This window comes from Halonatronum saccharophilum DSM 13868 (genome assembly GCF_000517025.1).
Taxonomy (GTDB): domain Bacteria; phylum Bacillota; class Halanaerobiia; order Halobacteroidales; family Halobacteroidaceae; genus Halonatronum; species Halonatronum saccharophilum.
Genome location: NZ_KI912095.1, coordinates 208,870 through 266,540 on the forward strand (window position 1 = coordinate 208,870; position 57,671 = coordinate 266,540).

The window sequence follows — 57,671 nt, forward strand, 5'->3', positions numbered from 1 at the left end:
GTCCAAATCTCACAAATTTGACTATAAAAGAAGGATTTGAGTTATTTTTAACTAATATAGTAACATAATTCCCTTAATTAGATTTATATTGAATATTGATTTAATTAGTGAAGTATCTTTTATTGTTAGTAGATTGATATATAGTATATAATGTATATTATATATATATATATTAAAGAAAAAATTAAAGGAGAGATATTGATGAATTACAAGGCTAAGTATGAAGAATGGTTAGAGAGTGATTACTTTGATGTAGAAACAAAGAAAGAACTAAGAGACATATCTGGTGATGAAAAGGAGATTGAAGAAAGATTTTATACTAGTTTAGACTTTGGTACCGGTGGATTAAGAGGAATTATTGGAGCGGGAACTAATAGGATTAATAAGTATACTATTAGAAAAGCTACTCAAGGATTGGCTAATCATATAATTAAAGAAGGAGATAAGGCAAAAGGAGTAGTTATATCTCATGATTCAAGACATAAGTCAAGGGAATTTGCTACAGAAGCTGCTTTAGTATTAGCAGGTAATCGGATTAAGGCTTACTTATTTGATGATTTAAGACCTACCCCAGAACTTTCTTTTGCAGTAAGAGAACTTGGAGCTACTGCAGGAATTATGGTTACAGCAAGTCACAATCCACCTGAGTACAATGGTTACAAGGTTTATTGGGAAGATGGAGCTCAAGTTGTTCCACCCCATGATAAAGGAATTATTGAAGAGGTTAATTCTATAGAAGATTTTAATGAAGTTAAGAGAGTTAGTAAAGATGAAGCTAAAGAGGCTGGATTATTTGAGATTATCAACCCTGAAATGGATGATAAGTACATCAAAACTTTAAAAGAGCTATCATTAAATCCTCAGATTATTAAAGAAGTAGGTGAGGATTTAGGTATAGTCTTTACACCTTTACATGGAACTGGAAATGTTCCTATGCAAAGAATTTTAGATGAATTAGGCTTTAGAAATGTTCATATAGTAAAGGAGCAAGAGAAGCCAGATCCAAACTTCTCTACAGTATCTTACCCAAATCCAGAGGAACCAGCAGTTTTTGAACTGGGTATTAAACTTGCAGATCAAAAGGGTGCAGAATTGATTATGGCACATGATCCTGATGCAGATAGAGTTGGTATTGCTGTTAAGGACGATAAAAATCAATGGGCTTTCTTAAATGGAAATCAAGTAGGGATCTTATTGACTGAATATATTATTAATTCCTTAGAAGAAGTTCCTGATAATGGTGTTGTAATTAAAACAGTTGTAACTACTGAGATGATTAGGTCAATTGCTAAAAAGTATGGTTTAGATGTAATGGAGACTTTAACTGGTTTTAAATATATTGGCGAGAAGATTAGAGAGTTTAAAGAGGGGAAATATGATAAAGAATATATATTTGGCTTTGAAGAGAGTTATGGATATCTTTATGGAACCCATGCTAGGGACAAGGATGCAATTGTAGCAGCTATGTTAATTGCTGAGATGGCTGCTTATTATAAAGCAAAGGGAAGTTCCATTTATGGTGAGTTAACTAGAATATATGAAGAGTATGGATATTACAAAGCTGATCTTGAGGCTATAAGGATGCCAGGTAAGGAAGGTAAAGAAAAGATAGAATCTCTATTAAAAGGTTTAAGAGAGGATAGCCCTGAAAAAATCAATAATCAAAAGGTTACTTTAAAGAAGGATTATTTAGTTGGTAAGAGCTATGACCTAGTAGAGGGTAAAGAGTCAAGTATCGATCTTCCTCAATCTAACGTATTACAATTTTTATTAGAAGATGATAGCTTAGTTACAGTTAGACCATCAGGGACTGAGCCGAAGGTTAAGTTCTATTTCTCTGTAAAGGGAGATACAGAGAAGGAAGCTAATAATAAGTTAGAGAGCTTAAAAGAAGCAGTAATGGAGATGACTAAGTAGAGTTTACAGGGTACAGTTAAAATTCTTATAAAAATTAATGAGTGAGATATTAAATGTAAATTAATTATATATCAACAATTAAAGATCGTTAATTGTTATAGGGGCAGGTCTTTGTGCCTACCCCTAATTATAAGGATATAATCGTGGGGACTGCAAATTGTAAATTGTACATTTGATATAAAAGCCCTCTAGAAGGGAAGGGATAGAATGAAAAAGGTTACTATATATGATGTTGCTGAATGGGCTGATGTAGGAATTGGTACTGTATCAAGGGTTTTAAATAATAGCGAGAGAGTAAGTGACAAAACTAGAGAGAAGGTATTGGAGGCTATTAAGGAATTAAATTATCAACCAAATGCTATGGCAAGAGGCTTGGCTTTACAGAAGACAGGATCAATAGGTGTTATTGTACCTTGTTTTACCCATCATTTCTTTGTAGAAGTATTAAAAGGTGTGCAAGAAGAATTGCAGCAGATTGATTTAGATTTAGTTTTATTTAATGTTGAAAATAAAGAGCAGAAGGATAAACATATTGATCGTATATTAAAAGAAAGAAGGGTTGATGGGGTCTTAGCTATTACTCTTTCAATGACTAAAAAAGAGGTGAAGAGGTTTAAAGATCTTAACTTACCTTTGGTTTTAGTAAATGATTTGCAAGATGAAGTGAGTTCTATCTTTGTTAATGATTTTTCAGGGGCTAAAGAAGCCATAGAATATCTAATTGATTTGGGTCATAAGAAGATAGCTTTTCTTAATGGATCATTAAGGTCAAAGCAGGCAAAGGAGAGGTTAAGAGGTGTTAAAGCTGGGTTTAAGGCTAAGGGACTAAAGCTTGATGAAAACTTATATAAAGAGGGTCAATTCACAGAAGAATCTGGCTACAAGTTGATGGAGCAGTTATTAAAAGAGACAAAAGATAGATGGCCTAGCGCGGTCTTTGCAGCTTCAGATAATCAAGCTATAGGGGCATTACAAGCAATTGAAGAGTCTGGGTTAAAGGTTCCAGAAGATTTTGCTTTGATAGGTTATGATAATATAGAGTTGGCCCGATATCTAAAGTTAACTACTGTTAGTCAGCCTATGACAAAGATGGGTAGGTTAGGTGTGGAGATTTTAGCTAAAGAGATTAATTCTAAGCAACTAGAAGTAGTTCAAAAAGAGCTAGAACCAGAGCTGATTATTAGAAGGTCATGTTAAGTGAATTTTTCTAAAAAAATCTTGTCATTTAAAATTAATTATGTTATACTTTATAATAATGAATAAGATTAAGTTATAAGGAAACAAGCAGATAAGGACTTATTATAACCGCAAAGGGAGTAGTAGGTTCTTTTTTCCTTTAACCACTCAAGCGCTTGCGTTGTTTTTTTGAAATCTTACTCAAGCGGTTGCGTTAGGAGGTTTTTATGACTATTACAATGAAAGATCTTGCTCAGATGGTTGGTGTCTCTGAATCTACAGTTTCAAGGGCAATTAATAATAAGCCTGGAGTAGGTGAAGATACTCGAGATAAGATATTGGAGTTGGTTAAGAAGTATAATTACAAGCCCAATCAGTTGGCTCGTAATTTGGCTAAGCAAGAGACCAAGATGATTGGTTTAATTTTGCCTGATATCTCAAGTAATTTCTACTCTGAGGTAGCAAGAGGGGTTCAGGATATAGCTATTCAAAGTGGCTACCAAGTAATTATTTGTAATAGTGATGGTAAGGAAAAAGAAGAATTATCTTATATTGAATGGCTAGAATCGAATAAGATTGCAGGAATAATATTTTTAGGGTCAGGGTTGGTTAATGATAAGGTGATTAAATTAGGTTTATCAGATTATCCTATTGTATTGGCAAATCGTTTCGTTGAGGATTTGATACTACCTTCGGTAATCATTGATAATGCAGTTGGTGCCTCTAAGGCAACTGATCTTCTACTAAAGAGTGGGTATAGAAGGATAGCATTAATCAATGGGCCAAAGGATAACCTACAAGCCCAAAATATATTGACTGGTTATAAGGAAGCTCTTAGAGCTTATAACATCGAATTTAAAGAAGAATTAATTATAAATGGAGATTGGGATAGGGATACTGGTTATGAAGGATTCTTAGAGGTATTAAAATTAACCGAACCGCCTGAGGCTATCTTTGCTGCAAATGATCTTATTGCTGTAGGGGCCATAGAGGCAATTAAAATGGGAGGATTTTTGATACCTGAAGATATAGGGGTTGTTGGTTTTGAGGATACTATTGTAACCTCTGTAATAGACCCGCCTTTAACGACAGTAGCTCAGCCTATGTACCAATTAGGGGTTAGTTCAGCTAATAAGCTCTTCTCTTTGATTAATGAAGATGAAATTAAAGAGAGGATTGAAATATTAGAAAGTAGATTAGTTGTTAGAAAATCTACTAAAAAATTAATTTAGGGAGGAATTATATAATGGCTAAGGTAACATTGAAGAATATTGTTAAGCGTTATGATGAGGTATTGGCAGTTTCTGGAGCGAACATTGATATTAAAGATAAGGAATTTGTCGTTTTAGTTGGACCTTCTGGGTGTGGTAAGTCTACTACATTAAGAATGATCGCTGGATTAGAGGAAATTACTGAGGGTGAACTTTATATAGGTGATGACGTAGTAAATGATGTAGCACCTAAAGATAGAGATATTGCAATGGTGTTCCAAAATTATGCTCTATATCCACATATGAATGTTTATGATAATATGGCTTTTGGTCTTAAATTAAGAAAATACCCTGCTGATGATATAGACAGAAGAGTTAAAGATGCTGCACAGATTTTAGGTATTGAACCATTATTAGATAGAAAGCCTAAGGCTTTATCAGGTGGACAGCGTCAGCGTGTAGCTATGGGTCGTGCGATTGTACGTGAACCAAAGGTGTTCTTAATGGATGAGCCGTTGTCAAACTTAGATGCTAAGTTGAGAGTTCAGATGAGAGCTGAGTTAAGTAAGTTGCATGAAAGATTACAGACTACAACTATTTATGTAACACATGATCAGATTGAGGCGATGACTTTAGCTGATAGAATTGTAGTTCTTAAAGATGGTGTTATCCAACAAATTGATGACCCAATTAGCCTTTATAACCAACCAAATAATATGTTCGTAGCAGGATTTATCGGTAGTCCGGCAATGAACTTCTTAGATGCAAAGATTGAAGCTAAAGGTGAAGGTCTTGTAATCAAAGGAGAAACCTTTGAAGTTAACATTCCAGCTAATATGTCTCAAGCAATGAAAGAGCTAGAGACTTATGTTGATAAAGAAGTTGTATTTGGAATTCGTCCTGAGGATATAATTGATCCAAATACTGCTGAAGGTCAACTGCTTGATAATGCAGACTTAGTAGACGCTGAAGTTGAAGTTGTTGAGCCAATGGGATCTGAAATTAATCTACACATTACTATAGATGGTCAAACTATTGTGGCTATTGTAGACCCAGAGAGTGAAGCTCAAGTTGGAGACAAGATGAAATTTGCTTTCGATCTTGATAAGATGCATATCTTTGATGCAGATACGGAAGAGGCAATTATATAGTTTTTTAAAGGAGCCCAGAGATGGGCTCTTTTTTATGTTTAAGTTAATAAAGTTGCACTATCGTGCTACTAGTAATAAAGCTATGCTTTATTACTATAAAACTTTAATAAAAATCACTTCTTTTAGTTAGAATAATAGTAAATCTATCGATAAGGAGGATGGTTAAATGGAAGATAGAAGGTCTTATTTTGATAGGTTTACAGATTATCGATATGATGAAGAGTTGGATAATCTTCTTTTGCAACAAGATGATTCAAATCCTAATGGTGGGGTTGGGTCTATTGATAATTTATCCAAAGCGAGAACTAAGAAAAATAAGTGGCAGGATGAGTACCATTTCCTGTGAAACTTCTAGCCTAGGCTAGAAGTTTTTTATGAATAGGGGGCTTCTCTTTAGCATAAATATTAAGCAAAAGAGAGGTGATAATATGGAAGGTAAAGGAAAGAGACACCACTTAACTCTAGCTGATAGAAAGAAATTAGAGTTAAGTGGTGTGATAGAAGTTGTTAGTTTTAGTGAAGAGGAGGTTTTATTAGAGACGAATCTAGGTAATATGATCATATTAGGAGAGGGTTTACATGTTAAAAAGCTAGATTTAGAAGAAAAAGATTTTTCTTTAGAGGGGTATGTTAAAGAGATAAAATATGATCAAGATCCTAAGGTTGGTGGGTTTATTAAGCGATTGTTTAAATAACAATCGTATTAACCTAGAGGTGGTGAAGATATGGCTTTTTTGAAGTTAGAACTTTTAACTTTCTTTAACATGTTATTACTGGGTATTGGAATAGGTATAATTTTTGATCTGTATAGGGTCTTGAGGTGGAAGATTAGGGTTAAGAGATTATTTACTGATTTGGGGGATTTGTTGTTTTCTTTATTAATCACTCTGATTACTTTCATTATTTTGATATATAGTAATGGAGGTGAGGTCAGACTCTATATATTTTTAGGGATTATTTCAGGTCAATTAATTTATTACTCTACTTTAAGTGTTTTTATGATAAATTTCTATAGAGGAACTTTAAATTTTATAAACTATATTTTTAATAGATTAAAAAATATAGCCTTCTTTTTGGGGCGACAGATTAGATTTGGATATTTGAATATAAAGAAATGCCTAACGAAAGTATTTAGGAGATAATCACAGGTAATTGAGAAGATGTGAAGAATATTATTATTAAAGATGATTTTTTCAGGAGGTAATCTAATAATATGGAGAGGTATAAGTCAAAAAGAGAGATTAATGATGAAAAAAGAAAACGCAAAAGGCGTTGGGTAGGAAGGGTTATTTTAATTACTTTGCTTAGTATAGTAGGAGCTATAATCTTTAATTTTTATCAAGGCTATGTTGAGTATGCAAATATTGAGAGAAAGATAGCTGCAGTAGAAGATGATATATTAGAGTTAGAAAGAGTTAAAAGTAGCTTAGAGACTCAGGTTGAAGATATTAACTCTCCAGATTTTATAGAGCAGATAGCCAGAGAAGAGCTAGGGTTGGTTAAAAAAGGAGAAATGTTATATATTATAATAGAGGACTAAATATAATTATAGACTTTGGAGGTAAATTAATTGAAGATTAATTTAGAGAAGGTCTTAGCAGATGAGCTAAAGTTGAATCTTGGACAAGTTAAAAGAACTATTAATTTATTAGATGAAGGAAATACTATCCCCTTTATTGCTCGTTACCGAAAAGAGATGACTGGTAACTTAGATGAGACTCAGTTAAGGAATTTAAATGACAGGTTAGATTATTTAAGGAGACTAGAAGAGAGAAAAGAAGAAGTTTTAGCATCCATCGATAAGCAAGATAAGTTGACTGAAGAATTAGAAAGGAAGATAGGAGGTGCTACTAAGTTACAAGAGGTAGAGGATTTATACAGGCCTTACAAACAAAAGAGGAAGACCAGAGCTACTAAGGCAAAGGAGAAAGGGTTAGATCCTTTAGCTCAAACCTTTCTAGCTCAAGAAGTCAGTTCTGGGTCACTTGAAGAGTTGGCCCAGAAATTTGTAGATGAAGATAAAGGTTTAGATAGCATTGAGGACGTTTTAGCTGGTGTTAGAGATATTATTGCTGAGTATGTGGCTGATAGTCCAGAAAGTAGACAGATGGCTAGAGAAATAACTTTCAATTATGGTACTTTATTATCAGAGTTAAAAGTAGAACCTAAGGAGCGCACACCTTATGAAGATTATTATGAATATAAAGAGGGGATCAGTAAAGTGCCTCCATATAGAACAATGGCTATTAATAGAGGTGAGAAGGAAGGTGTTTTAAGAATCAAGGTCGGTGCAGATGAAGATAGAGTTATCAAGAAATTAGAAGATGAATTTATTACTGGGAATTCGATATTTAAAGAGGAGATAAAAGAAGCTATTGCAGATGCTTATAAAAGGTTGGTTGGCCCGGCTATTGAAAGAGAGGTTAGAAATTACTTAACTGATAAAGCAGAAGATCATGCAATAGATGTATTTGTCAAAAATCTAAGAAACCTTTTGTTACAACCTCCTTTATCTAAGGTTAGAGTTTTAGCTATAGATCCAGCTTATAGGACTGGTTGTAAAGTAGTTGTTTTGAACCAGTTTGGAGATTTTTTAGAGAAAAATACTATATATCCACATTCACCTCAAGAAAGGATGAAAGAAGCTAAAGAAAAATTAATAGGGTTAATTAAAGAGTATAAAATAGAGGTTGTTGCTATTGGAAATGGTACGGCATCTAGAGAGACTGAACTTATGGTAGCTGAGATTATTGAAGAGGTTGGAGGTGACTTAAAGTATATTATTATAAGTGAAGCTGGGGCTTCTGTTTATTCTGCGTCTCCATTGGCAAAAAAAGAATTTCCTGAGCTAAACGTCTCGATACGAGGAGCTATTTCTATTGGTAGAAGGTTACAGGATCCTTTGGCAGAATTAGTAAAAATTGATCCTAAGAGTATAGGGGTTGGAATGTATCAACATGATATCAGTTCAGTTAAATTAGAAAAATCTTTAGGTGAGGTAGTAGAATCAGTAGTTAATCATGTTGGAGTTGATTTAAATACAGCTTCTACTTCTTTGCTAGAATACGTGGCAGGTATAAATTCTAGTGTGGCAAAGAATATAATTAAATATAGAGAAGAAAATGGTGGGTTTAAGAGTAGAAAGGAGTTAAAAGAGGTATATCGTCTAGGGCCAAAGACTTTCTTGCAGGCAGCAGGATTTTTGAAGGTTAAAGAGGGTAATAATCCATTAGACCAAACTTCTATCCATCCTGAATCTTATAGTGTGGCAAAAAAGTTGTTAGAAGATTTAGGTTTTGGTTTAGAAAGTTTAAAAGATAAAAATGAATTAAGAGATTTACGAGAAAAAATTAAAGATTTTGATCTAAAAGAGGTTTCAGAAGAATTAGACATAGGTATGCTTACTTTAAAGGATATTGTAGATTCCGTATTGAAGCCAGGCCGTGATCCAAGGGAGGATCTAGCTAAACCTATATTTAGAAGTGACATTTTAAAACTGGAAGAATTAAAGGAAGGTATGATTTTGCAAGGAACTGTTCGTAATGTAGTTGATTTTGGGGCCTTTGTAGATGTTGGGGTTAAAGAAGATGGTTTAGTTCATATATCTCAGATGAGCAATGAGTATGTGGAAGATCCTTTAGATATAGTAGAAGTAGGAGATGTAGTAGAAGTGAAAGTGCTGTCTGTAGAGTTAGAGCGAGGGAGAATATCTTTGACTATGAAGGGTTAATTAGTTGACATCTAGTGATTGGTGTTATATAATGTAATGGATTAATCTAGATGTTAATAATTATAAAATTTATGAGGAGGATTTTTAAAGAATGTCAATTGAGGTTGGAAGTGTTGTAGAGGGAAAAGTTACTGGGATCACTAATTTTGGTGCGTTTGTTGAGTTAGATGGAGGTGAGACCGGGTTAATCCACATTTCCGAAGTGGCTGATACTTATGTTAAAGATGTTAATAATTTCTTAAAGATGAATGAAATTGTTAATGTTAAGGTTATATCTATCGATGATAAAGGAAAGATAGGACTATCCATCAAACAGATAGAAGCTCCTAAAAAGAAGAAGAAGAAGTTTAGAGAACCTAAACCATCCTTTGATGATATGATGGAGAACTTCTTAAAAGATAGTAACCAAAGGCAACAAGATCTAAAGAGAAGTCTGGAAAAGAGAAGCGGGAATAGTAATTAATATATATTGACACCCTCAATTTTTTTGGGGGTGTTTGTTTGTATATAGTAATAAAGCGGAGCTTTATTACTAGTGTCTGTGTCAGTAGTCAGTGTCAGTAAAACCTTAAGAACTATAGGTTTATTAGGTTTTGATTTTCACTGACACAGACTACTGACACTTAATTACTATATAGCAAAACGGGTTATATTAGTTAATATGGATAAAATATATTTAAAGAAGGAGCGATTATATGAATTATAATGAAGAAGACTTGAAAGTTTTAGAAGCGCAATTAGGAAGAAGACCTAGAAATTTAGTGAAAGTTGCTAAGAGGTGCAAGGGTGGGAGACCTCAAGTTATTGTTAGTAGTCCAATTTTAGAAAAAAAGGATAGTGTGGGGGTGTTTCCTACTACTCTTTGGCTTAGTTGTAAAGAGCTTAATTATAGAATAGGTAAACTTGAAGGAAAAGGGTTAGTACAAGAGATACAAGAGAAGATAAAAGAAGACAAAGACTTAAATCATCGGTTAGAAGAAGCTCATAGAGATTATGCAAAATATAGATTAGAATTGGTTGAAGATGAGCGATTAAAGCAATTAAAGGAGAAAAATCCGGGCCAACACCGAGTTCTAAGCCAATCTGGTGTAGGAGGTATAATGGAATTTGACGGGATTAAATGTTTGCATACTCATTATGCTCACTATTTAGTCAATCCTAATAATCCTGTCGGTAAGATAGTAGATAAGTTATTGAAGGAGGAATATGGTGAGATTAATCCAAAAGATTGTTGCCTATCTTTGGAGGGGGAGGAAATATAATGGCAATTGGAGCAATTGATATTGGTACTAATTCAGTTAGGTTATTGGTAGGTCATAAGAACGATGACAAGGTTAAGACTTTGGAAGCTAAGTTAAGGACACCAAGATTAGGTGAAGGTGTTGATAAGACTAAAATATTAAACGGTAAAGCGATTAAGAGAACAATAGATGTACTAAAAGAGTACAAAAATATTATAAAAAATTATAATGGTGAAATTTATGCTGTTGCCACCAGTGCAGTTAGGTCAGCAAAAAATAAAGATCAATTTTTAAAGAGTGTAAAAGAAGAGGTTGGTATAGAGATTGATATTGTATCTGGAGAAGAGGAAGCTAGACTGTCATACTTAGGTCTTCTTTCTTCCTTTGATAATGATTTTCAAGGGTCATTAACTATAGATATTGGGGGAGGTAGCACAGAGTTTATCTTTGCCAATAAAGATAGGGTAGAGAATTACTTTAGTATTGATTTAGGAGCTCTTAGATTAACTGAGAGTTATGGAGGTGATCTAGATAATATCTTTAAAGAGGTAAAGAAATCACTAAAGAATATAAATATATATAAAGAAGTAAAGACCTTATTTGGTGTTGGAGGAACAGTAACAACTTTAGCTGCTATAGAAAAGAAACTAGAAGCTTATAACAAAGATATTGTTCATGGTACAATATTAGATAAAGAAAGTATAGAGAAGATATTTAATAGACTAAGTTCTTTATCTCCAAAAGAGAGAGTTAAGGTTAAAGGTTTAACTCCTAAAAGAGCAGATATTATCCTAGGTGGTATAATAATTTTACTTGGAATAATGGAAAGATTTAAGGTGGGTAATTTAAAAGTAAGTGATGCTGGAATCTTAGAAGGGATAATTTACGACAAAGATTGAAAATACTATTTATTATTAGTAAAACAGAGAAAATAGGAGTTAAATAGATTTAATGACTTGAAATAATCAAAATAATAATTGACTATTAGGGTTAATATATATATAATACTAGATGTGCCTAAGGAAAAGATTAAAAGTAAGCCGAGGTGGCGGAATAGGCAGACGCATCGGACTTAAAATCCGGTGGGCTTTTAGCCCGTGTCGGTTCGAACCCGACCCTCGGTACCACTTACAAGTTAACAATTGACAATTGATAATTGAAAGTTAAAAAGATTTAAAAGACTCAAGGTCTTAACTATCAATTGACCACTATCAATTATCAACTAAATAATGTCGCGGGGTGGAGCAGTTGGTAGCTCGTCGGGCTCATAACCCGAAGGTCGTTGGTTCAAATCCAGCCCCCGCAACCAAAATGTAAAGATTTTTTAGAATAGGGAGTGCCTCTGGTGCAACCATTTTTCGAGTTTAAAGTTGAGAATTGATAATTGAAAGTTAAGTTCAAGTTCTTTAAGAAAGTTCTTAAGGTTTTAACTATCAACTATCAATTATAAACTATCAATTTGAAATATCGTGGCGGTGTAGCTCAGCTGGCTAGAGCATACGGTTCATACCCGTAGAGTCGGGGGTTCAAGTCCCTCCGCCGCTACCAAATTAGAATTTAATAATAATTTATATAAAAAACATCTCCAGATTCTGGAGGTGTTTTTGTTATTTTGTCTTAATTTTTGGAACGGTAATCTACTTTTGTTGACAAGATTCCCCTCAGACAAAGTGTATAATATAGATTATAAGGAAAAAAAAGGAAATAAAAAATATTGAGGGGGATGTATCTTGAAAAGTATCGATGTACCAATTTATCAAAGGCAAAATAGTTTAAAGTCAGAAGAGAAGAAGGATGGCCTATTAAAAAGGATTTACAATAAGGTGCCTTATTTTGATTTGAGTTTTGGAGTATTAGCTTTTTTATTTGCTAGAACCATAATATTAGACTCTCTAATGCCTTTTGGATTTATATTTTTTAGTATTTTCTTCTTCCAAAAAGAGAAGAAGATGATAGGGCTACAAAGAGCTGTTTTTATTTTATTAGGAGTCTCTTTGGGTTATATAAGCCAGTTGGGTCTATATTCAATTAAGTACTTGGCTGCTATTATTATTTTAATAGCTACTATTAAAAATAAAGAGGTAATTAATGATTTCAGATATTCATTGTTAGCTACATTAAGCTTCTTGATTTGTCAATTACCACAACTTATCTTTGCTTCTTCGACAGTTGAATTTATTTCGTCGTCTTCTGAGGTTTTACTAGTTTTTTTGATTACAATTATGGCTATTAGAATATTGCCAGATGTTTTGATTTATTTAGAAGATAAGGATGAAGGAGTAATTGTTAGAATTGTATTGGCTTCTTTTGTAGTGGCTTTATTCTTTAGTGGAGTACCAATTGAGATTTTTGGGGATATAAATATTGTTCGCTTAATCGCATCCTATTTGATAATGTTGGCAGCTTTTGTATCAGGGCCAAATTTAGCAACGTTACTTGGAGTATCTCTTGGCTTTATATATAGTATTGTTAATTTAAGTCCTTATCCTTTAATTGGTAATTATGCTTTAGCAGGTTTAATTTCTGGTAATTTTAAAAATCAAAAGAAGTTAGGCGTGATTAGTGGGTTTATAATAAGTAATTTAATTTATGTGATTTTTATCAATAACTCAGATTATATTACTGTACTAATGAGAGAAGGTATGTTAGCGGGTTTGGTCTTCTTATTAACACCTAAAAAGTTAATACCATCTTTAGATTTTTTAAAGAAGGACAAGCTAAGAAGTGAACGAATTGAGGATAAAAAGTGGGGAGATTATCTAAGTTATAGAATAGAGAATTTTTCTAAAATTTTTGAAGAATTATTTGATTCCTTTTCAGGTGGTATTGTTGTAAATAAGAAGGATGAGGTTGAGAATGTAGGTACCTTTATGGACCTTTTAACAGATAAGGTATGTAAAGGATGTGATTTGTATAGTTCTTGTTGGCAAAAATCTTTTTATGATACTTATAGTTCTTTGTTTAACCTATTGAATCTAGCTGAAACCAAAGGAGAAGTAACTCTAGGAGATTTAGATAAGGTTATGAGTATTAATTGTTCTCAAAAGATAAAATTATCTACGAATATAAATGAATTTATTAAAATGCATGAATTGAATAGTTATTGGAGGTCTAGACTAGATAATAGTGAAAAGGTTTTGTTGGATCAGTTATCTGGAATGTCCAATATTATTAATGATTTATCTAATGAGATTAATTTGGATATTAAACTAGATAATGATATCAAGGAGAGAGTCTGTTGTATTTTAGAGAATAATGGTTTTATAATTAAGGAGGTTTTAGCTAGTAATTATGATGATGAAGATTTAGAGTTGACTATTAGAAAGATTAGCTGTAATGGTAATGATAGATGTATTAAGAAGATGGTACCTCTGTTAAATAGCAAGTTAAACCTTAATTTAGAAAGAACTTGGAATGAGTGTGGAGCAGAGCTGGGTAAGACTAATTGTGTTTGTAGGTTGGCCCCTGCTTCTAGATATAAGTTTGAAGGTGGAGTTTCAACATTAAGTTCTTCTAAGGAAGGGGTTTCGGGAGATCATTATACTTTCTTTAACCAAAAAAATAGAAGATTTGTAGCGATTTTAAGTGATGGTATGGGTGTTGGTGCTAAAGCTCATAAGGAGAGTAAAGCAGCAGTATCTCTTTTGAAGAAAATGTTGGAGGCTGGTTTGGATTATGAATTTGCTTTACATACAGTAAATTCTACCCTTTGTCTACGTTCTAGTGAAGATACTTTTGCCACTGTAGATCTCTTTAGCGTCGATTCTAAGACTGGAAGAGGAGAGTTTGTTAAAGTAGGCTCGGCTTCTAGCTTTATTAAAAGAGGTAGTGACATTAGTATGATCAAATCAACCTCTCTGCCAATTGGTATTTTAAATAAAGTAGATATAGAACCTAATTCATTACAGTTGCAAGATAAAGATATGATCATTATGATGAGTGATGGAGTCTTAGATACTAATGACAATTTAACTATAAAAGAAGAGTGGATATTAAAGATTCTTAAAAATAATTTGATTAATGATCCACAATCTTTGGCCCAATATATATTAGATAAGGCTGCAAGTGAAGGAAATAATAATAGTGATGATATGACGGTTCTTGTAATTAAGGTGGATAAATGTTAATATTAAATAAAAATAATATTTTAAGCAGGAAACTTGCTTTTTATGTTGAAGATTAAAGATTAAGGTGTAACAGTATCTTTAATCTTCAAACGTTCACATATTTACAGGGTGATTAATATAGGATGTTATTACTTTATCTTTTTTAGGTATGGTAATTATATTATTAGAATATATTAAATTAGAGGGGGATATAAATTAAGAAAGGCTCTTTAGTTAAGAGCTCTTCTTGAGTTTAAGATGGAATTAATAGATAAAGTAGAGGAGACCATTAATAAGTATGAACTTTTTAATTATGGAGACAGGGTTTTAGTAGGGGTATCAGGAGGGCCTGATTCCCTAGCTTTATTACATATTTTAGATAGTTTAAAGGATAAGTATGGATTATACCTACATATTGCTCATTTGGATCATAGGATAAGGGGTGTTGATTCACAGGAAGATGCTCAGTTTGTTCGAAGTTTTGGAGAACAATTAGATATTTCTGTGAGTATTAAAGAGTATGATGTTAAAAATTATAGTCAAAAAGAAGGACTGTCATTAGAGGATGCAGCTAGAAGGATAAGGTATGAATTTTTTTATGATCTTTCTAAAAAGTTAGAGATTGATAAGATAGCTTTAGGTCATCATCTAAAAGATCAAGCTGAAACGGTTTTGATGAAGTTTATACGTGGGGCTGGTTTGAAGGGGTTAGGCGGTATTAGACCTAAAATCAAGAATATTGTTAGACCTTTACTTGAAGTTGAAAGAGAAGAGATTGAAAAATATTGTCAGGTTAATTTATTAAATCCTAGAATTGATCAGAGTAATTTTGATAAATCTTATTTTAGAAATAAGGTTCGTTTGGAGTTGATACCTTTTTTAATAGAAGGTTATAATAGTAACCTTATACCTACACTGGATCGAACTGCGAATCTTTTAAGAGAAGAAGAGGATTTTTTGCAGAGTTATGTAAAAGAGAAGCTAGATAAAATAGTTTTATCTAAAGAGAATAAAGTAATTGCTTTAGATGTTAATAGGTTGTCACAAGAGCATATTGCTATTAAGCGTCGGATGGTTAGGGAAGTATTAAAGATACTTAAGGGAGATTGTAAGGATTTTTATTATAAGCATATAGAGGATGTCTTGGGTTTTCTGGTAAGAGGTGAGACGGGGGCAAGTATTGATTTGCCAAGAGAAGTTAAGGTCTCTCTAAATTATGGTCAAATTATATTTAGTCTTGGTAGACTAGGTAAAGAAGTAGATGATTTTAGTTATAAGTTGGATGTTCAAGAAGGTAAATTAGCTGAAATTGATAAGTTTGGTTTGAAAGTAAGGTTTGAGATTGTAGAGGCTAAGAGTTATCCTTGGAGAGAGAGATTAGGAGATTCTTCTGTTGGATTATTTGATTACAATAATATTGGAGAAAAAATTATTATCAGAGGGCGTCAAGATGGTGATCGTTTTTATCCTTTAGGTATGAAAGGATCTAAGAAGGTTAAGGATTTTTTAATCGATCAAAAAGTTCCTTTGTTTAAAAGAGACAATATTCCTATATTTACTAATCAAAAAGGGGATATATTTTGGGTTGGAGGATTTAGAATAGATAATAGATTTAAGATAAAGGATGAAACAGATAAGATACTAATCATTGAAATAATTTAGGAGGAATAACATATGTTAGAAAATATGATCGAAGAGATATTAATTGATGAGAAGACTTTAAAAAATAGAGTAAAGGAATTAGGAGAAAGCATTACAGCTGCTTATGATGAAGATGATGATATTGTTTTGGTATGTATTCTAAGGGGAGGTTTTATCTTTATGGCTGATTTAGCACGCCAAGTTAAGCTTCCTGTTGCTTGTGATTTTATGGATGTGACAAGTTATGAGGGTACTACTTCTACAGGTAATGTTAGAATTATTAAAGATTTAGAAGAAAGTATTGAAGGTAAGCATGTAATACTTGTAGAGGATATTATAGATACTGGTTTAACTTTAAAGCATGTTATTAGTATGCTTGAAACTAGAAAACCAAAGAGTATTAAGGTCTGTACTTTACTAGACAAACCAGCACGTAGATCAGTAAAAGAGGTTGAAGCTGATTGGAATGGTTTTGAGATCCCAAATAAGTTTGTAATCGGTTATGGTCTTGATTATGATGAGAAGTACAGGAATCTTCCTTATATATTTGTTCCTAAACCAGAGTTATATGAAGATAATTAATCATAAGGTTGTTTGCCTTGACAAAGACCTTATGGTATAATTTTTAAAGTGGTATAAATTTTTAGTGATAGGCGAAGGGAGGATTATTAGTTGAAAAAGTTTTCTAAGAGTATAGGCTTTTATTTGATTATTATTGCAATAGGTGTTCTTATAGCTAACTATTTCATGCCTCATCAGACTGCAGAAGAGTTGACATATAGTCAATTTATAGATATGGTTGAGGCTGGTGATATTAAAGAGGTTACAATAGTTGGTGAGAATTTAATTAGAGGAGAATTACCTGATGACCAATCTTTTCAAATAGATATTCCAGGGACTATTGAAAAGGTAGAGGGAATACTAAGAGACAATGATGTTGATATTATTACAAGGCCTGAGCCTGAACCACCTTGGTGGACAGGACTATTTGCTTATTTATTGCCTACAGTAATTTTAATTGGAGCTTGGATCTTTATTATGAATAAGATGCAAGGTGGGGGCAATAAGATGATGTCCTTTGGTAAGAGTAAGGCTAGGTTGCATGATAATGAGAAGAAGAAGGTAACCTTTGATGATGTTGCTAATTATGAAGAGGTTAAAGAAGAACTTGTTGAAGTTGTGGAGTTCTTAAAGAGTCCAGATAAATTTAATAAGTTAGGGGCCAAAATTCCTAAGGGAGTTCTTTTGGTGGGCCCTCCAGGAACTGGTAAAACATTGATGGCAAGAGCCGTTGCTGGTGAAGCTGGTGTTCCTTTCTTTATTATAAGTGGATCTGATTTTGTTGAGATGTTTGTAGGTGTAGGTGCCTCAAGGGTTAGAGATTTATTTGAACAAGGTAAAGAGAATGCACCTTGTATTATATTCATCGATGAGTTGGATGCTGTTGGTAGACAACGTGGAGCTGGTGTTGGTGGAGGTCATGATGAACGTGAACAGACTCTTAACCAGTTGCTAGTAGAGATGGATGGATTTGAAGCTAATGAAGGTATTATACTTATGGCTGCTACAAATAGACCTGATGTATTGGATCCAGCGCTTTTAAGACCTGGTCGTTTTGATCGTCAAGTTATTGTAGATAAGCCTGATTATAAAGGTAGGAAGGGGATTTTAGAGATACACCTAAAGGGTAAGCCTACTGAAGATGATGTAGATACTGGAGTGTTGGCCCGTAGAACTCCTGGCTTTACAGGTGCTGATATGGAGAATTTGGCCAATGAAGCAGCGATTTTAGCAGCTCGTCGTGGAAAAGAAAGTATAGGTATGTTAGAGTTTGATGATGCTATAGATCGTGTAATTGCTGGTCCACAAAAGAAGAGTCGTGTAATCAGTGATAAAGAGCAGGATATTGTATCTTATCATGAGACAGGTCATGCTTTATTAGGTGAGCTTCTAGAAGATGCTGATCCTACTCATAAGGTAACTATTATTCCTCGTGGTAGAGCTGGTGGATTTACTATTAACCTTCCACAAGAGGATAAGAGCTTTATAACCAAGTCTGAATTATTAGATAAGGTTACTATGCTTCTAGGTGGTAGAGTAGCTGAAGAGGTATTCTTAGATGATATCAGTACAGGTGCTCAAAATGATCTAGAAAGATCTACTAAGATAATCAGAAATATGATTACTGATTATGGTATGAGTGAGAACTTAGGACCATTAACTTTAGGACAAAAACAAAATGAACAAGTATTCTTAGGTAGAGATATATCCCGTAGCCGAAATTATAGTGAGGATGTAGCTGCTTTAATTGATAAGGAAGCTAGAGCTATGGTTGATGCTTGTTATGAACAAGCTAGAACTGTCTTAACTGAGAATAGGGATATGGTTGAAGATATGGTAGCTGCTTTAAAAGAGCATGAGACCTTAAATAAAGATGATATTAAAGAGATAATAGGTAAGTATAAGCCTGGTTTTTATGATGATGAAGAAGCAAAGACTGATTCTTTAGAAGGTGACGAGTAATATAGATTGTCAAATCTTTAGGATTATGCTATAATGTTTTCAAAAGATAGTCATAGGACTGGTGGAATTAATATGGGTTGAACCATAGGGGAATATGACTTAAATATAATTTAGTAATAGCCGACCACCTGGGCAAATAGTAGTTTAACTACTATTTGTTCAGGTGGTCTTTTATTATTTATAGCTATGAGCTATGAGTATAGAGCTAAATCGGGCCAACGCCCAATTTATTCATAAATGAGAACTAGAGTAGCGAGTAGTTAAATATAGATTTGAAGGATAAAAAAATTGATTTGAAGAAATATTAAGCTTAGTAACTACTAAAAAGGGGGAGTTTAAATGGCTGATTACAAATCTGATATTGAAATTGCTCAAGAGGCTAAATTAGAGAAGGTTGAAGAGGTGGCTAGTAAATTAGGTTTAAGTAGGGAGGATATTGAACTCTATGGTGATTATAAGGCTAAGATTAAGTTAGAAGCCTATAGAAGGTTATTAGAGGAGAAGGAGAACGGGAAGTTAATTTTAACTACTGCTATTAGCCCTACACCAGCAGGAGAGGGTAAATCGACTACAACTGTAGGTTTAGGGCAAGCGATGAATAGGTTAGGTAAGAATACAGCGGTAGCCTTGCGTGAACCGTCTTTAGGCCCTTGTATGGGGATAAAGGGTGGAGCAGCAGGGGGAGGATACTCTCAGGTTGTTCCAATGGAGGATATAAATCTACACTTTACCGGTGATATTCATGCTATTGGTATAGCTCATAATTTATTGTCTGCAGCAATTGACAACCATATCAAGCAGGGTAATGAATTAGATTTAGATCCAACTAAGATTGCTTTTAAGAGGGTTGTGGATATGAATGACCGTGCTTTAAGAGAGATAGTAGTTGGATTAGGTGGGACAGCCAACGGTCAACCTCGTCAGGATGGTTATATGATTACTGTAGCATCAGAGGTTATGGCTATCTTATGCTTAGCGGAGGGTATATTAGATCTAAAGAAAAGGCTAGGGAAGATAGTTATTGGATATACATATGATGGGCGTCCTGTAGAGGCTAAGGAGTTAAAGGTGGCTGGAGCTATGGCTGCTTTATTGAAGGATGCTATTAAGCCTAATTTGGTACAGACTCTAGAGAATACGCCAGCCTTTATTCATGGAGGACCCTTTGCGAATATAGCCCATGGGTGCAATAGTATAACTGCGACAAAGTTGGCCCTTAAGACGGCTGATTATGTAGTGACTGAAGCTGGATTTGGAGCAGACTTGGGTGCTGAGAAGTTCTTTAATATTAAATGTCGTTTTGCTGACTTGAGTCCAGATGCTGTAGTTCTAGTAGCTACTGCTCGTGCCTTGAAGATGCATGGTGGAGTTGCTAAAGGTGATTTAACTGAAGAAAATTTGAATGCTTTAGCAACAGGGATGGAGAATTTAGAGAAGCATATAGAGAATGTAAAGAAGTTTGGAGTTCCTATGGTAGTTGCTATCAACGAATTCCCAACAGATACTCAAGCAGAGCTAGATCTTATCAGAGAGAGATGTGAAGAGTTGGGTGTAGAGGTTGCCTTATCTCAAGTTTGGGCCAAGGGTGGCGAAGGTGGAGAAGAACTTGCTAAGAAGGTTCTAGAAGCCTTGGATAAACCTAAGGACTTCAAGTTGCTTTATGATGCCGAGGATAGCATTGAAGAGAAGGTAAATAAAGTAGCAAAGGAGATCTATGGTGCAGCAAAGGTCAACTTTACTTCACAGGCTAAGAAGGATATTGAGCAGTTAACAGCAGATGGTTTCGATAAGATGCCAATCTGTATGGCCAAGACCCAATCTTCCTTATCAGATAATCCAGCCTTACTAGGAAGGCCTAGAGGGTTTGAATTGACAGTAAGGAAGGTCAATGTCTCAGCAGGGGCAGGTTTCTTAGTAGCTCTAACTGGAGCAGTTTTAACGATGCCAGGGTTGCCCAAGAAACCATCAGCTGAGGATATTGACATTGATGGTGATGGAAAGATTACAGGGTTGTTTTAGGTAATAGTAGTCAGGAATCTAAAAAATAACAGGATAACACTTAAAAGTGTTATCCTGTTATTTTAATTTTAGCAATTTGATTTTTAGAGTAATATTAGCAGTTGACATAATAAAAATCTTGAGGTATAATAAAAATATAAGATTGGGAGCGCTCCCTAAAGTGGAAGTTTATAATAATATAATACAATAGAGCACTTCAGTTATAATTATATAAGAAGAGAGTGTACACTTATAAGTTGTTATAAGTAAAATCTAATTAATTAAAAGAGGTATATTATGAAAAGGAATAAACTTAATATCTATAAGATTGCTGAAATTGCTGGAGTATCTAAAAGTACTGTTTCTAGAGTTATCAATGATAAAGCTGGCGTTGGTGATAAGACTAGAAAGAAGGTTTTGGAGATAATAAAAGATTTAAATTACCAGCCAAATAGTTTTGCTAGAGGTTTAGCAAATAATAAGACCAAAACGATTGGCCTAGTAGTATCTGATATAACAGACCCTTTTTTTTCAGGCTTTATAAAAGGGGTAGAAGCAAAAGCGATGGAAGATAACTATAATATAATGTTAGCTAATAGTCATTGGGTGGTTGAAGAAGAGCTAAAATGTGTTAAGATGTTTCAAGAAGGAAGAGTTGACGGAGTATTGATAATAAGTGGAGCTAGAGATGGTTTAGATGTATATCTAAACGATCTATCAGCTAAAAATACTCCAGTATTATTAATTGACAGAAAAACTGATAATGGATCAATCCCTAAGATAAATGTAGATAATTTTAGTGGTGCATATATGGGAGTTAAATATTTATTAGATTTAGGTCACAAAAAGGTAGCTTGTATTAAAGGCGATGATGTTGCTTCTTCTGGAGCTTCCGTGGATAGGGTATTGGGGTATAAGAAGGCATTAAATGATTTTGGTATAAATAATGAGATAATAGTTCCGGGTTACTTTGAAGTGGAAGATGCTTATAAAGCCACTCATAATCTACTAGAAGAACAAAAAGATATTACAGCTATTTTTTACCTTTCTGATATGATGGCTATTGGAGGTTTGAAAGCTATTAGAGAAAGAGGGTTGAAAGTTCCTGATGATATTTCTGTGCTTGGATGTGATGATATTGAACTAGCATCTTTAATTAACCCACCTTTGACTACATTAAGGCAACCTAGGTATGAGATGGGGTATAAAGGTATGGGGGCTTTAATAAGTATATTAGAGGAAACAAACAAAAGAATCAACCATAAAGATATAAGCTTTAATATGGAATTGGTAATACGTGAGTCTACTAAGAAAGTAAATATAGTTGATTAGACTTCAATGAAGTCTAATCAACTATATTATAACTAAAAGGATTGAAATATATAATAATATAAGTTTATAAACATATTTCATCTTGATAAGAGTTGCTTATATAAAGTAATTTTTGAGGTGAGATATATTTTTACGCTTTTCGGGAGCGCTCCCGAAAAGCGTAAAAATCCCCTCATCATAAGATTGTTCTTAAAAACTAATAATATTAATTAAAGGGGGATTTTAAATGTTTACTAAGAAGAATATAGCTATTTTAGTAGTGGTAATTTTGTTAATTGGTACTATGGCATTATTGAGTAACCGTAGAAGTAGTGATACTGCTGAAGATAATGGTGCAACAACTGATGGTGTAACAACAATTAGAGTAGCTGCTTTTCCAGATCAAGATTCAGGGTTTGAGGCTATTTTAGATGATTTTCATGCTGAACATCCTCATATTAAGGTCGAATTAGATATAAATGATTTTGACAACCATCATCAAGCGCTATTAACTCAAATAGCTGCAGGTTCTAATGTTCCTGATGTAGCTAATATAGAGATTCAATTTGTTGGTGATTTTGTTAATAGAGGTGGTTTTGTAAATCTATTAGAAGAACCTTATAATGCAGGAGAATTTGAAGATGATATTATTCCTTATAAATGGGCACAAGGTACTAATGAAGCTACAGGAGAATTGATTGCAATGCCCTTAGATGTTGCTCCCGGAACTATTTTTTATAGAAGAGATCGTTTTGAAGAGTTAGGTGTTGATGTAGAAGATTTAAATACTTTAGAAGATTGGATAGAAGTAGGGCTTGAATTTACTGAAGGCGAAGATGATCGATGGTTATTCCCAGATGCAGCAATAATCTATGAGATGGTAAGAAGAAGTGGAGAAGAGCAATTCTTTGATAATGACGGAAATCCTATAGTAACTTCTGATAAATTTGTTAGAGCTTTTGAATTAGCAAAGCAGATTAGAGATTTAGGATTAGATGGTCAGATTGGTGAATGGAGTAATGAATGGTATGCTACATTTGAAGAGGGAACAGCTCTTGCCCATGCTTCAGGTGCTTGGCTAGGAGGGCATATCCAAAATTGGATGGCACCTGAAACTGCTGGTAAATGGGGAGTAACTAACTTGCCAGATGATATGTATGTCAACTGGGGTGGATCTTTCTTAGCAATTCCAGAAGATGCCCAGAACAAAGAAGCAGCTTGGGAATTTATTGAGTATGTAACGACAAATGTAGATGTACAGATAAATCAATTTGAGGCTGCTAATATATTCCCTGCACTAGTTGATGCCTTTGACCATGAAGTTTTTGAAGAATCAAGCGATTTTTATAGTGGTCAAAATGTAAGACAATTTTGGTTAGATTCAGCTAAAAAAGTACCAGCAGTTAATACAAATAGGTATGACACAATAGCACAAGATGCTGTTGGGGCTGCTTTGACTGAGGTCTTAGAAGAAGATAAAGATATTATGGAGGCATTAGAAGAAGCTGAAACTTTAATTAAGAGAAGAATGAGATAAATAATAAAACAATTAAACAAGGAGCTATATATAGCTCCTTGTTTTAAAAAGGAGGAATAGAATGAATTCTAGTGATATTAAAACAAATAAAGTTACTTCTGATAAGACTAAAAATAAGAAGACAGATAGATTTAGATTAAGCATAAAAAGTGCTCCATATGTATTTATATCTCCGTTCTTTATACTTTTTCTAATATTTGGAGTATTCCCTATTTTATACTCTTTCTTTTTAAGTTTTCATTCATGGGATGGAATAGGACAGATGGAGTTTGTAGGTTTATCTAATTACGCTTATGTATTAAATGATGATTGGTTTTGGGAATCAGTTAAGAATACCTTTATTATATTTATTTTAACAACTATTCCACAGCATATTATTGCATTGTCATTAGCTTTTGTATTAAATTCTGGATTTGTAAAAATGAAAGAGTTCTTTCGAGGATCTTATTTTTTACCTTATATAACATCGGCGGTAGCTATTGCTCTTGTATTTGATGTTATATTAGGCCATAGATCAGGTCTTTTAAATGCTATTTTAATTCAGTTAGAAACATTACCACCTTTTGCATTTTTATTTGATAGTGTGGGGTTAGATCTTCCGGTGAGGTGGCTAGCAGAGGCTAGGTGGATTAGATTTTCCATTGCTGGATTGGTTACCTGGAGGTTTACCGGTTGGAATATGTTAATATACTTTGCTGGGCTACAGAATATACCAAATTCTTTATATGAAGCTGCTGAAATTGATGGAGCAAATAAAAGACAAGTTTTCACTAATGTTACTCTTCCATTATTGAGACCTATGATATTCTTTGGAGTAACTATGTCTATAATAGGTAACTTGCAGTTATTTGAAGAACCATTTATTTTAGTCGGTGGAGATGGAGGAGCTGGTCGTGCTGGTATGACTACTGCAATGTACTTGTTTAGAACTGGTTTTCATTGGAGACAGTTTGGTGAGGGAAGTGCTATGGCATATATTTTAGCTATATTTATTGTTATTTTAAGTTTAGCAAGTAGAAAAATATTCCACAAGGAAAATGATCTATAGAAAGGTGGAGGTGTAAATTGAAAAATTCTATTAGAGGTAGTATAAAGAAATCATTATTATATATTGTTTTATTCTTAGGGGTTTTAATTACTTTTTTTCCTTTTTTCTATATGTTTGTCCTAGCAACTCGAAGTAGAGCAGAGATTTTTTCTTCTACTCAGACCTTATGGTTTGGAGATCACTTCATTAATAACTTGCAGATTTTAAGAGATTCAGTACCGATTTTTAGGAATCTATTTAACAGTATATTTGTTGCCACTATAGGTACGGCATTTACTATGTTCTTTTGTGCGCTAGGCGGATATGGATTTGCCAAGTATGATTTTAAATGGAAGGACAAATTATTTTTCGCTATGTTAGCAACAATGATGATTCCAGGATTGCTATCTATTATACCTTGGTTTATTATGATGAATTATTTTGGTTGGATGGATACCTTCTACCCATTCATCATTCCGGGTATAGCTAATGCTTTTGGAATATTCCTAATGAGACAATTTATGGAATCTATACCTGGTGATATTATTGATGCAGCAAGGATAGATGGGTGTGGAGAATTTGAAATTTTCTGTAGGATTATTCTCCCAATTAGTAAAACAGGATTAAGTGCGTTAGGTATCCTGACCTTCTTAGGATCTTGGAATGCCTTAATGGGTCCTTTATTAATCCTTCAAAGTGAAGAGATGTGGACTTTACCAGTAGCATTAACAAGATTAGCAGATAGTGCTGGAGTCGATTATGGAGCTACAATGGTAGGAGCTTCAATAGCTGTTGTACCTATCATAGTAGTATTTGTTATAGGATCTAAAAAGTTTATGGCTGGAATGCTTGAAGGAGCTACAAAGGGCTAGTAACTATTTTCATTATAAATATTAAAGTTAAAAACATTAGTTTTATTAGTATGTTAAATTAAATTTAAAAGTGGCTAATAAAAAATGATAAGCATTTTTACTAATTATACTGTAGCACCTTTTAATATGCTTATCAAGGAATTATGTACATTCAATTTATACAATTTAATAGGGAACTTTAGTCTTTAAAATTATATCGTTTTTAGCTAATTATGAAAATAATTTAGATAATTATTCATTACCTTGGTAATTAAAAAGTACCCTATTATAAATTTCAAAGGGAGGAATAAAGTATGAAAAATAAAGGATCTAAAGGGTGGGAGTTTATCGGTGAGAATGGTGAGTTTAAATTAGAGGGTGCTAATAATAGTAGCTATCTATACTTTCCATTAGCTAATGAAGCAGGAATGATGTCAGCCATTACACCTTCATTGCATGGTGATATTAAGACTGGACAGAATACCTTTGCTATGATGCCAGTATCTCTTGAAGATCTGCATAATACAAAATCGGCTAGGAACTTTTGGGTGTTAGTAGATGGAGAAGAGCCTTGGTCGGTAGCAGGTAATTCTTCTAAACAGATGTCATTACAGTTTAATGAAGATAAGAGTGAAGATGTAAATCTAGAGGCTGGAATGTTATGGCATAAAGTTAGTAGAGAAAATAAGAGATTAGGTTTAAAATCAGAGGTAACTAGTTTTGTACCAGCTAATGACGAAACTGTAGAGCTAATGAAGGTTAAAATTGTTAATACAGGGGCCAACGCCAAAAAGTTGACTCCAACAGCAGCTATGCCTTTATATGCTCGTTCAGCTGATAATTTACGTGATCATCGCCATGTGACTTCTTTATTGCACCAAATAGAAACAATAGACAATGGTGTTGTTGTTAATCCTACACTATCATTTGATGAAAGAGGGCATAAAGAGAATAATGTTTCCTACGGTGTTGTAGGTGCAGATGATAAAGGCAACAAACCAATTGGGTTCTTTCCTATACTAGAAGATTTTATAGGAGAAGGAGGAAATTTAGAGTGGCCAGAAGCCATTGTTAAAAATTCCAAGGACTATAATAATTCAGGAGAGAAGTTAGAAGGTTTCGAAGCTATAGGTGCTCTAAGATTTGAGGATATTACTTTAGACCCTGGAGAAGAAAAATCATATGTTATTGCAATAGTAATTGATGAGTATGGAAGCTCTTTGAAATCTGTAGCTCAAAAATATTGTACCCAAGATTTCTTTGATAAATATCTAGAAAAGAACAAAGAGTTTTGGCAAGAAAAGATTAATACAGTACAGTTTAATTCGGGTGATAAAAACTTCGATCAATGGATGAAGTGGGTTACTATTCAACCTATCTTAAGAAGAATTTATGGCTGTTCTTTCTTACCTAGTCACGATTATGGACGTGGGGGAAGAGGATGGAGAGATCTATGGCAAGATTGTTTAGCTTTATTATTAATGGAATCGGATAGAGTTAGAGATTTATTATTAAATAATTTCGCCGGGATAAGGATAGATGGTAGTAATGCAACTATTATAGGTTCTAAACCAGGAGAGTTTATAGCAGATAGAAATAATATTAGTAGGGTATGGATGGATCATGGTTCTTGGCCTTTCTTAACTACTAAATTATATATAGACCAGAGTGGAGATTTAGATTTCTTATTAGAAGATCAGAGTTATTTCAAGGATGCTCAAGCTCATCGCTCTAATAAGATAGATAGAGACTGGACTGATGAAGAAGGGAATAAATTATTAGATGGTAATGGAGATATTTATCAAGGAAATGTTATAGAGCATATCTTAGTACAACATTTGACCCTATTCTTTAATGTAGGAGAAAATAATAATATGCTGTTAGAAGGTGCTGATTGGAATGATGGTCTTGATATGGCTGATGAGAAGGGTGAGAGTGTAGCTTTTACAGCTTTATATGCTAGTAATTTATTAGAGATGGCTAAATTATTACGTGATTTAGCAGCGAAGAAGGATATTGATAAGGTAGAAATTGCCAAAGAGATAGGAGTATTATTTGATACCTTAAATGGTCAGCTAGATTATAATTCTGTTGAAGCTAAGCATAAATTGCTTGATCAATACTTTAGTAGTTGTGAAAGAAGAGTTTCAGGAGATAAGATATCACTTTCAATTGAAGAGGTTGCTGCTGATTTAGAGAGAAAAGGAAGTTGGATTATTAACCATCTTCACCAGAATGAGTGGGTAGAGAATACGGAAGGTTTTGAGTGGTATAATGGCTATTATGATAATGACGGGAAAAAGTTAGAAGGAGATCATCCAACGGGTACTAGGATGACTTTAACTGGTCAAGTATTCCCTATTATGGGAGGGGTAGCTACAGAAGAGCAGATAGAAAAGATTGTAGCTTCAGCTGATCATTATTTGAAAGATAATAGTGTAGGTGGCTATCGATTAAATACTAACTTTAAAGAGATTAAAACCAATTTAGGAAGGTTATTTGGTTTTGCTTATGGCCACAAGGAGAATGGCGCAATGTTCAGTCATATGGCTGTAATGTATGGTAATGCTCTTTATCAACGTGGTTTTGCTAAAGAAGGGTATGAAGTTTTAAGTTCAATTTATGAACACTGTAAAGATTTTAAAACAAGTAGAATTTATCCAGGAATTCCCGAATATATTAACGAACGTGGTCGAGGGTTATATCATTATTTGACTGGATCAGCCAGTTGGTTACTATTAACAATGGTGACTCAAGTCTATGGAGTTAGAGGAGAGTTAGGTAATTTGGTAGTAGACCCTAAATTATTGAAAGAGCAATTTGATGAATTCGGGAGCGCTACCATAGCTACTATATTTGCTAATCAGGAATTGAATCTAACCTATAAAAATGAAAATTATCTTGAATATGGAGAGTATTCAATTGAATATATTGAAATAAATGGAAGAAAAATTGATTTTGTGAATAAAGATAACTTTGCAATAGTTGATAAGAGTTTGATAAAGGAATTATCAAGGGAAGGGTCTACTGAGATAGAAGTGACTCTTGGCTAATATAGAAATTATCAGAGAGGCTTAGATGATAACTTTAGGTTAGTAGAAGAGGGAGGTAGTTAACCTGTGACAATCAGTAAAGATTTACTAGAAGTAAAGGAGTATACGAGTGAAGGGTATAAGCCTGTGGTTGATTATGATCAATGGAGAGTTGCAGTTTTAAATTATTGTGATGAACTCCTTCCAGAAAAGATAGATAAAATGCAAAAACATGACCAAACTGATGAGGTATTTGTTCTCTTGAAAGGACAATGTATCTTATTTATTGGAGAAGGTGAAGAGGATATAGCTGATATTCACGGAGAAGATATGGAGCCTTTTAAGTTATATAATGTAAAACGGTCGGTCTGGCATACACATACTCTCAGTGAAGATGCTATGGTATTAATTGTTGAAAACAGGGATACTAACTTAGATAATTCACCTGAAAAGGATTTGAATGAAGATCAAAGGAGTCAATTAGTAGAATTGACTCAGAATCTATGGAAATAAGCAGGCGCTATTCAATACAGTAATTAAATCATTAATGAATCTACGAAAATATAATAACTTTATACAAAACCAAGGGTATTGAATAGAAATTTCTCTGCCCTATATAAGGAGGTAGTTCAGATGAGTCAAGAGTTTTCATTAAACAAAAAAGGTCATTTTATAATAGATAATTACCAAAACAAACGTACTTTTGCAAGTTTCTTACCTGGAATCGCTGGTAAATTAGGAATTCCTATCTGGGCTTTTTATGTTAATCGCGGCCAAGGAATCGCTAGCTTTGGATCTAAGGATAAGGATAATCCGATTATGGAATTTTATCCGGCTAATAAATCTTATCAAAATGTTCCAACTAAAGGTTTTAGAACTTTTATTAAGCTAAGAAGAGGCTCAGAAGAGACTGTTTATGAACCATTTAGAAAGTTGAGTGAGGGTGTTTCAACTAAAATGACAATTGCTCCTCATGCATTAACTATTGAGGAGGAGAATTTAAATTTAGGCATAAAGGTTAAAGTAAATTACTTTATTATGCCTAATGAGGATTTTGGTGCTTTGGTTAGGAGAGTAAAAGTAAAGAATATTTCTGACAAAGAGCAAGAAGTTGAAGTCTTAGATGGTATGCCTATACTGGTCCCTTATGGTATAGTAAATGGGGCTTTAAAAGAAGTTAGTCAGACTGTTTCTGCTTGGGCTAAAGTTTATGCTTTTGAAGATAGGACACCTTTTTATAGGTTGCGTGCCTCTGCTAAGGATGAAGCAGAAGTTAAGCAGATGGATGCTGGAAACTTCTATATCTCCTTTAAAGGGAGTAGGGAGGGCAACGAGTTGTTGGCCCCTATTGTAGATCCAGAGGTTGTCTTTGGCGAAATGACCAGTTTAGAGGATCCATTAGGATTTATGAGAGAAGAGTTGGTAGATTTCAAAGGTGAACAGATTTTAGAGAATCGTTTTCCAAGTGCAATGGCTGCTACAAAAGGTCTATTATCTTCAGAAGAGGAGTTAGAAATCAATTCAGTCTTTGGTCACCTTGCTGATCAAGATAGACTTGTTGAAGTTAAGGATAGAGTTCTAGCGGATGGTTATCTAGGTGAAAAAGAGATTCAGACTGAAAGCATACACAACTATTATGCAGATCATATATTTACTGTAAGTAATGAAGAGACTCTTGATGCATATACTCGTCAAACATTTATGGACAATTTGCTTAGAGGAGGATTTCCTATCAGCCTAGGAAGTGAAGGGAAAGAAAAGACTTATCATATCTTCTCTCGTAAACATGGTGATTTAGAGCGTGATTATAATGATTTTCTATTAGAGCCAACTTACTATTCACAGGGTAATGGTAACTTTAGAGATGTAAATCAAAATCGCCGTTCTGATAACTTCTTTAATCCTAAGGTTAAAGAAGATAATATTAAGGTCTTTGCTGATCTAATCCAGGCTGACGGTTATAATCCATTAGTGATTGAAGGAAGTAAATTCTATATTCCAACAACACAAGCAAGAGATGTGGTATTAGCTGAAGTTTCTGATGAAGGTAAAGAAGAGTTAGCCAAAAGGCTAGAAAAACCTTTTACTCCAGGAGAAATTGCTGTATTTATTGATAATCTTGATATAGATATTAACTTAGAAACAGAAGATTTTATTGATTTAGTTATTGATAATGCCCATTCTTGGACAGTGGCTAAGTATGGTGAAGGATATTGGATTGACCATTGGACTTATACCTTAGATTTAGTGGAAAATTATTTGGCTGTTTATCCTGAAAAGCTAAAAGATTTATTATTTGATAACAGCTATACTTTCTATGATAACTTTACTAAAGTTTTGCCAAGAAGCCAAAAGTATGTATTAACGGATAATGGGCCAAGACAATATGAATCTCTTCATGAGGATGAAGAGAAAGAAAAGTTAATTGCTAATAGAGGATATCTTCCTTATTCTGTAAGGACTGACAAAGGGAGAGGTGAGGTTTACTATACTAATCTGATTGTAAAATTACTTGCTTTAGCAGTTAATAAAGTCTCTGCTTTAGACCCATATGGTATGGGAATTGAGATGGAAGCTAATAAGCCTGGTTGGTATGATGCCCTTAATGGTCTACCTGGACTCTTTGGTTCTGCTATAGCAGAAAACATTGAAACAAAGAGAATTATAGAGTTCTTAAATGATTCTTTGGAAGATAGTGATGATTCTATTAAATTACCTAAAGAGCTTTATAGTTTTTATCAAGGTATTGTAGAGGCCTTAGATGCTTGGAATGAAGATAAAGATAATTTCAAATACTGGCAAGATGCTACTTCTTTAAGGGAAGATTATCGTGAAGAAGTATTTATGGGCTTTGCTGGAACAGAAGAAGAAATTTCTATAAAGACTCTTAAAGAGTTTCTTAATAAAGCTTTAGATAAATTAAATTACGGAATTGAGGCTGCTAAGGAAGAGGACACAGGGTTATTTACAATGTACTTCTCCTATGATGCACTAGAGTATGAAAAGACTGGTGAGACTTCTTCTAAAGGGTTGGCCCATGTAAAGGTCAAGAAATTCAAACAGAATAGATTACCTGCATTCTTGGAAGGGCAGGTAAGGGCTATGAAGGTCTTAAAAGATAAAGAAGAAGCACGCAAATTACACCAAAGTGTTCATAATAGTGATTTATATGATCAGCCGTTAGGTATGTACCGAGTTAATGGTGACTTAAGTGATGAAAGCTATGAAATTGGTCGAGCTAGAGCATTCAGTCCAGGATGGTTAGAGAATGGTTCTATTTGGATGCATATGGAGTATAAATACTTGCTAGAATTATTGAAAGCTGGATTATATGATGAATATTATCAAGCTATTGATACTGCTTTAGTTCCTTTCCAAGATCCTGAAGTCTATGGCCGTAGTATATTAGAGAATAGTTCCTTCATCCTAAGTACACTTAATGGTGATAAGAAGAATCATGGTCGGGGATATATTGCTCGTCTAAGTGGAGCTACTGCTGAATATATCAATATGTGGTCGCTTATGTGCTTTGGTACTAATCCATTTACTGTAAAAGGTGGAGATATAGTTTATAAACCAGAACCAGCATTATCTAGTAACTTATTTACTACTGAAGCCAAAACTGTAGAAATTCAAGTTAGTGAGACTCAAAGTAAAGAAGTTGAAGTTCCAGCTAATAGTTTCACTTATCGCTTTTTAGGTGAGACTGTAGTACAATATCACAATCCTAATCGAGCTAACACATTTGGTGAGGATAAGGTAGAAATTCAAAATTACAAACTATTTACTAAAGATGGTGAAAAGCTTGTAGTGGAGGACTCAGAAGTTAGAGGTCATCTTGCTGAGAAGATTAGAAAAGGTGAGATGAGCAGAATAGATATAGTTTTAGAGTAATTTTACTAATGAAAATAGGTTGTGAAATACTTTTAACTATTTGGCAACCTATTTTTATAATAAGAGCTTAATATTTAAACAATTTAAATTGATAATAGTTTAAAAAAGGGGGGCTTTAAAATATGAAGTCAGATAAGATAAGAGTTATTCAAACTGCCAAAGGTACAGATGACAAGTTAACAGAGAAGAAACCCTTGGCTTTGAAGGAAGATGTGCACAGTAATTTCCCTGTTATAGAGGTTGATAAGGGGAAAAAATTTCAAGAGATAATTGGTTTTGGTGGATCGTTTACTGAAGCTGCTTCATCTACTTTAGATCAGTTAAGTCCTAAAAAGAGGCAAGAAGCAATAGATGCTTATTTTCATCCAGAGAAGGGTATTAATTATACTTTCTGTCGAACTCATATCAATAGCTGTGACTTTTCATTAGGCAATTATGCTTATACTGAGACTCCTGGAGATGTAGAGTTAAAAGACTTTACAATTGAAAGAGATAAGCAATCTTTGGTTCCGTTGATTAAAGATGCTCTTAAGACTAAAGGAGAAGATTTTAAGTTATTTTCTTCCCCATGGAGTCCTCCAGCTTGGATGAAGACCAATGAGAGGATGAATAATGGTGGAAGCTTAAAGGATGAATATAAAGAAGTGTGGGCCAAATACTTTGCTAGATATATTAAAGAGTATAAGAAAGAAGGTATAGATATCTGGGGTCTAACTATTCAAAATGAGCCAATGGCTACAACCCCTTGGGACAATTGTATCTATACTGATGAGCAAGAGAGAGACTTTGTTAAGGTTCTTGGCCCTACATTAAAGGAAGAAGGTCTAGATGATGTCAAGATTATGGTTTGGGATCATAATAAAGATATTATGAAACCTAGAGTAGATACTATTATGTCTGATCCTGAGGCTGCTAAATGGGTTTGGGGGGTAGGCTTTCATTGGTATGGATCTGAAGATAGTAAATCGGAAGTAAATAATGATGTTCTAGACTATACCCATGAAACTTATAATACAAATTTAGTCTTTACCGAAGGGTGTAATCCTTATTATGGTATAGAGGGAGATAACCTAATTGGTGAATGGTGGACTGGTGAGAAGTATGGTAGGCATATTATAGCCGATTTAAATCACTGGACAGTAGCTTGGTGTGATTGGAATATGTATTTAAATGAAGAAGGTGGACCAAATCACGTAGGAAATTTATGTGATGCTCCTATTATGGCTGATAGAGATAAGGATATTCTATACTATAATACTCCTTATTACTATATGGGTCACTTTAGTAAATATATTCTTCCAGGGGCAAAAAGGGTTGAGTGGAAGTCTGAAGTTGAAGGATTACTGGTAACAGCTTTTGAGAATACTGATGAATCTATTGCTGTAGTAGTAATGAATGAGTCTGATGAGGATAAAATATTTATTCTTAAAGATGGTAATAAAGGGGCTGAAGTAACAAGTCTAGCCCATTCAATTCAAACCTTAATTTATTAGGAGATAACTTATCCTGAATTATTTACGGTAATTTAAAGAACAATGCCTAACTTATTATAGTTACTGCATTTTTGATTATTTTTTCTTTTACTTAAAAAGTGATGCTAAAATCGTAAATTTAAATACTACAACTTATTTGACAAACATCAATATTAAAGTTATAATATTATTGGAATTATATAGTCTCGATTACATAGAATACCTATTATAAAAAAGGCTTCAAAAACTCTTTGAAATAATAATTATTTCAAAGAGTTTTTGAAGTAAATAGGTTTAGTAAAACTTATTGATTATTCAATAGTAAGTTTATACTTATCAATGTTTAATTGGGCTAAATTTAGAAAAATAAAGGAGGTGTTGAATCCAATGTCTTATATAGGTAAAATGAGAGCAGTTATTTTTTTATGCTAAATATGAAAAAAATAACATATTTTATATTTTATAATATTATTAGTGATCTAATCTAAAACATCTAATACTTTAGATTAGTTGAAATATTAACTTTAAAATTGTTTGTTATTCTTTAATAACAAACGTTAGTGATATAACATTTAGTGTATTTATAGAAATGTAGGTTTTTTTAAATATAAATAAAAAGTTATAAAGCAATAACTTTTTATTACTTAAATCTATAACATAAGTAAGTTTGATTGTTTGAAAAATAAGTTTATAAGTTTAGAGGAGGGCTAAATAATGAAAACTTTAGCAGTGATTTTAGCAGGAGGAAGGGGAACAAGGTTAGATTTATTATCTGAGCATAGGGCAAAACCTAGTGTTCCTTTTGGAGGTAAGTATAGAATAATTGATTTTACTTTAAGTAACTGTATTAATTCATCGATTTATAATGTAGCAATTCTAACACAATATTTACCAATGTCGTTAAATAGTCATATTGGAATTGGAAAACCGTGGGATTTAGATCGGAGGTTAGGAGGAGTTACAGTACTGCAACCCTATACAGGAAGAGAAGGGGGTTGGTATGAAGGGACTGCTCATGCAGTTTATAGAAATATAAACTTTATCAAAAGTCAGAACCCTAAATATGTGATTATACTTTCTGGAGACCATATCTATAAGATGAATTATGATGAAATGATATCTTATCATAAAGAAAAGGGAGCAGATTTGACTATAGCAGCACAACAGGTTCCAATAGAAGAAGCTCATAGATTTGGAATTTTAAACCCTGATGAAGACATGAAGATAGAAGATTTTGTAGAAAAGCCAGAAGATCCATCAAGCAACTTAGCTTCTATGGGGGTTTATGTCTTTTCAACTGACGTCTTAGTTGATTGCTTAGAAAGAATCTGTGATTCTGACAAACATGATTTTGGTCATGATATAGTGCCAGATATTATTGAACAAAATAATGCTTATGTTTATGAATATGGTGGGTATTGGAGAGATGTAGGAACATTAGAGTCATATTGGAGGACTAACTTAGAATTGACTAATATTGTACCCAAAATGAATCTTTATGATAAAAATTGGAAGATACATACAAGAAGTGAAGAGCAGCCACCAGCTAAGTTTGGTTATAATGGTATTGCAATTAAGAGTTTGGTCTCCAATGGTTCGATTATAAATGGTCGAGTAGAAAATTCAATTATTTCACCAGGGGTAGTAATTGAAGAGGGAGTTCTTATTAAAGATTCTATAATATTTAATGATACAATAATAGAGAAAAATTCAATCATTGAAAAGAGTATAATCGATAAAAGGGTAGAGATAGGCAATCATTGTCACATTGGTTATGGGGATGACTTTACTAATAACTTTGAACGTCCAAATATATTACAAAACGGTTTGAACATAATTTCTAAAGGGGCCAACATACCTTCCCATACTATAATTGGTCGTAATTGTAGGATTGCTTCTTATGTGAAGAAATCCGATTTTAATTCTAAAAATATATCTAGCGGTACTACAATTAACGCAAAATAGTTATATAAGATAAATAATAGTAGAGCTATAGATATCTATAGCTCTACTAAAAATCTTTTCGAAAAGAGGTTTTAGAGAACTTAGTAGAAAGGTTTGAATTATAACCCTAGCAAATTTAGGAGGTTTTTAAATGTCTAAAAAGATGAAAATATTATTTGTATCTTCTGAGGTTTCACCCTTTGCTAAGACTGGTGGTCTGGCAGATGTGGCTGCTTCTTTGCCTAAGGCAATTGGAGGTTTAGGCCATGATATTAGAGTTGTTATGCCTCAATATGGATTAATTGATGAGAAGTATAGAAAGAGTTTAGAAGATGTATTACATTTTAGAACCAATGTAGCTTGGAGAGATAATTATGTTGGCGTTAAAAAGTTAGAAAAAGATGGTATAATAAACTATTTCATAGATAATAAAAGCTATTTCGATCGTGATAATATGTATGAAAATTATGATAGGGATGTACAGTTTGCTTATTTTTGTCGGGCTGTTTTAGAGATGTTGCCTAAACTTGATTTTAAGCCAGATATTATTCACTGTAATGATTGGCAAACAGGACCCTTAAGTATTATGTTAGAAGATAATTATAAAAAATATGAATTTTATGAGGATATTAAGACGGTTTTTACAATACATAACTTGCGTTATCAAGGTACTTTTTCTAAAGAGGTTATCGCAGATACTTTAGGAATTGATTTTAAATATTGGGATCTAGGAGTAATTAGGCATAATTGTTTAGTTAATTATATGAAGATGGGAATAATGAACTCTGATTTAATTACAACTGTAAGTAAAAGATATGCTCAAGAGATTAAAACTTCAGAATATGGTGAAGGTTTAGATTATGCCATTAGGATGAATGGGGATGATGTATATGGTGTTCTTAATGGTTTAGATTATGAAGAGAATAATCCTAGCAAAGATAAGAGAATTTATTTTAATTATAATAAAGAGGATTTATCAGGAAAATATAAAAATAAAAATAAATTACAAAAAGAGATGAACCTTCCTCAGAGAAGAGATATTCCACTTATTGGCTTAGTTTCAAGGTTAGTAAAGCAGAAAGGAATAGATTTAATAGAATCTATAGCAGATCAATTGTTGAGTAAAGATATACAACTTGTAGTCTTGGGAACTGGTGCCAACGAATATGAGAAATTCTTTAAGGGTCTTGAAGAGAAATACCCAAATAAGGTTGCAGCTAATATGAAGTATGATGGTGATTTGGCCCAGAAAATTTATGCAAGTAGCGATATGTTTTTGATGCCTTCACAGTTTGAGCCATGTGGATTGGGACAACTTATTAGCTTAAGGTATGGCACAGTACCAATCGTTAGAGAGACAGGAGGGTTAAAAGACACTATCAAAGCATATGACCCTAAAACAGGTGAAGGAAATGGATTTACTTTCATTAACTATGATTCTAAAGAGATGTTAGATGAAATAAATAGGGCAATTAAGTTATATACTAAGAAGAAAAAATGGGAATTATTGGTCAAAAAAATCATAGGCTATGATTTCAGTTGGGAGAATTCAGCTAAAGAGTATATAGAGTTATATTCAAATTTAGTAAGGGGTTGATTTTTGTCTTTACTGGCTTTACCATAAAAACTTGCGTTATAGATAATAAATTAGTATAATAAAGATGAACTTAAATATTCGCTTGGATCCCGAAGGGACTGAGACGGTGATTTTGAACTTAGGATAGCTATGACTAGCTATCTCTATATACTATTGTCAAAAAACCTCTCTAAACCTTTGGGTTAGAGAGGTTTTTTCTATTTAAAATCTGTTAAAAGGTGGGTATGTAATTGGATAAGGTAGTGATTATTGGTGCTGGTAAGGTTGGCAAAAGTATCGGTTACTTATTAAAGGATAGAGGTTATAATATCTTAGGGTTTATAAGTAAGACCCTAACTTCGGCTAAAGAGGGTGTGGATTTGCTAGGAGGGGGGATAGCTTCTGTTGGATATGATAAATTTATAGAAGAAGCAGATCTAATAATTATTGCTACGCCTGATGATATCATTGAAGTAGTTAGCAAAGAACTATTGACTGTAGATCAGATTAAAAAAAGTTCTACTTTAATTCATTTAAGTGGTTCTTTATCCTCAAAGGTATTATGTGATGAGGATCTTCCTTGTGGGAGGTTATCTCTTCATCCTTTACAGGCAGTAGCTTATGTGAGAAGTGGGATTAAAGATTTACCTAAAGCCTTCTTTACCTTAGAGGGTAATGATTTAGGTTTAACTAAAGGAAGAGAGATTATGAAAGCTTTAGGAGCAGATTATAAGGTGATAGAGAGTAGTGATAAGGCTGCCTATCATGCATCTGCAGTTATCGCCTCTAATTATCTTGTGGCAATAATTGATATGGCTATGAAGATCAATAAGAGTCTTGGTATTGATGAGGAGGAGGTCTTAGAGGGGATATTAAACCTCTCTGAAGGAAGTTTAGAGAATATAAGATCCTTAGGAACCCAGGAAGCCTTGACCGGGCCAATTGCTCGTGGTGATTTTATGACGATCAAAGGTCATTTAGAGGCTTTGGGGGATATATTAGATGATGATGAAATAGAATTATATAAGAGGTTGGCCTCTTATACAGGTAATTTGGCTTCAAGAAAAGGTAGTCTTGCAAAAAAAGATGTTGAGTCACTAAAAGAGATATTAAGGAAGGTGTAAAGATGAAAAAGGTAAGTGTAAGTACGTTGGCAAACAAGAAAGAGGCTGGGAAGAAGATTAGTATGTTAACGGCTTATGACTATCCAACGGCTAAGTTAATAGACCAGGCAGAGATAGATATAGCCTTAGTAGGAGATTCCTTAGGTATGGTCTTGTTGGGCTATGAAAACACTCTAAAGGTTACTTTGGATGATATATTACACCATACTAAGGCGGTAGCTCGTGGGTTAAAAAAGGCTTTCTTAGTAGCAGATATGCCCTTTGCTTCTTATAAGATGGGAGATATAAAGGAGACAGTTAAAGGTGCAGCCCGTTTGGTCCAATTAGGAGGTGCAGAGGGTGTTAAGTTAGAAGGTGGTAGAGAGATAATTGACGAGGTAAGAGCAATTATCAAGGCAGGGATACCTGTAATGGGCCATCTAGGTCTAACCCCCCAATCAGTTAAGCACTTTGGCGGCTTCAAGGTACAGGCAAAAGAGGAGGAAGCTGCTAAGACACTCTTAGAGGATGCTAAGATATTAGAAGAAGCAGGAGTCTTCTCCTTGGTCTTAGAGTGTATTCCTGCTCCTTTGGCTAAGAAGGTAAGCCAGAGTTTATCTATTCCTGTTATTGGAATTGGTGCCGGAAAAGGCTGTGATGGTCAGGTCCTTGTTAACCAAGATCTTTTAGGTGTTAGCAATGATTTTAAACCTCGTTTTGTTAGAAGATATGCTAATTTGAATGAAGAGATGTTAGATGCTTTTAAGCGGTATAGAGAAGATGTGGAGCAAGGCAATTTTCCTAATGAGGAAGAAAGTTTCCTTTAAGAGTAGTTTTCATCACTAATGAACATAAATATTCACGAATAAAAGATTAAAAAACTTATATTAATACTTTTTCAAACTAAAATACCTAAATTATATTATAATATAGTCAACTTCAACCTTATCACTAGATTTTAATAATAAATTAAATAGATTTTGAACTATATTAGTGCCTATTAGTGTTGATTAGTGATTCCAAAAAAGACCTTGAACTTTTTGCTTTTTATTTTTTAAATGTGACACAGACACTGACACTAGTATAAAGCTAAAGGGGTGAATGAAATTGAAGGTAGCAAAGAGGATAGAAGAGGTTAGAGAATTTATATTAGAGAAAAGGAACCAGGGCCAACGAATAGGTTTTGTTCCAACTATGGGTTATCTACATCAAGGTCACCTCTCTTTATTGGAAGAGGGGATAGAGGATAATGATATCTTGGTCTTGAGTATCTTCGTTAATCCAACCCAGTTTGGAGAAGGCGAGGATTATGAGGATTACCCTCGTGATTTAGATAGAGATCTAGAGTTGGCCAAGAAGGTAGGTGTTGATCTAGTCTTTATACCAGAAGTAGATCAGATTTACTCCAAGCAGTCTGCAACGACAGTTAGGGTTGAAGGGTTAGTTGATGGGCTTTGTGGAGCATCAAGGCCAGGTCATTTTGATGGGGTCTGTACAATAGTGACTAAGCTCTTTAATATAGTTAATCCCCATAGAGCTTACTTTGGCCAAAAGGATGCTCAGCAGTTGGCAGTTATCAAGAGGATGGTTGAGGATTTAAATTTTGATATCCAGATAGTGGGTATGCCTATTGTTAGAGAAGAAGATGGGTTAGCTTTAAGCTCGAGGAATAAATACTTAAGTAAAGAAGAGAGGAAAGCCGCTTTAGTATTGAGTAGGTCTTTGGAGTTGGCTCAAGATCTTATTGGAGATGGCCAGAGAAGGGCCAACATTATAAAGGAAGAAATGAGAAATATGATTGAGAAAGAAGATTTGGCTGAGATTGATTATATAGATATAGTCAATCAATTAAATTTAAAGAAGGTTTCAAACCTAGAAGGGCCAACGTTAATAGCGCTGGCAGTTTATATTGGTGAAACTAGGTTAATAGATAATTTGATCTTGGAGGTGTAACAGTGTTTAGGATAATGCATAAATCAAAGCTTCATAAGGCTAGAGTAACAGAGGCAAACCTTAACTATGAAGGAAGTATTACAATTGATGAAGATCTAATGGAAGAAGCAGATATCTTTGCTAATGAAAAGGTGCAGATAGTCAATAATAATAATGGAGAAAGAATTGAAACTTACGTAATCCCTGGTGAAAGGGGTTCTGGAGTTATCTGCCTTAATGGAGCAGCAGCAAGAAAAGCAGAAGTTGGAGATACAATAATAATTATCTCCTATGGCTTAGTAGATGATAAGGAAGCAAGGAGTTTGAATCCGAAAGTAGTTATGTTGGATGAGAATAATCGAGTTGTTAGTTAATAGTAATAAAGCGGAGCTTTATTACTAGTGATGAGTAATCAGTAATGAGTAATGGGTAAAACCTTAAGAAAACACAAACCCCTTTGTTTCCTAAGACTTATAAGAGGTTTTGAGATTTTGACTTTACTCATTACTCTTCACTCATTACCCATTACTAGTGGTACTTAATTACTATTCAGCTTCACTTTACACCAGAAAATTTTGAGAGGATGATATAAAGATGAAATTTAATCTAAGTATTAGACAGATAACGGTGATTGGACTATTAAGTGCAGTATCTTTGTTATTAGGCTCAACTCCACTAGGGATTATTCCTGTGCCAACGCCAGCAGGTGCGGCTACGATTATGCATATTCCAGCTATTATAGGTGGAGTTATAGAAGGGCCAATGGTTGGTGGATTTATAGGGCTTGTATTTGGTATCTTTAGTTTTTTACGAGCCTCATCACCGTTAGTAGCTGATCCGATAGTTGCTATAGTACCTAGAATATTTATCGGAATTTTTGCAGCTTATAGTTATAGGTTATTTGAGAATAAGTTTGTAGGTGCAACAGTATCTGCTGTAGTTGGAACCTTTACAAATACATTAGGTGTTTTGATACTAGCAGTTATTAGAGGCCTTTTACCGGCAGGAGCTGCTTTAGGAATTGTGGTTACTCATGGAATTCCTGAAGCTGTCTTAGGTATATTGGTAACTATTCCTGTGGTTAAAATACTACAAAGAAGCGGCTTTCAAGAGGAGAGATAATAATAAAAAATACTAAATAAGAATAATGAAAAACCCCTTTTTGTGATATTCTAATAACAAAAGGGGGTTTAATAATGAGTAAATTCTATAATACTGATGATAATGATTATGGGCAAGAGATAGAATTTAATGAAGTAGCAGAGATGTTAAACTCATTGGTCTTAGGCGATGGTTATGGTGTATTAGTAGATTGTATTATACCTAAGTTGAGAAGGTTAGGCTACCCCTATGGTGTTTCTAAGCCGATTCCTTTATTGAAGGCAATTGATCTAAAAGACTCTTTAATGTTAGTGATGGTCGAGTATAAACTTTATGTCCCAGATGCAGAGAATGATGAAGAGTTGGCCCTGGAGATAGATAAGTCTAAATTTAAGACTTTTAAGAACGAAGATAAAGAAATTAACTTTCTTTATGAAGATAAAGAAGAGATTAGAATTGATTTACATAATAGTTTTGATTTTAATTATGATCTAGAAGAAGATAATTCGATACCAACAATATCATTAATTGATTGGGCTACAAGTCCTTTTATTTGATTGATTTTAAATATTGGATAAATTATGTTATAATGATGGTAATCAAGTAGCTATAAAAATTTTATGCTTTGGAGGAGAATATGTTAGAGAAATTAGATAAAGATTATAATCAAATCATTGATAAACTTGTAGATTGGATAAAGAAGAAGGTAAATGATGCAGGTTGCAAAGGGGTGGTTCTTGGATTAAGTGGTGGAATCGATTCAGCAGTTACAGCTGTTTTATGTAAGAGGGCATTTCCTGATAGTACTTTAGGTTTGATTATGCCCTGTTATAGTAATCCTGAGGATAAAAATGATGCTAAATTATTATCAGATAAATTTAATATAGATTATAAGGTGATGGATTTAAGTAAGACCTTTGATCAGATGGTTGAGTTAATTGGAGAAGGTAAAGAGGTAGAGGAAAACCTTAATTTAGCCAATATTAAACCTAGATTAAGAATGACTACTTTGTATTACTTTGCTGGTCAAAGAAATTCATTAGTAGTAGGAACTGATAATAGAAGTGAGTTGAAGGTTGGTTACTTTACTAAGTATGGAGATGGTGGAATTGATATAACTCCTCTTGGTAATTTGGTTAAGTTGGAGGTAAGAGAAGTAGCTAGGTTATTAGATATACCAAAAGAGATAATTGAAAAAGCGCCTTCGGCAGGTCTATGGTCAGGTCAGACCGATGAAGATGAAATGGGAGTAACTTATGAAGAATTAGATAAGTATATCCTAACAGGTGAAGCTCCTTTTAATGTAAAAGAGGTTGTTGATTCTTTATCAACTAAGAGTGCTCATAAATTACAGACACCACCAGTACCTAAATTTTAAGATCAATTTAAATATAAACTATAGTCTTAAGTTAATTAATAAAGCTAGATGCCAGGTGTGAGAGCACTTGGTATTTTTCTATACAAAGGATAATTAAATAGTGGGGGGAAGTTAATGGCTAAGAAGGTTGTTCAATCAGTAGATAGGGCTTTAAATATTTTGGAGATATTAGTAGAGGCAAAGGATCCTATTGCCTTAAGTGAGATAAGTGAGATGGCTGCTTTAAATATTAGCACTGTACATAGGCTCTTAAACACTTTGATTTATAGAGGCTTTGCAGCTCAGGATGAAGAGAGTGGAAAGTATAAGTTGGGTTTACGAATATTTGAAATTGTTAATACTTTAGGTGATTCAATCAGTTTAAAATCTGTGGCAAGGCCTTTTCTAAAGGAGATAGTTGAAGAGTGTAATGAAACGGCTAACTTGGTTGTTTTGGACAAAGGACAAGTTCTTTATATTGATCAAGTAGAGTCAACTAATATGGTTAGGATGTTTGCTAATATTGGAAGTAAAGGACCCGCTCATTCTTTAGGGGCAGGTAAGGTTCTTTTATCATCTTTAACAGAAGAGGAGTTAGATGAAGTTCTAGAAGGGATTGAGCTGACTCAATTTACTCCTTCAACAATTACCAGTATTGAAGAATTAAAGAAGAATCTTAAACAGATAAGAAAGCAGGGTTATGCAATAGATTTTGAAGAGATGGAAGAGGGGGTAAGGTGTGTAGCTGCACCAATAAAGAATGATCAAGGGGATATTATTGCAGCTATAAGTGTGTCAGGGCCAAATATTAGAATTACTGACCGTTATCTTTTCAACAAGTTGATCCCCTTAGTTACTTCTAAGGCTGAAGAGATATCAAAAGAGGTTGGTGGCTTAAGTTTAGAAATTTAATTAACTTTTAATATAGGAGGTTCTGAGATGATAAGTAAAGAAAGGCTTATCTTTGAACATAGGAAGGGCTTGCATGCTAGAGTTGCTGCTTTGATTGTAAGGGAGGCTAATTATTTACAAAATACCTACAAGGCAAAATTATTTATAGGAAAAGATGAAGATAATTTATTACCTGCTACTTCTTTGATTTCAGTTGCTTCTTTGAACATAAAGTATAAAGATGAATTCTTGGTCTGGAGTAAGGGTGAAGAATCTATAAAGCCTTTACAAGAATTTATCAATTTTTTAAAAGGCGAATTTGACTTAGAGGATGTTAAGACCAGAGATGAGGTGGATAGACTATTACAAGAGGTTGCTTTAACTATGGACAAGGTCTTTAGCAATATAGCAAATGGTGTAATTATTGTAGATAGAGATGGGGTAATAACAAGTTTTAATCCTGCAGCAGCAAAGATAACTGGCCTACTCCCAAATCGAGTTATTGGTGAGGATATAAATTCTGTAATTGCTAATTCTAAGTTGAAGTCAGTTATTGAATCTGCAACACCTCAAATTGGTCAGCGCCAAGAGATTGGTGCTTCATTGATAATTACAAATAGAACTCCTATTTTATCAGGTAATAAGGTTATAGGAGCCATTGCAGTCTTTCAGGATATCTCTACTTTAGAGCGTTTATCTGGAGAGTTAAAGGAGGTAAAACGGCTAAAAGAGAGGTTGAATTTAATCTTAGAATCTGTACAAGATGGGATCTGTGTTATTGATAAAGATGGTAAAATAGATTACTTGAACTCTAGTTATGCCCAAAACTTTCAAATAGATATTAAAGAAGCTTTAGGTAAGAAGGTAGAGGATGTGCTAGGTAAGTCCTTTAGCTATGAACTATTGAATAAGTGTGAAGATAGAGAAGGGATAGTTAGTAGATTAGGTGATGATTTAGTTATTATATCTAATGCATATCCAATTAGGGTAGATAATGAAGTAGAAGGCTTTGTTCTTCTTTCTAAGAAGAAGGTTGAAGTAGAGAAGATGGCTCATAGATTAAAGGAGCTATCTGCTAAAGCAGAGTATCTAGAAGAGGAATTAAAGAGAGAAAGAGGGGTAGATAAAGCCTTTGAAAGGATAATAGGTAAAAGTGGATCTTTAAAAGAGGCATTAGTAAGGGCTTCTAAAGCATCTGAGACGTCTTCTACTGTCTTAATTAGAGGTGAAAGTGGTACAGGAAAAGAGTTGGTGGCAGAAGCAATTCATTATGGTAGCGTTAGAAAAGAAGAGGCGTTTATTAGAGTTAACTGTGCAGCAATACCAGCCAATTTAATTGAAAGTGAACTTTTTGGTCATGAGAAGGGGGCTTTTACTGGGGCTATAAGGAGAAAGATCGGTAAATTTGAGTTGGCCCATAAAGGGACTATTTTTTTAGATGAGATTGGAGAACTTTCTACAGAGTTACAAGTGAAATTACTTAGAGTTTTACAGGAACGTGAATTTGAAAGAGTTGGTGGGGTTGATAAGATATCTGTTGATCTTAGAATTATTACAGCAACCAACAGAAATCTAGAACAGATGATGAAAAATGGAGAGTTTAGAGAGGACTTATATTATAGATTAAATGTTATTCCTATAATATTACCACCTTTAAAAGATAGAAAATCGGATATACCGTTATTGGCTAATCATTTTTTAGAAAAGATATCTAAAAAATTAGGTAAGGATGTTGATACAATTTCCCAAGAGGCCTTAAATCTTTTAAGAGAGTATAGTTGGCCCGGCAATGTTAGGGAACTTCAAAATATAATTGAACGGGGAATAAACTTTACAGAAAATAAGATTATCGATTCTAAAGATCTTCCTGCTTATATTAGAAGTAGTTATAATAGGGGAGAATCTTTAATAAATTTAAAATCTAATGAAGAAGTTGCTACTTTAGAGGAATATGAAAAGGAGATTATAAAGGCTGCGCTGAATAAATATAATAGCTTTAATGCAGCTGGTAAGGTTTTAGGTGTTACTCATAAGACCGTTGCAGCTAAAGCGAGGAAATACGGATTTGTCGATTGATCCTTGGTAAAAAAGATCAAGCTCCTTGGTAAAAAAGATCAAGAAACTTTCTACTTAAGTTCTGCACTTGTATATAATCTTCTTTTTTATTCTTGAAATTTTTAAAACGACAAATTAAAAATCATTTTAGGCTATTTAAAACTCTTTTTAGCTCTATATGGCTTTTAAATTGATTTAGGTTCCAATAAGTAATTTTTCCTCAATTAAAAACTGCTATTTGATATTTTTGAGGATTTTTTGCTGTTTTGGAATAGTAATTGCATTAATAATTAAGTGAAAGTATGGGAATTATAATGCTAAGAGTAGAGTATTCAAATTTAAAATCAAATGGAGGGGAATAATATGACAGAAAAAGTAGCAAAAATTAAAAATCAAAGTGGTATTCACGCTAGACCTGCTTCTATGATTGTACAAGAGGCAAATAAGTATGGTGCTGAGGTTAAGATTGTTAAAGATGGAAGTGAAGTTAATGCTAAGAGTATTATGGGTATTATGAGTTTAGGAGTTAGTCAAAGTACTGAGGTTACTATTAAGGCAGAAGGTGCTGATGCTGATGCGGCAGTTGATGCGTTAGTAGAGTTGATAGAAAGTGGTTTTGGTGAATAAGGAGGTATAATACAATGCTAAAAGAGTTAAAAGGAGTAGGTGCTTCTCCTGGTATAGCAGTAGGAGAGGTTTTAGTCTTAGAAGATGAAGATTTATCTTATGAAAAAAAGAAGATTAAAGATACTGAAGAGGAAAAAGAAAAATTAAAAAAAGCTTTGGAACTTTCTAAGGATCAATTGAATGCTATTAAAGACAAGGTAGAAAGAGAGATGGGGTCAGATAAGGCTGAAATATTTCAAGCTCATTTGATGGTTCTTGATGACCCTGAATTAATAGGGGCTGTAGAGAGAAAAGTTGATGGAGAAGAAGTTAATGTAGAAGCAGCTTTGGATGAGACAGTTCAAGAGTTTGCTACTTTATTTGCTAATATGGATAATGATTATATGAAAGAAAGAGCTGCAGATATTAAGGATGTAGGAAGTAGGATTTTAAAGAATCTTCTTGGTGTCCAAACTTTAGATTTAGGACAACTTGATAAGGAAGTTGTTTTAGTAGCTGAGGATTTGACCCCTTCTGATACAGCTCAGGTTAATAAGGGAAATTTATTAGGTTTTGTTACAAAGATTGGTGGTAGAACTTCACACACTGCAATTATGGCTCGCTCTTTAGAAGTTCCTGCTGTTGTAGGAGTCTCTGATATTTTAGAAGGAGTAGAAAGTGGAGACAAGATTATATTAGATGGCCAAGAGGGTAATGTTATTATCAATCCAAGTGAGGAACAATTATCAGATTATGATAAGAAAGCTAAAGAGTATAAAGAAAGAAAAGAAAGGTTGGCCCAACTAAAGGAGTTACCTGCTCAAACTAAAGATGGACATAGAGTTGAGTTGGTAGCTAATATAGGAACACCTAAGGATGTTGAAGGTGCTCTAGCTAATGGTGCAGAAGGTGTAGGTTTATACCGTAGTGAGTTTTTATATATGGATAGAGACTCTTTGCCTACAGAAGAAGAGCAATTTAAAGCATACAAAGAAGTAGCTCAAAGAATGGACGGGCCAATAGTTATTAGAACCTTAGATATTGGTGGAGACAAAGAATTATCTTATTTGGATCTACCTGAGGAGATGAATCCATTCTTGGGTTATCGTGCGATTAGAATCTGTTTAGATAAGGTAGATATCTTTAAGACCCAATTAAGAGCTATCTTAAGAGCTAGTGATTATGGCAATGTAAAGATAATGTATCCAATGATCTCTGCTGTTGAACAGCTAAGGGCTGCTAATGAAATTTTAGCAGAGGTAAAAGCAGAGTTAAAAGAAGAAGGAGTTAGTTTTAAAGAGGATCTAGAGGTAGGGATTATGATTGAGATTCCTGCTGCTGCTATGATTGCTGATGTTTTGGCAAAAGAAACTGATTTCTTTAGTATTGGAACAAATGACTTAATTCAGTATACAACTGCTACTGATAGGATGAATGAAAATATATCTCACTTATATCAACCATTCCACCCAGCTTTATTAAGGCTTATTAAGCGGGTTGTAGAGGCTGCTCATAAAGAAGGAAACTGGGCAGGTATGTGTGGAGAGATGGCAGGAGATAAGAAGTTAGCTCCTTTCTTACTAGGTGTAGGGTTAGATGAATTTAGTATGAGTGGACTTTCTATTCCAGAAGTAAAGGATAGAATCAGAAACTTAGATTTAGAAGAAGCAAAAGAGATTGCCCAAGAGGCTCTAAACTTTGCTACAGCAAAAGAGGTTGAGGATTTCTTGACTTCTAAATTAAATAATTAAGCTATAAAAAACAACTGCTCTTTAGAGCAGTTGTTTTTTATGGATAAATCTTTATAAAGTATAGTTAATTAGTTGAAATTGTCTTTTTTATAACATATAATTTAAATTGTGCTTGTATTATATTAATCACACTTCATTAAAGGAGTAATATAATAATTTATAAGGGGGTGAAAATACTAGATTTTAAGGTGTAAAGTCAGAAAAAGTCTAGAATGGTGTTTGGAGAGTAATGTTTATTTAAGAGGTCTATTTGAAATTCTAATTAGTCTTTTAGGTGTAAGAGATCTATTTTTAGTTATTAACTTATAAAAAGTAGTAGATTAGAACAAAATACAATTATATTAATTGAGTAAAATTTATAATTATAGCGCCCGAACTCATAATTGAACGGAGGATATTATGAGTTGACGAGGAGAGGGTTTATCGAATCTTCGGCGGATGCCCTCAGGCTTTAGTTCTAAGCCTTGACTGGATTATTAAACCTTGAAAGTGATTTCAAGGACAAAGTAATTTAGAAGAACTAGTAGAAGTTGATTTTAAAATTGGTGATTGATAATCGATAAATAAGAAACGAAAATTAAAAACTTTATTATGTAATTATTTTAACTATCAATTATCAATTCTCCACTGTCAATTAAAAATAAGGAGGTTATATATATGTGCGGAATTGTCGGTTATATTGGAGAGCAGGAGGCTACTCCTATTTTGGTAGAAGGGTTAAAGAAGTTAGAGTATCGTGGTTATGATTCGGCTGGAGTTGCTTTATATAATGATGGGAATATGGATATCTTTAAGATAGTTGGTAAGTTAGAAAATCTTGAAGGGTTAACAGATAAAGAGAAGCCTAAAGGTACAATAGGAATAGGTCATACTAGGTGGGCAACACATGGAAAGCCATCTACACCTAACTCTCACCCTCATACTAGTACAAATGGAAAGTTTACAGTTGTTCATAATGGGATTATAGAAAATTATATGCAATTAAAAGAAGAGTTAAAAGCTAAAGGTTATGAATTTAAATCAGAGACTGATACTGAGGTTGTTCCTAATCTAATTCAAGATAATTATGATGGTGATCTAGAAGAAGCAGTAAGAAAGACTATAGAAATGTTAAAAGGGGCTTATGCCTTGGTCGTCTTATCTACAGAAGAGCCAGAAAAATTAGTGACTGTAAGAGAAGATAGTCCTTTGATTATTGGTTTGGGAGAGGGGGAGTACTTTGTTGCTTCTGATATTCCAGCTATCTTAAAGCATACCGATGAAGTTTATATTCTAGATGATGGTGAGATGGCAGTAATTACTCGTAATGGAGTAGAGTTATCTACTGTAACAGGAAATAATGTAGATAAGGATGTATTTAAGGTTGATTGGGATCCTGGAATGGCTGAAAAGGGTGGTTTTGATCACTTTATGTTAAAGGAGATTCATGAACAACCAGAAGCCTTAAGGCGTTCTATTGCAGGAAGGTTAAATGGCGATTCTGTCCACTTTGATAATGTTAACTTAACTGCTAAAGAGTTAGAGAAGTATAATAAGGTGTATATTATCGCTTGTGGAACTGCTTATTACTCAGGTGTAGTTGGAAAGTATGCCATTGAAAAGTTGGCCCGGATTCCAGTAGAGGTGGACGTTGCCTCTGAATTTAGGTATCGTGAACCCTTAGTAGACGAGAAGACCTTAGTTATTGCAGTAAGTCAATCTGGTGAAACGGCAGATACTTTGGCTAGTTTGAGGGAAGCAAGAGATAGAGGGGCGCATGTAATAGCTATCTGTAATACTGTAGGTAGTAGTATTGCTCGTGAAGCTGATGATATAATATATTTAAATGCTGGTCCAGAGATTGCAGTAGCTTCTACTAAAGCTTATATTACAATGTTAATGTGCTTTTATATGCTATCCATCTACCTTGGGAAGACTAAGGGGTTGCTTGAAGATGATGATAGTAAGAAATTAATTTCAGATTTAAAGAGATTACCTGAGCAAGTAGAAGATATTATTGAAAATAGTACTGGCACAATAAAAGATTTAGCTAAAGAATATGCTAAATATGAAGATGCATTTTATATAGGTAGACTTATTGATTATGCTGTAGCTTTAGAAGGACAATTAAAGTTAAAAGAGATTTCTTATATTCATGCTGAAGCTTATCCTGCTGGAGAGTTAAAGCACGGTCCTTTAGCTTTAATTGAGGAGGGTATTCCTGTAGTTGCTGTAGCTACTCAAAGGTCAGTAATTGATAAGACGTTAAGTAATGTAAAAGAGGTTAAGGCTCGTGGTGGAGCTGTTACTGGAGTAGTATTTGAAGGTGAAGAGGATATAGAAGACTTAGATTATAGAATTGAAATTCCAGGAACAAGTGAAATATTAAGTGCGATACTTGCAGTTGTACCATTGCAGTTGTTATCTTATTATGTAGCAGTTCAGAGAGGTTATGATGTAGATCAACCTCGTAACTTAGCTAAGAGTGTAACTGTAGAATAAATTATTATGAAAATATATAAGATAAAGCATACTCAAAGATTTGAGTATGCTTTATCTTATATATTGATCTTTAGTAAGGTGAATTTAAGTGAAGAAGGGATTGTATTAATAGAAAAGGCTGGTTATAATAAGAGATATAGGTTAATTATTAATATTAAGAGGGTGAGTTGATGTTTTTTAAATTATTGTTATTATTTACTGCAGTGCCGATAATAGAGCTTATTATATTGATGTGGTTAAGTGCACATATTGGGATATTCGAAACTGTTACTTTGATCTTTATAACTGGAGTAGTGGGTGTTACTTTGGCTAAAGCCCAGGGTTTTATCACTATAACTAAGATAAAACTTTCTTTAGCTAGGGCCAAATTACCTTCGGATAGTTTAATTGATGGCTTGTTAATTTTAATTGGAGGAGCTTTTCTTTTAACGCCTGGTCTTTTAACGGATGTTTCAGGTTTTTCTTTGATTATTCCTGTGAGTAGGGGTTTCTTTCGTAAAGTTTTAAAGAATAAATTTAAGGGTAAGATAATACAAGGAGGATCTAAGTTTTATTATTATGGTGGAGGAGATACTAAACAAGGTGGGGAAGGTGATGATTGGGAAGATTTATCTGAGTCTATAGATGTTGAATTTGATGAGGTTGATTAAATAACAGTTAGTAAGTGCGTAGTAAAGTGGCGCAAGAAGTATTGATTTGAAAACTAAAGATCAACTCTGTTCACGGCGAGTTTTTGTTTTTTAAAAAATCATAGGTAGAGATTAAAAAACAAAAAAGTTAACATCAACTTGACATCTGAATTTCAATCTGCTAATATAGGTATATAATTGAATTTAAGGAGGAAGTAGTGTGAGTAGTTTTAGTAAGAGTGACATATTAAAGAAAGCCAGTGAGTTAGAAGTTAAATTTATCAGGTTACAATTTACTGATATTTTAGGAATAGTCAAGAATGTAGCTATTACCGTAGATCGTTTAGAGGATGCTTTAGATGGACAGATTATGTTTGATGGCTCTTCAATTGATGGATTTACTAGAATACAAGAGTCTGATATGTATTTAAAGCCTGACTATGATACCTTTACAGTCTTTCCGTGGAGGCCTAATACAGGTGGTCGAGTTGCTAGGTTAATTTGTGATGTTTATATGCCAGATGGAAAACCTTTTATCGGCGGACCAAGAAATGTACTTAAGAAGGTGTTAGAAGAGGCAGAGGAGATGGGTTATACTATGTATGTTGGCCCGGAGCCTGAATTCTTCTTATTTGAGAAAGACGAGAAGGGGCATCCTACTACAGTGACAAATGATCAAGGTGGTTACTTTGATCTAGGCCCTGTAGATACAGGTCAAGATACAAGGCGTGATATAGTTTTGGCTTTAGAACAGATGGGCTTTGAGATGGAGGCATCTCATCATGAGGTAGCCCCAGGTCAACATGAGATAGACTTCAAATATGCAGATGCTTTAAGATCTGCTGACAATATTGCAACCTTTAAATTTGTAACTAAAGCAGTTGCTAACCAACATGGTTTACATGCAACCTTTATGCCTAAACCGATATTTGGCGAAGCTGGCTCTGGTATGCATATGAATCAATCTTTATTCAAAGATGGAGAGAATGTATTCTATGATAAGGATGATCGTCTTGGTTTAAGCCAGATAGCTTATTACTATATTGGAGGATTATTAAAGCATGCTAAGGCTATGACAGCAATTACTAATCCAACTGTTAATTCATATAAGCGTTTGGTTCCAGGTTATGAAGCTCCAGTTTATATATCTTGGTCAGCTTCTAACAGAAGTGCTCTAGTAAGGATTCCAGCTTCTCGTGGTGTAGGAACTAGAGTTGAGCTAAGGCATCCTGATCCAGCTGCTAATCCATACCTAGCTACTGCAGTTATGTTAAAGGCTGGTCTTGATGGTATTAAGAATAAGATTGAACCTCCAAAGGAGGTAGTAGATAATATCTTTGATATGTCTTCTGCTGAAATGGATGATCAAGGTATAGAGAGTTTACCAGGAGATATAAATCAAGCTGTACAAGATCTTTTAGCCGATGAGGTTATTATGAGTGCTTTAGGAGATCATGTTCTAGAGAGATTTGTGGAAGCTAAAACTATTGAATGGGATGTATATAGAACCCAGGTTCACCAATGGGAGTTAGATCAGTATTTGAAGGTCTTTTAATAGATAAAAAGCTCTTCTCTGCTTAAGCAGAGAAGAGCTTTTTAGTTTATAACTTTTATTAATCTTTAATTACTGGTATAATAATAATTGATAAGATTATAAGGAGGTAAGAGATGGAGATTAATTTAACTTTATTAATAATTGGAATTTTAGGGCTGATAGTAAAGAATGACTCACTTATTATAGCGGGGTTTTTCTTACTTATTTTAAGGTTGTTTAGACTAGATGGTGTATTAAATATTGTTGATAATTACACTGTTAGGGCTGGGATTATCTTGATAATGGTAGGGGTGTTGGCCCCATTAGCTACTGGTAAATTAGAATTGACAGGTTTGAGGACTGCTTTAGTAAACCCTTTAGCTATTGTAGCTTTGGTTATGGGGATAGCAGTAACTCAATTTACTAGAGAAGGTTTAAATCTGATGGAGGTCAATCCCCAGGTAACTATAAATTTAGTTTTGGGAGTAGTTCTTGGTGTTGCCTTCTTTAAGGGTGTACCTAGTGGTCCTTTAATTGCTAGTGGAATTACTGCAGTGATATATAAATTACTATCTTTATTTTTTTAAAGGAGGAATTTTCTCTTAAGAGTTTAAATAAAGAGAGTAAAGGTTTTTTAGGAGGGGGAGTATATGAAGAGAGGATTAGTTATTTGGGATGAAAGTGAAGATCTTAAGGAGATAGCAGAGGCTTTGGTTGAAGGTTTAGAAGAAGAAGGGGTCAAAGTTGATCTACAAGGGATTAATTCGATAGGTAAACCTATTAATTTTTCACGTTATGATGTTGTTTTAGTAGGAAGCAGTCATGAGGGGTTCTTTGGTGGGAAGATAAGCCCTAAATTAAAAGAATTCTTAAAGAATTGTAAAGGGATGGCTGGAAGGGATGTTATAGCTTTTGTTAATTCTAGATTTTTTGGTACTTCAAAGGCTTTAAAAGAGGTTATGAGTAATTTGGAAGCTCACGGGAGTATAGTCAGAGATTTTAGAGAATTTGAGGGTGGAGAAGCTGCTAAAAAATATATCAAAGTAATAGGATTATAGACTTGAAAAAGTGGGTTTGAGAGGTTATAATAAGTTATTGTATGTCATAGAGTATTTTTTGAAAAGAGGTTGATACTTTGTCACAAGCAGTGAAGATAAGTATTGATAGTATACAGTATGAAGGTGAAGAGAAGAGTCAGATAACTTCGGATATTAGAGGTAATGTATATGATAAGGGTGGGGTTTATTACATAAAGTACGAGGATAATTTAGAAGGTTTAAAAGGTGTGAAGACTACCCTTAAGGTTAAAGATGATATTTTGTCTATAATTAGGCAAGGTAAAGTAAGAAGTATCCAAGAATTTAATGCTCAAGAGAAGACGGACTTTGAGTATAAGACTCAATATGGGGTATTAAATTTGGGAATAGAAGTTCATAGGATGGGTATAGATGTTGGCCCTTCTTCAGGGAGGATAAAGGTTGATTATAATCTATATGACCAAGAAGGTAGGGTTATAAGTAGGAATACTTTAAATATATCATATGAGGAGGAGTAGTATGGCTTTGATTCAAAAGGTTGAAGAAGGGTTGATAGCTGAGATTGAGAAAGCAATCAATGGTTTGGAAGAATTAAATATCAACAATCTTCCACCTGTCAAGTTGGAAGTTCCAAGAGATGAAAGTCATGGAGATTATGCTACTAATATTGCTATGGTTTTGGCTGGACAAGCTAAGATGGCACCACGTCAAATAGCAGAGATAATTAAATCTAATTTAGAAGATGTAGATTTAATTGAGAAGGTAGAGGTAGCTGGACCAGGGTTTATTAATTTTCATTTAAGTAATAGTTGGTTATATGATGTCTTATTAGAGGTTCACAATAAGGGCCAAGATTATGGCAAGGTGAATTTAGGAGAAAATAAGAAGGTTCAAGTGGAGTTTGTAAGTGTAAATCCAACTGGTCCTTTGCATGTAGGTCATAGTCGTGGAGCTGTTGTAGGTGATGTTTTATCTAATCTCTTAATAAAAGCTGGTTTTGATGTTACTAAGGAATACTATATAAATGATGCAGGAAACCAGATGAATATATTAGGAAATTCTGTTGCTGTAAGGTATAGACAGCTATTAGGCGAAGATATAGAGATGCCTGAGGATGCTTATAAAGGAGATTATATAAAGGATATTGCCCAAGATATTATAGATGAATTTGCTGATAAATACTTAGAAGAGGCCAAAGATAAAAAGATAGATTTCTTTAGGGAATATGGCTATAAATATTGTTTAAAGAATATTGAAGAGGATTTAAATAGCTTTGGAATTGAATTTGATAATTGGTTTAGTGAAAGAACTCTCCATCCAGAGGGGATTGAAGAGATTGTTAGAGAGTTTAAGGATTCTGATTTGATTTACGAAAAAGATGGAGCATTATGGTTTAAATCAACAGAATTTGGAGATGATAAGGATAGGGTGGTTATAAAAGATGATGGTAATCCAACCTATTTGGCTGCTGATATGGCTTATCATAAGAATAAATATAATAGAGGTTTTGAAGAGGTAATTAATGTTTGGGGTGCTGATCATCATGGTTACATTGAGAGAATGAAGGCTGTAGTAGAGGCTTTAGGCTATGAACGTGATGCATTATTGATTATCTTAGTACAGCTAGTGACTTTACTAAGAGATGGAGAACAGGTTCCTATGTCTAAGCGTGCAGGTAACTTTGTTACTTTGCGTGATGTAGTAAGAGAGGTAGGAAAGGATGCTGCTAGGTACTTTTATGTAATGCTAAGTACTAATAGCCATTTGGATTTTGATTTAGAGTTGGCTAAGAAGCAGTCTAGTGATAATCCTGTTTACTATATTCAATATGCTTATGCTAGAATTTGTAGTATCCTAGACCAAGTTGATGAGGCTGGAATTGAAGTTCCATCAATAGAAGATGTTCAATTAAGTAAGTTAGAAGCTGAAGAGGAGATTGATCTTATTAAAGCTTTAGCTGATTATCCAAACCAGATAGAAAAAAGTGCTAAGAATAGAGCTCCTCATTATATTGCTAGGTATGCTTATGACTTAGCATCTTTATTCCATAAATTTTATAACAAATGTTATGTTTTGATTGAAGATAAGCAATTAATGAAAGCAAGGTTGATTTTAGTTCTAGCTGCTAAGCAGGTTTTGGTTAATGTATTAGATTTATTAGGATTAGATTCACCTGCGAGTATGTAAACTAATTAATCTATATTAAAGTAGGTTGGCCCGTAACCTAATTATAAGCTAAATAGGTTTATTTATGAATTTTAAGGAGGAGTAATAATGAATCAAGTTCTAATCTCTGCAATATCTGGTTTAGTTGTTGGTGCATTATTTGGATTACTAAAATTACCTATCCCTGCCCCTCCCAATTTAGCAGGAGTTATGGGCGTGGCAGGAATATACTTAGGCTTTGTTATTGTAAAGGCTTTAACTTGAATTTATGGACTAGAGAATTAGGGGGGAGTCTCCCTAAAATTCCTAGTCCTTTTATATTGTGTTATTATCAACAGACGTCTGACGAATCTCGGGTATTAGTTTTTACAATATTGGGATATAATGATCTTTTAATATTTTAATTTTAGGCTTATGGCTGATAGCTCATAGCTGACAGCTTAAATTGGCATTAGCCAATTTATTATTTTAGATTTTTTAATAAATGAAGGAGGATTTTTATTATGACAAAGTATATATTTGTAACAGGGGGAGTTGTTTCTTCTTTAGGTAAAGGAATTACAGCTGCATCATTGGGAAGGTTATTAAAAGAGAGAGGTTTAAAGGTAGCTGTACAAAAATTAGACCCTTATATTAATGTGGATCCTGGTACTATGAGTCCATATCAGCATGGAGAGGTATTTGTAACTGATGATGGAGCAGAAACTGATTTAGATTTGGGGCATTATGAAAGATTTATCGATATAGATTTAAATCAGAATTCAAATGTAACTACAGGACAGATATACTCTACAGTATTGACTAAAGAGAGAAGAGGGGATTACTTAGGAGGTACAGTACAGGTAATTCCTCATATTACAGATGAGATAAAGTCAAGAATTAAACGTTTAGGAGATGATGAAGAAGTTGATGTGGCCTTAGTTGAAATTGGGGGAACAGTCGGCGATATAGAGGGGTTACCTTTTTTAGAGGCAATTCGTCAATGTAAGAGTGATTTTGGTGCAGATAACGTAATGTATGTTCATTGTACCTTAGTCCCTTATTTAGCGGCAGCAGGTGAGTTGAAGACAAAGCCAACTCAACATAGTGTTAAAGAGTTAAGGAGTTTAGGTATACAGCCAGATGTAATTGTTTGTCGTTCTGATAGAGATTTAGGTGAAGATGTTAAGTCAAAGATTGCTTTATTCTGTGATATAGATGAAGGTGCGGTTATTCAAGCTAAAGATGCAGATTGCATCTATGAAGTTCCTTTGATTATGGAGGAAGAGGGCTTAGCTAGAATAACTTTAAAGAAATTAAAGCTTAGATCAAGGGTGGAAGAAGCGGATTTGAACGAATGGAAAAAGATGGTTAATGGAGTTAAGAACTTAGATAAGTCAACTAAGATTGCTATTGTAGGTAAGTATGTTGAGTTACAAGATGCCTATATTAGTATCTTTGAATCATTACAACATGCAGGAATAGCTAATAAGACAGATGTAGAGATTAAATGGGTTCATGCTGAGAATTTAGAAAATAAAGATGCAAAGGATTACTTAGACAATGTGGATGGTATATTAGTTCCAGGTGGTTTTGGGGATAGAGGTGTAGAGGGTAAAGTAGAAGCTATTCGCTATGCAAGGGAGAATAAGATTCCGTTCTTAGGTATTTGCTTAGGGATGCAGTGTGCTGTTATTGAATTTGCCCGTAA

The 57,671-nt window shown here is 33.8% G+C and carries 48 protein-coding genes, 3 tRNA genes and 1 riboswitch (1 of these 52 running past the window's edge); all 51 genes read left to right on the top strand.

The genetic code is table 11. The annotated features are described in order from the left end of the window. The first annotated feature begins 201 nt into the window (after positions 1-201). Positions 202-1,917, top strand: a complete 1,716-nt coding sequence (locus HALSAC_RS0108160; RefSeq protein WP_027339851.1) for a phospho-sugar mutase — start codon at positions 202-204, stop codon at positions 1,915-1,917. 207 nt (positions 1,918-2,124) lie between these two features. Further along, the gene (locus tag HALSAC_RS0108165) at positions 2,125-3,114 is read left to right on the top strand and encodes a LacI family DNA-binding transcriptional regulator (protein WP_027339852.1); all 990 of its coding nucleotides are present in this window, start codon (positions 2,125-2,127) and stop codon (positions 3,112-3,114) included. Between the two features lie 206 nt (positions 3,115-3,320). After that, entirely contained in the window at positions 3,321-4,325 is a 1,005-nt protein-coding gene (locus HALSAC_RS0108170; RefSeq protein WP_027339853.1) for a LacI family DNA-binding transcriptional regulator, read from the top strand. 14 nt (positions 4,326-4,339) lie between these two features. Beyond that, positions 4,340-5,455, top strand: a complete 1,116-nt coding sequence (locus HALSAC_RS0108175) for an ABC transporter ATP-binding protein (RefSeq protein WP_027339854.1) — start codon at positions 4,340-4,342, stop codon at positions 5,453-5,455. Positions 5,456-5,621: 166 nt separating this feature from the next. Beyond that, positions 5,622-5,801 (top strand): hypothetical protein, encoded by a 180-nt coding sequence (locus tag HALSAC_RS0108180; RefSeq protein ID WP_027339855.1) that lies wholly within the window; start codon positions 5,622-5,624, stop codon positions 5,799-5,801. A gap of 82 nt (positions 5,802-5,883) precedes the next feature. After that, on the top strand, positions 5,884-6,150 hold the full coding sequence (yabP, locus tag HALSAC_RS0108185) for a sporulation protein YabP (RefSeq protein ID WP_051412175.1): 267 nt from the start codon (positions 5,884-5,886) through the stop codon (positions 6,148-6,150). A gap of 30 nt (positions 6,151-6,180) precedes the next feature. Continuing rightward, positions 6,181-6,597 (top strand): spore cortex biosynthesis protein YabQ, encoded by a 417-nt coding sequence (yabQ, locus tag HALSAC_RS17830; protein WP_027339857.1) that lies wholly within the window; start codon positions 6,181-6,183, stop codon positions 6,595-6,597. A 71-nt stretch (positions 6,598-6,668) separates the two neighbouring features. Beyond that, a complete protein-coding gene (locus HALSAC_RS0108195; RefSeq protein ID WP_051412148.1) occupies positions 6,669-6,995 on the top strand; it encodes an FtsB family cell division protein in 327 nt (108 codons plus the stop codon). A gap of 30 nt (positions 6,996-7,025) precedes the next feature. Continuing rightward, positions 7,026-9,185, top strand: coding sequence for a Tex family protein (locus HALSAC_RS0108200; protein ID WP_156924161.1), 2,160 nt, complete (start codon positions 7,026-7,028; stop codon positions 9,183-9,185). Positions 9,186-9,276: 91 nt separating this feature from the next. Further along, positions 9,277-9,648, top strand: coding sequence for a S1 RNA-binding domain-containing protein (locus HALSAC_RS0108205; protein ID WP_027339860.1), 372 nt, complete (start codon positions 9,277-9,279; stop codon positions 9,646-9,648). A 232-nt stretch (positions 9,649-9,880) separates the two neighbouring features. Then, a complete protein-coding gene (locus HALSAC_RS0108210; RefSeq protein WP_027339861.1) occupies positions 9,881-10,447 on the top strand; it encodes a DUF501 domain-containing protein in 567 nt (188 codons plus the stop codon). Further along, positions 10,447-11,325: a Ppx/GppA phosphatase family protein gene (locus tag HALSAC_RS0108215; protein ID WP_027339862.1), complete on the top strand. Its 879-nt coding sequence runs from the start codon at positions 10,447-10,449 to the stop codon at positions 11,323-11,325. Before HALSAC_RS0108210 ends, HALSAC_RS0108215 begins: the two co-directional genes overlap by 1 nt. A 140-nt stretch (positions 11,326-11,465) precedes the next feature. Then, positions 11,466-11,553: transfer RNA gene (locus HALSAC_RS0108220), tRNA-Leu, on the top strand. Positions 11,554-11,659: 106 nt separating this feature from the next. Further along, positions 11,660-11,735, top strand: a tRNA-Met gene (locus HALSAC_RS0108225). Positions 11,736-11,897: 162 nt separating this feature from the next. Next, a tRNA-Met gene (locus HALSAC_RS0108230) sits at positions 11,898-11,974 on the top strand. A gap of 182 nt (positions 11,975-12,156) precedes the next feature. Continuing rightward, on the top strand, positions 12,157-14,553 hold the full coding sequence (spoIIE, locus tag HALSAC_RS0108235) for a stage II sporulation protein E (RefSeq protein WP_027339863.1): 2,397 nt from the start codon (positions 12,157-12,159) through the stop codon (positions 14,551-14,553). Positions 14,554-14,790: 237 nt separating this feature from the next. Further along, complete coding sequence (tilS, locus tag HALSAC_RS0108240; protein ID WP_027339864.1) at positions 14,791-16,194, top strand: tRNA lysidine(34) synthetase TilS; 1,404 nt, start codon at positions 14,791-14,793, stop codon at positions 16,192-16,194. A 12-nt stretch (positions 16,195-16,206) separates the two neighbouring features. Further along, the gene (hpt, locus tag HALSAC_RS0108245; protein ID WP_027339865.1) at positions 16,207-16,755 is read left to right on the top strand and encodes a hypoxanthine phosphoribosyltransferase; all 549 of its coding nucleotides are present in this window, start codon (positions 16,207-16,209) and stop codon (positions 16,753-16,755) included. A 90-nt stretch (positions 16,756-16,845) separates the two neighbouring features. Further along, entirely contained in the window at positions 16,846-18,696 is a 1,851-nt protein-coding gene (ftsH, locus tag HALSAC_RS15430) for an ATP-dependent zinc metalloprotease FtsH (RefSeq protein WP_035571541.1), read from the top strand. A 44-nt stretch (positions 18,697-18,740) separates the two neighbouring features. After that, a riboswitch (ZMP/ZTP riboswitch) is annotated at positions 18,741-18,837 on the top strand. Positions 18,838-19,035: 198 nt separating this feature from the next. Continuing rightward, a complete protein-coding gene (locus tag HALSAC_RS0108255; protein ID WP_027339866.1) occupies positions 19,036-20,715 on the top strand; it encodes a formate--tetrahydrofolate ligase in 1,680 nt (559 codons plus the stop codon). Between the two features lie 276 nt (positions 20,716-20,991). Beyond that, on the top strand, positions 20,992-22,026 hold the full coding sequence (locus HALSAC_RS0108260) for a LacI family DNA-binding transcriptional regulator (protein WP_035571543.1): 1,035 nt from the start codon (positions 20,992-20,994) through the stop codon (positions 22,024-22,026). A 226-nt stretch (positions 22,027-22,252) separates the two neighbouring features. Then, on the top strand, positions 22,253-23,542 hold the full coding sequence (locus HALSAC_RS0108265; protein WP_027339868.1) for an ABC transporter substrate-binding protein: 1,290 nt from the start codon (positions 22,253-22,255) through the stop codon (positions 23,540-23,542). 61 nt (positions 23,543-23,603) lie between these two features. Next, the gene (locus HALSAC_RS0108270; RefSeq protein ID WP_027339869.1) at positions 23,604-24,590 is read left to right on the top strand and encodes a carbohydrate ABC transporter permease; all 987 of its coding nucleotides are present in this window, start codon (positions 23,604-23,606) and stop codon (positions 24,588-24,590) included. Between the two features lie 17 nt (positions 24,591-24,607). Next, positions 24,608-25,441, top strand: coding sequence for a carbohydrate ABC transporter permease (locus HALSAC_RS0108275; protein WP_245579446.1), 834 nt, complete (start codon positions 24,608-24,610; stop codon positions 25,439-25,441). A gap of 293 nt (positions 25,442-25,734) precedes the next feature. Further along, positions 25,735-28,473, top strand: coding sequence for a GH36-type glycosyl hydrolase domain-containing protein (locus tag HALSAC_RS0108280; protein WP_027339871.1), 2,739 nt, complete (start codon positions 25,735-25,737; stop codon positions 28,471-28,473). Positions 28,474-28,539: 66 nt separating this feature from the next. Next, complete coding sequence (locus tag HALSAC_RS0108285; protein WP_035571545.1) at positions 28,540-28,965, top strand: hypothetical protein; 426 nt, start codon at positions 28,540-28,542, stop codon at positions 28,963-28,965. A gap of 120 nt (positions 28,966-29,085) precedes the next feature. Next, positions 29,086-32,346: a hypothetical protein gene (locus HALSAC_RS0108290; protein WP_027339873.1), complete on the top strand. Its 3,261-nt coding sequence runs from the start codon at positions 29,086-29,088 to the stop codon at positions 32,344-32,346. A gap of 122 nt (positions 32,347-32,468) precedes the next feature. Beyond that, entirely contained in the window at positions 32,469-33,839 is a 1,371-nt protein-coding gene (locus HALSAC_RS0108295) for a glycoside hydrolase family 30 protein (protein ID WP_027339874.1), read from the top strand. Between the two features lie 693 nt (positions 33,840-34,532). Continuing rightward, positions 34,533-35,783, top strand: coding sequence for a glucose-1-phosphate adenylyltransferase (locus tag HALSAC_RS0108300; RefSeq protein ID WP_027339875.1), 1,251 nt, complete (start codon positions 34,533-34,535; stop codon positions 35,781-35,783). 130 nt (positions 35,784-35,913) lie between these two features. Beyond that, the gene (gene glgA, locus HALSAC_RS0108305) at positions 35,914-37,359 is read left to right on the top strand and encodes a glycogen synthase GlgA (RefSeq protein ID WP_027339876.1); all 1,446 of its coding nucleotides are present in this window, start codon (positions 35,914-35,916) and stop codon (positions 37,357-37,359) included. Between the two features lie 230 nt (positions 37,360-37,589). Beyond that, positions 37,590-38,462, top strand: coding sequence for a Rossmann-like and DUF2520 domain-containing protein (locus HALSAC_RS15435; protein WP_051412149.1), 873 nt, complete (start codon positions 37,590-37,592; stop codon positions 38,460-38,462). 2 nt (positions 38,463-38,464) lie between these two features. After that, complete coding sequence (gene panB, locus HALSAC_RS0108315; RefSeq protein ID WP_027339877.1) at positions 38,465-39,268, top strand: 3-methyl-2-oxobutanoate hydroxymethyltransferase; 804 nt, start codon at positions 38,465-38,467, stop codon at positions 39,266-39,268. A 280-nt stretch (positions 39,269-39,548) separates the two neighbouring features. Further along, complete coding sequence (gene panC, locus HALSAC_RS0108320) at positions 39,549-40,394, top strand: pantoate--beta-alanine ligase (RefSeq protein ID WP_027339878.1); 846 nt, start codon at positions 39,549-39,551, stop codon at positions 40,392-40,394. A 2-nt stretch (positions 40,395-40,396) separates the two neighbouring features. Then, the gene (gene panD, locus HALSAC_RS0108325; RefSeq protein WP_027339879.1) at positions 40,397-40,747 is read left to right on the top strand and encodes an aspartate 1-decarboxylase; all 351 of its coding nucleotides are present in this window, start codon (positions 40,397-40,399) and stop codon (positions 40,745-40,747) included. Between the two features lie 220 nt (positions 40,748-40,967). Then, positions 40,968-41,495 (top strand): ECF transporter S component, encoded by a 528-nt coding sequence (locus HALSAC_RS0108330; protein ID WP_027339880.1) that lies wholly within the window; start codon positions 40,968-40,970, stop codon positions 41,493-41,495. Positions 41,496-41,569: 74 nt separating this feature from the next. Continuing rightward, positions 41,570-42,031, top strand: coding sequence for a hypothetical protein (locus HALSAC_RS0108335; protein ID WP_027339881.1), 462 nt, complete (start codon positions 41,570-41,572; stop codon positions 42,029-42,031). 80 nt (positions 42,032-42,111) lie between these two features. Further along, complete coding sequence (locus tag HALSAC_RS0108340) at positions 42,112-42,852, top strand: NAD+ synthase (RefSeq protein ID WP_027339882.1); 741 nt, start codon at positions 42,112-42,114, stop codon at positions 42,850-42,852. A 114-nt stretch (positions 42,853-42,966) separates the two neighbouring features. Beyond that, positions 42,967-43,743, top strand: a complete 777-nt coding sequence (locus HALSAC_RS0108345) for an IclR family transcriptional regulator (RefSeq protein WP_027339883.1) — start codon at positions 42,967-42,969, stop codon at positions 43,741-43,743. A gap of 27 nt (positions 43,744-43,770) precedes the next feature. Next, a complete protein-coding gene (locus tag HALSAC_RS0108350; RefSeq protein WP_027339884.1) occupies positions 43,771-45,798 on the top strand; it encodes a sigma 54-interacting transcriptional regulator in 2,028 nt (675 codons plus the stop codon). A 342-nt stretch (positions 45,799-46,140) separates the two neighbouring features. After that, positions 46,141-46,404, top strand: coding sequence for an HPr family phosphocarrier protein (locus tag HALSAC_RS0108355; RefSeq protein WP_027339885.1), 264 nt, complete (start codon positions 46,141-46,143; stop codon positions 46,402-46,404). Positions 46,405-46,418: 14 nt separating this feature from the next. Continuing rightward, a complete protein-coding gene (gene ptsP / locus HALSAC_RS0108360) occupies positions 46,419-48,134 on the top strand; it encodes a phosphoenolpyruvate--protein phosphotransferase (RefSeq protein WP_027339886.1) in 1,716 nt (571 codons plus the stop codon). Positions 48,135-48,791: 657 nt separating this feature from the next. Continuing rightward, positions 48,792-50,615, top strand: coding sequence for a glutamine--fructose-6-phosphate transaminase (isomerizing) (gene glmS / locus HALSAC_RS0108365; protein WP_027339887.1), 1,824 nt, complete (start codon positions 48,792-48,794; stop codon positions 50,613-50,615). A gap of 6 nt (positions 50,616-50,621) precedes the next feature. Beyond that, on the top strand, positions 50,622-50,786 hold the full coding sequence (locus tag HALSAC_RS17055; RefSeq protein WP_156924162.1) for a hypothetical protein: 165 nt from the start codon (positions 50,622-50,624) through the stop codon (positions 50,784-50,786). Further along, the gene (locus HALSAC_RS15440; protein ID WP_035571548.1) at positions 50,786-51,265 is read left to right on the top strand and encodes an FxsA family protein; all 480 of its coding nucleotides are present in this window, start codon (positions 50,786-50,788) and stop codon (positions 51,263-51,265) included. The genes HALSAC_RS17055 and HALSAC_RS15440 overlap by 1 nt, the downstream gene beginning before the upstream one ends. 199 nt (positions 51,266-51,464) lie before the next feature. Further along, positions 51,465-52,799: a type I glutamate--ammonia ligase gene (glnA, locus tag HALSAC_RS0108380; protein ID WP_027339888.1), complete on the top strand. Its 1,335-nt coding sequence runs from the start codon at positions 51,465-51,467 to the stop codon at positions 52,797-52,799. Between the two features lie 113 nt (positions 52,800-52,912). Beyond that, complete coding sequence (locus HALSAC_RS0108385) at positions 52,913-53,365, top strand: DUF441 domain-containing protein (RefSeq protein ID WP_027339889.1); 453 nt, start codon at positions 52,913-52,915, stop codon at positions 53,363-53,365. A gap of 63 nt (positions 53,366-53,428) precedes the next feature. Continuing rightward, a complete protein-coding gene (locus tag HALSAC_RS0108390; protein WP_027339890.1) occupies positions 53,429-53,836 on the top strand; it encodes a flavodoxin family protein in 408 nt (135 codons plus the stop codon). An 89-nt stretch (positions 53,837-53,925) separates the two neighbouring features. Beyond that, positions 53,926-54,333: a YwiB family protein gene (locus HALSAC_RS0108395; protein WP_211231328.1), complete on the top strand. Its 408-nt coding sequence runs from the start codon at positions 53,926-53,928 to the stop codon at positions 54,331-54,333. A gap of 1 nt (position 54,334) precedes the next feature. After that, positions 54,335-56,002, top strand: a complete 1,668-nt coding sequence (argS, locus tag HALSAC_RS0108400) for an arginine--tRNA ligase (RefSeq protein WP_084804398.1) — start codon at positions 54,335-54,337, stop codon at positions 56,000-56,002. 87 nt (positions 56,003-56,089) lie between these two features. Beyond that, positions 56,090-56,245 carry a XapX domain-containing protein gene (locus HALSAC_RS0108405; RefSeq protein WP_027339893.1) on the top strand — a complete coding sequence of 52 codons (156 nt, stop codon included), beginning with the start codon at positions 56,090-56,092 and terminating at the stop codon, positions 56,243-56,245. 239 nt (positions 56,246-56,484) lie between these two features. After that, positions 56,485-57,671 carry the 5' portion of a CTP synthase gene (locus HALSAC_RS0108410; protein ID WP_027339894.1) on the top strand. 412 nt of this gene lie beyond the right edge of the window, so the window shows 1,187 of its 1,599 coding nt (coding positions 1-1,187); it begins with the start codon at positions 56,485-56,487; its stop codon lies off the right edge, out of view.

Bases quoted from the DNA above. Each gene is read 5' to 3' on its own strand.
- HALSAC_RS0108160 (WP_027339851.1), top strand. From the start codon at position 202: ATGAATTACAAGGCTAAGTATGAAGAATGGTTAGAGAGTGATTACTTT.
- HALSAC_RS0108165 (WP_027339852.1), top strand. From the start codon at position 2,125: ATGAAAAAGGTTACTATATATGATGTTGCTGAATGGGCTGATGTAGGA.
- HALSAC_RS0108170 (WP_027339853.1), top strand. From the start codon at position 3,321: ATGACTATTACAATGAAAGATCTTGCTCAGATGGTTGGTGTCTCTGAA.
- HALSAC_RS0108175 (WP_027339854.1), top strand. From the start codon at position 4,340: ATGGCTAAGGTAACATTGAAGAATATTGTTAAGCGTTATGATGAGGTA.
- HALSAC_RS0108180 (WP_027339855.1), top strand. From the start codon at position 5,622: ATGGAAGATAGAAGGTCTTATTTTGATAGGTTTACAGATTATCGATAT.
- yabP (WP_051412175.1), top strand. From the start codon at position 5,884: ATGGAAGGTAAAGGAAAGAGACACCACTTAACTCTAGCTGATAGAAAG.
- yabQ (WP_027339857.1), top strand. From the start codon at position 6,181: ATGGCTTTTTTGAAGTTAGAACTTTTAACTTTCTTTAACATGTTATTA.
- HALSAC_RS0108195 (WP_051412148.1), top strand. From the start codon at position 6,669: ATGGAGAGGTATAAGTCAAAAAGAGAGATTAATGATGAAAAAAGAAAA.
- HALSAC_RS0108205 (WP_027339860.1), top strand. From the start codon at position 9,277: ATGTCAATTGAGGTTGGAAGTGTTGTAGAGGGAAAAGTTACTGGGATC.
- HALSAC_RS0108210 (WP_027339861.1), top strand. From the start codon at position 9,881: ATGAATTATAATGAAGAAGACTTGAAAGTTTTAGAAGCGCAATTAGGA.
- HALSAC_RS0108215 (WP_027339862.1), top strand. From the start codon at position 10,447: ATGGCAATTGGAGCAATTGATATTGGTACTAATTCAGTTAGGTTATTG.
- tilS (WP_027339864.1), top strand. From the start codon at position 14,791: ATGGAATTAATAGATAAAGTAGAGGAGACCATTAATAAGTATGAACTT.
- hpt (WP_027339865.1), top strand. From the start codon at position 16,207: ATGTTAGAAAATATGATCGAAGAGATATTAATTGATGAGAAGACTTTA.
- HALSAC_RS0108255 (WP_027339866.1), top strand. From the start codon at position 19,036: ATGGCTGATTACAAATCTGATATTGAAATTGCTCAAGAGGCTAAATTA.
- HALSAC_RS0108260 (WP_035571543.1), top strand. From the start codon at position 20,992: ATGAAAAGGAATAAACTTAATATCTATAAGATTGCTGAAATTGCTGGA.
- HALSAC_RS0108265 (WP_027339868.1), top strand. From the start codon at position 22,253: ATGTTTACTAAGAAGAATATAGCTATTTTAGTAGTGGTAATTTTGTTA.
- HALSAC_RS0108270 (WP_027339869.1), top strand. From the start codon at position 23,604: ATGAATTCTAGTGATATTAAAACAAATAAAGTTACTTCTGATAAGACT.
- HALSAC_RS0108280 (WP_027339871.1), top strand. From the start codon at position 25,735: ATGAAAAATAAAGGATCTAAAGGGTGGGAGTTTATCGGTGAGAATGGT.
- HALSAC_RS0108290 (WP_027339873.1), top strand. From the start codon at position 29,086: ATGAGTCAAGAGTTTTCATTAAACAAAAAAGGTCATTTTATAATAGAT.
- HALSAC_RS0108295 (WP_027339874.1), top strand. From the start codon at position 32,469: ATGAAGTCAGATAAGATAAGAGTTATTCAAACTGCCAAAGGTACAGAT.
- HALSAC_RS0108300 (WP_027339875.1), top strand. From the start codon at position 34,533: ATGAAAACTTTAGCAGTGATTTTAGCAGGAGGAAGGGGAACAAGGTTA.
- glgA (WP_027339876.1), top strand. From the start codon at position 35,914: ATGTCTAAAAAGATGAAAATATTATTTGTATCTTCTGAGGTTTCACCC.
- panB (WP_027339877.1), top strand. From the start codon at position 38,465: ATGAAAAAGGTAAGTGTAAGTACGTTGGCAAACAAGAAAGAGGCTGGG.
- HALSAC_RS0108330 (WP_027339880.1), top strand. From the start codon at position 40,968: ATGAAATTTAATCTAAGTATTAGACAGATAACGGTGATTGGACTATTA.
- HALSAC_RS0108335 (WP_027339881.1), top strand. From the start codon at position 41,570: ATGAGTAAATTCTATAATACTGATGATAATGATTATGGGCAAGAGATA.
- HALSAC_RS0108340 (WP_027339882.1), top strand. From the start codon at position 42,112: ATGTTAGAGAAATTAGATAAAGATTATAATCAAATCATTGATAAACTT.
- HALSAC_RS0108345 (WP_027339883.1), top strand. From the start codon at position 42,967: ATGGCTAAGAAGGTTGTTCAATCAGTAGATAGGGCTTTAAATATTTTG.
- HALSAC_RS0108350 (WP_027339884.1), top strand. From the start codon at position 43,771: ATGATAAGTAAAGAAAGGCTTATCTTTGAACATAGGAAGGGCTTGCAT.
- HALSAC_RS0108355 (WP_027339885.1), top strand. From the start codon at position 46,141: ATGACAGAAAAAGTAGCAAAAATTAAAAATCAAAGTGGTATTCACGCT.
- ptsP (WP_027339886.1), top strand. From the start codon at position 46,419: ATGCTAAAAGAGTTAAAAGGAGTAGGTGCTTCTCCTGGTATAGCAGTA.
- glmS (WP_027339887.1), top strand. From the start codon at position 48,792: ATGTGCGGAATTGTCGGTTATATTGGAGAGCAGGAGGCTACTCCTATT.
- HALSAC_RS17055 (WP_156924162.1), top strand. From the start codon at position 50,622: ATGAAAATATATAAGATAAAGCATACTCAAAGATTTGAGTATGCTTTA.
- HALSAC_RS15440 (WP_035571548.1), top strand. From the start codon at position 50,786: ATGTTTTTTAAATTATTGTTATTATTTACTGCAGTGCCGATAATAGAG.
- HALSAC_RS0108385 (WP_027339889.1), top strand. From the start codon at position 52,913: ATGGAGATTAATTTAACTTTATTAATAATTGGAATTTTAGGGCTGATA.
- HALSAC_RS0108390 (WP_027339890.1), top strand. From the start codon at position 53,429: ATGAAGAGAGGATTAGTTATTTGGGATGAAAGTGAAGATCTTAAGGAG.
- argS (WP_084804398.1), top strand. From the start codon at position 54,335: ATGGCTTTGATTCAAAAGGTTGAAGAAGGGTTGATAGCTGAGATTGAG.
- HALSAC_RS0108405 (WP_027339893.1), top strand. From the start codon at position 56,090: ATGAATCAAGTTCTAATCTCTGCAATATCTGGTTTAGTTGTTGGTGCA.